This is a genomic window from Acinetobacter sp. ANC_7503 (assembly GCF_056780035.1).
The window spans coordinates 115,344-173,014 of the sequence record NZ_JBWYJA010000005.1 but is presented as its reverse complement, the minus strand read 5'-3'; the positions used below and the strand labels follow the sequence as shown (position 1 = coordinate 173,014).

62 protein-coding genes (2 of these 62 cut by a window edge) are annotated in these 57,671 nt (G+C 38.2%); 21 read left to right on the top strand and 41 right to left on the bottom strand.

Translation table 11 applies throughout. From position 1 onward, the window contains the following. The 7 genes from AC1M9M_RS08030 to AC1M9M_RS08000 all read right to left on the bottom strand — a co-directional run. On the bottom strand, positions 1 to 390 hold part of the coding region annotated (locus AC1M9M_RS08030; protein WP_481596073.1) for a GA-like domain-containing protein (this coding region is incomplete at its 3' end). 1,499 nt of the annotated region lie to the left of the window's left edge; 390 of 1,889 annotated nt are visible. A 653-nt stretch (positions 391 to 1,043) separates the two neighbouring features. Beyond that, a complete protein-coding gene (gene lysM / locus AC1M9M_RS08025; protein ID WP_481590517.1) occupies positions 1,044 to 1,517 on the bottom strand; it encodes a peptidoglycan-binding protein LysM in 474 nt (157 codons plus the stop codon). Positions 1,518 to 1,714: 197 nt separating this feature from the next. Continuing rightward, complete coding sequence (gene acpP / locus AC1M9M_RS08020; RefSeq protein ID WP_035269198.1) at positions 1,715 to 1,951, bottom strand: acyl carrier protein; 237 nt, start codon at positions 1,949 to 1,951, stop codon at positions 1,715 to 1,717. 84 nt (positions 1,952 to 2,035) lie between these two features. Then, positions 2,036 to 2,770, bottom strand: coding sequence for a 3-oxoacyl-ACP reductase FabG (fabG, locus tag AC1M9M_RS08015; protein ID WP_481589204.1), 735 nt, complete (start codon positions 2,768 to 2,770; stop codon positions 2,036 to 2,038). After that, a complete protein-coding gene (gene fabD / locus AC1M9M_RS08010) occupies positions 2,767 to 3,753 on the bottom strand; it encodes an ACP S-malonyltransferase (RefSeq protein ID WP_180028322.1) in 987 nt (328 codons plus the stop codon). Before fabD ends, fabG begins: the two co-directional genes overlap by 4 nt. A 214-nt stretch (positions 3,754 to 3,967) precedes the next feature. Next, positions 3,968 to 4,153, bottom strand: a complete 186-nt coding sequence (rpmF, locus tag AC1M9M_RS08005; RefSeq protein ID WP_035269206.1) for a 50S ribosomal protein L32 — start codon at positions 4,151 to 4,153, stop codon at positions 3,968 to 3,970. 77 nt (positions 4,154 to 4,230) lie between these two features. Further along, the gene (locus tag AC1M9M_RS08000; RefSeq protein WP_179999015.1) at positions 4,231 to 4,788 is read right to left on the bottom strand and encodes a YceD family protein; all 558 of its coding nucleotides are present in this window, start codon (positions 4,786 to 4,788) and stop codon (positions 4,231 to 4,233) included. A 97-nt stretch (positions 4,789 to 4,885) separates the two neighbouring features. Here AC1M9M_RS08000 and AC1M9M_RS07995 point away from each other — a divergent pair, with 97 nt between their 5' ends. Together AC1M9M_RS07995 and AC1M9M_RS07990 are read left to right on the top strand one after the other, a co-directional pair. Further along, positions 4,886 to 5,548: an elongation factor P hydroxylase gene (locus AC1M9M_RS07995; RefSeq protein ID WP_481596072.1), complete on the top strand. Its 663-nt coding sequence runs from the start codon at positions 4,886 to 4,888 to the stop codon at positions 5,546 to 5,548. 81 nt (positions 5,549 to 5,629) lie between these two features. Then, positions 5,630 to 6,247, top strand: a complete 618-nt coding sequence (locus tag AC1M9M_RS07990; protein ID WP_035269212.1) for an L-threonylcarbamoyladenylate synthase — start codon at positions 5,630 to 5,632, stop codon at positions 6,245 to 6,247. Between the two features lie 32 nt (positions 6,248 to 6,279). Here the strand turns inward: AC1M9M_RS07990 and AC1M9M_RS07985 are convergent, their stop codons facing one another. Together AC1M9M_RS07985 and AC1M9M_RS07980 are read right to left on the bottom strand one after the other, a co-directional pair. Beyond that, positions 6,280 to 6,672 carry a GNAT family N-acetyltransferase gene (locus AC1M9M_RS07985; RefSeq protein WP_481596071.1) on the bottom strand — a complete coding sequence of 131 codons (393 nt, stop codon included), beginning with the start codon at positions 6,670 to 6,672 and terminating at the stop codon, positions 6,280 to 6,282. Continuing rightward, on the bottom strand, positions 6,653 to 7,012 hold the full coding sequence (locus tag AC1M9M_RS07980) for a hypothetical protein (RefSeq protein WP_481596070.1): 360 nt from the start codon (positions 7,010 to 7,012) through the stop codon (positions 6,653 to 6,655). Before AC1M9M_RS07980 ends, AC1M9M_RS07985 begins: the two co-directional genes overlap by 20 nt. Before the next feature lie 281 nt (positions 7,013 to 7,293). On the opposite strand from AC1M9M_RS07980, the gene AC1M9M_RS07975 reads away from it, so the two are divergent. From AC1M9M_RS07975 to rluB, 3 genes are read left to right on the top strand one after another with little or no spacing between them, the layout of a single operon-like run. Beyond that, positions 7,294 to 8,085 (top strand): segregation and condensation protein A, encoded by a 792-nt coding sequence (locus AC1M9M_RS07975; protein ID WP_035269217.1) that lies wholly within the window; start codon positions 7,294 to 7,296, stop codon positions 8,083 to 8,085. Then, complete coding sequence (gene scpB, locus AC1M9M_RS07970) at positions 8,082 to 8,672, top strand: SMC-Scp complex subunit ScpB (protein ID WP_035269219.1); 591 nt, start codon at positions 8,082 to 8,084, stop codon at positions 8,670 to 8,672. The genes AC1M9M_RS07975 and scpB overlap by 4 nt, the downstream gene beginning before the upstream one ends. A gap of 41 nt (positions 8,673 to 8,713) precedes the next feature. Continuing rightward, positions 8,714 to 9,838 (top strand): 23S rRNA pseudouridine(2605) synthase RluB, encoded by a 1,125-nt coding sequence (gene rluB, locus AC1M9M_RS07965; protein ID WP_481589208.1) that lies wholly within the window; start codon positions 8,714 to 8,716, stop codon positions 9,836 to 9,838. A gap of 48 nt (positions 9,839 to 9,886) precedes the next feature. Here the strand turns inward: rluB and bioD are convergent, their stop codons facing one another. From bioD to ftn, 6 genes are all read right to left on the bottom strand, one after another. Continuing rightward, positions 9,887 to 10,531: a dethiobiotin synthase gene (bioD, locus tag AC1M9M_RS07960; RefSeq protein ID WP_481589209.1), complete on the bottom strand. Its 645-nt coding sequence runs from the start codon at positions 10,529 to 10,531 to the stop codon at positions 9,887 to 9,889. Next, entirely contained in the window at positions 10,528 to 11,319 is a 792-nt protein-coding gene (bioC, locus tag AC1M9M_RS07955) for a malonyl-ACP O-methyltransferase BioC (protein WP_481596069.1), read from the bottom strand. Before bioC ends, bioD begins: the two co-directional genes overlap by 4 nt. Beyond that, complete coding sequence (locus AC1M9M_RS07950; protein ID WP_481587226.1) at positions 11,316 to 12,473, bottom strand: 8-amino-7-oxononanoate synthase; 1,158 nt, start codon at positions 12,471 to 12,473, stop codon at positions 11,316 to 11,318. Before AC1M9M_RS07950 ends, bioC begins: the two co-directional genes overlap by 4 nt. Then, complete coding sequence (bioA, locus tag AC1M9M_RS07945; RefSeq protein WP_092767456.1) at positions 12,470 to 13,753, bottom strand: adenosylmethionine--8-amino-7-oxononanoate transaminase; 1,284 nt, start codon at positions 13,751 to 13,753, stop codon at positions 12,470 to 12,472. The genes AC1M9M_RS07950 and bioA overlap by 4 nt, the downstream gene beginning before the upstream one ends. Positions 13,754 to 13,835: 82 nt before the next feature. Beyond that, positions 13,836 to 14,561: an alpha/beta hydrolase family protein gene (locus AC1M9M_RS07940; protein WP_212771600.1), complete on the bottom strand. Its 726-nt coding sequence runs from the start codon at positions 14,559 to 14,561 to the stop codon at positions 13,836 to 13,838. Positions 14,562 to 14,724: 163 nt separating this feature from the next. After that, entirely contained in the window at positions 14,725 to 15,189 is a 465-nt protein-coding gene (ftn, locus tag AC1M9M_RS07935; protein WP_481587223.1) for a heteropolymeric bacterioferritin subunit Ftn, read from the bottom strand. Positions 15,190 to 15,510: 321 nt separating this feature from the next. Between ftn and AC1M9M_RS07930 the strand changes: the two genes are divergently transcribed. Continuing rightward, complete coding sequence (locus tag AC1M9M_RS07930) at positions 15,511 to 16,575, top strand: SDR family oxidoreductase (protein ID WP_481596081.1); 1,065 nt, start codon at positions 15,511 to 15,513, stop codon at positions 16,573 to 16,575. Between the two features lie 61 nt (positions 16,576 to 16,636). Here AC1M9M_RS07930 and ligA read toward each other — a convergent pair whose 3' ends face one another. From ligA to AC1M9M_RS07905, 5 genes are all read right to left on the bottom strand, one after another. Beyond that, positions 16,637 to 18,682: an NAD-dependent DNA ligase LigA gene (gene ligA, locus AC1M9M_RS07925; RefSeq protein ID WP_481596068.1), complete on the bottom strand. Its 2,046-nt coding sequence runs from the start codon at positions 18,680 to 18,682 to the stop codon at positions 16,637 to 16,639. Between the two features lie 96 nt (positions 18,683 to 18,778). After that, the gene (locus AC1M9M_RS07920) at positions 18,779 to 19,882 is read right to left on the bottom strand and encodes a cell division protein ZipA C-terminal FtsZ-binding domain-containing protein (RefSeq protein WP_481596067.1); all 1,104 of its coding nucleotides are present in this window, start codon (positions 19,880 to 19,882) and stop codon (positions 18,779 to 18,781) included. A gap of 1 nt (position 19,883) precedes the next feature. After that, positions 19,884 to 23,336 (bottom strand): chromosome segregation protein SMC, encoded by a 3,453-nt coding sequence (gene smc / locus AC1M9M_RS07915; protein ID WP_481596066.1) that lies wholly within the window; start codon positions 23,334 to 23,336, stop codon positions 19,884 to 19,886. Positions 23,337 to 23,346: 10 nt separating this feature from the next. After that, positions 23,347 to 24,042 carry a GntR family transcriptional regulator gene (locus AC1M9M_RS07910; RefSeq protein ID WP_481587219.1) on the bottom strand — a complete coding sequence of 232 codons (696 nt, stop codon included), beginning with the start codon at positions 24,040 to 24,042 and terminating at the stop codon, positions 23,347 to 23,349. A 162-nt stretch (positions 24,043 to 24,204) separates the two neighbouring features. After that, positions 24,205 to 25,005 carry a sulfite exporter TauE/SafE family protein gene (locus tag AC1M9M_RS07905; RefSeq protein WP_035269256.1) on the bottom strand — a complete coding sequence of 267 codons (801 nt, stop codon included), beginning with the start codon at positions 25,003 to 25,005 and terminating at the stop codon, positions 24,205 to 24,207. Positions 25,006 to 25,032: 27 nt separating this feature from the next. On the opposite strand from AC1M9M_RS07905, the gene AC1M9M_RS07900 reads away from it, so the two are divergent. The 3 genes from AC1M9M_RS07900 (at position 25,033) to AC1M9M_RS07890 (ending at position 27,121) form a co-directional block, all read left to right on the top strand. After that, positions 25,033 to 25,785: a biotin--[acetyl-CoA-carboxylase] ligase gene (locus AC1M9M_RS07900; RefSeq protein ID WP_481596065.1), complete on the top strand. Its 753-nt coding sequence runs from the start codon at positions 25,033 to 25,035 to the stop codon at positions 25,783 to 25,785. A gap of 26 nt (positions 25,786 to 25,811) precedes the next feature. After that, complete coding sequence (locus AC1M9M_RS07895; protein ID WP_481596080.1) at positions 25,812 to 26,552, top strand: type III pantothenate kinase; 741 nt, start codon at positions 25,812 to 25,814, stop codon at positions 26,550 to 26,552. Positions 26,553 to 26,653: 101 nt separating this feature from the next. Next, positions 26,654 to 27,121: a hotdog fold domain-containing protein gene (locus AC1M9M_RS07890; protein ID WP_481596064.1), complete on the top strand. Its 468-nt coding sequence runs from the start codon at positions 26,654 to 26,656 to the stop codon at positions 27,119 to 27,121. 30 nt (positions 27,122 to 27,151) lie between these two features. On the opposite strand, the gene AC1M9M_RS07885 is transcribed toward AC1M9M_RS07890, so the two are convergent. Both AC1M9M_RS07885 and ffh read right to left on the bottom strand, forming a co-directional pair. Beyond that, positions 27,152 to 27,706, bottom strand: coding sequence for an RBBP9/YdeN family alpha/beta hydrolase (locus tag AC1M9M_RS07885; protein ID WP_481589218.1), 555 nt, complete (start codon positions 27,704 to 27,706; stop codon positions 27,152 to 27,154). 123 nt (positions 27,707 to 27,829) lie between these two features. Continuing rightward, positions 27,830 to 29,236: a signal recognition particle protein gene (ffh, locus tag AC1M9M_RS07880; protein ID WP_035269264.1), complete on the bottom strand. Its 1,407-nt coding sequence runs from the start codon at positions 29,234 to 29,236 to the stop codon at positions 27,830 to 27,832. A 143-nt stretch (positions 29,237 to 29,379) separates the two neighbouring features. On the opposite strand from ffh, the gene AC1M9M_RS07875 reads away from it, so the two are divergent. The 7 genes from AC1M9M_RS07875 to AC1M9M_RS07845 all read left to right on the top strand — a co-directional run bounded on the left by AC1M9M_RS07875 (position 29,380) and on the right by AC1M9M_RS07845 (position 36,426). Further along, complete coding sequence (locus AC1M9M_RS07875; protein ID WP_092767475.1) at positions 29,380 to 30,189, top strand: cytochrome C assembly family protein; 810 nt, start codon at positions 29,380 to 29,382, stop codon at positions 30,187 to 30,189. Between the two features lie 355 nt (positions 30,190 to 30,544). Beyond that, on the top strand, positions 30,545 to 30,958 hold the full coding sequence (locus tag AC1M9M_RS07870; protein ID WP_481587214.1) for a type IV pilin protein: 414 nt from the start codon (positions 30,545 to 30,547) through the stop codon (positions 30,956 to 30,958). Between the two features lies 1 nt (position 30,959). Continuing rightward, positions 30,960 to 31,487 (top strand): pilus assembly FimT family protein, encoded by a 528-nt coding sequence (locus AC1M9M_RS07865; protein WP_092767479.1) that lies wholly within the window; start codon positions 30,960 to 30,962, stop codon positions 31,485 to 31,487. After that, a complete protein-coding gene (locus AC1M9M_RS07860; protein ID WP_092767481.1) occupies positions 31,459 to 31,905 on the top strand; it encodes a PulJ/GspJ family protein in 447 nt (148 codons plus the stop codon). Before AC1M9M_RS07865 ends, AC1M9M_RS07860 begins: the two co-directional genes overlap by 29 nt. 3 nt (positions 31,906 to 31,908) lie before the next feature. Then, positions 31,909 to 32,571: a PilW family protein gene (locus tag AC1M9M_RS07855; RefSeq protein ID WP_092767483.1), complete on the top strand. Its 663-nt coding sequence runs from the start codon at positions 31,909 to 31,911 to the stop codon at positions 32,569 to 32,571. Between the two features lie 41 nt (positions 32,572 to 32,612). Further along, positions 32,613 to 35,360: a bactofilin family protein gene (locus AC1M9M_RS07850; protein WP_481596063.1), complete on the top strand. Its 2,748-nt coding sequence runs from the start codon at positions 32,613 to 32,615 to the stop codon at positions 35,358 to 35,360. 115 nt (positions 35,361 to 35,475) lie between these two features. Next, a complete protein-coding gene (locus AC1M9M_RS07845; RefSeq protein ID WP_481596062.1) occupies positions 35,476 to 36,426 on the top strand; it encodes a tRNA-dihydrouridine synthase in 951 nt (316 codons plus the stop codon). Positions 36,427 to 36,436: 10 nt separating this feature from the next. Here AC1M9M_RS07845 and AC1M9M_RS07840 read toward each other — a convergent pair whose 3' ends face one another. The 12 genes from AC1M9M_RS07840 to acnD all read right to left on the bottom strand — a co-directional run bounded on the left by AC1M9M_RS07840 (position 36,437) and on the right by acnD (position 46,757). Then, complete coding sequence (locus AC1M9M_RS07840) at positions 36,437 to 36,841, bottom strand: NUDIX hydrolase (RefSeq protein WP_481596061.1); 405 nt, start codon at positions 36,839 to 36,841, stop codon at positions 36,437 to 36,439. A 72-nt stretch (positions 36,842 to 36,913) separates the two neighbouring features. Next, positions 36,914 to 37,378: a YybH family protein gene (locus tag AC1M9M_RS07835; RefSeq protein ID WP_179998993.1), complete on the bottom strand. Its 465-nt coding sequence runs from the start codon at positions 37,376 to 37,378 to the stop codon at positions 36,914 to 36,916. Positions 37,379 to 37,611: 233 nt separating this feature from the next. Next, positions 37,612 to 37,950 (bottom strand): zinc ribbon domain-containing protein YjdM, encoded by a 339-nt coding sequence (locus tag AC1M9M_RS07830; protein ID WP_035269853.1) that lies wholly within the window; start codon positions 37,948 to 37,950, stop codon positions 37,612 to 37,614. Positions 37,951 to 38,094: 144 nt separating this feature from the next. Further along, complete coding sequence (locus AC1M9M_RS07825) at positions 38,095 to 38,475, bottom strand: ribonuclease E inhibitor RraB (protein WP_035269856.1); 381 nt, start codon at positions 38,473 to 38,475, stop codon at positions 38,095 to 38,097. Positions 38,476 to 38,641: 166 nt separating this feature from the next. After that, on the bottom strand, positions 38,642 to 39,307 hold the full coding sequence (locus AC1M9M_RS07820) for an RluA family pseudouridine synthase (protein ID WP_035269858.1): 666 nt from the start codon (positions 39,305 to 39,307) through the stop codon (positions 38,642 to 38,644). Between the two features lie 483 nt (positions 39,308 to 39,790). Then, positions 39,791 to 39,994: a hypothetical protein gene (locus tag AC1M9M_RS07815; protein ID WP_051586633.1), complete on the bottom strand. Its 204-nt coding sequence runs from the start codon at positions 39,992 to 39,994 to the stop codon at positions 39,791 to 39,793. A 245-nt stretch (positions 39,995 to 40,239) separates the two neighbouring features. Further along, positions 40,240 to 40,962 carry a hypothetical protein gene (locus AC1M9M_RS07810; protein WP_092767493.1) on the bottom strand — a complete coding sequence of 241 codons (723 nt, stop codon included), beginning with the start codon at positions 40,960 to 40,962 and terminating at the stop codon, positions 40,240 to 40,242. A 37-nt stretch (positions 40,963 to 40,999) separates the two neighbouring features. Further along, positions 41,000 to 41,572 (bottom strand): DUF4126 domain-containing protein, encoded by a 573-nt coding sequence (locus AC1M9M_RS07805; RefSeq protein ID WP_481590531.1) that lies wholly within the window; start codon positions 41,570 to 41,572, stop codon positions 41,000 to 41,002. Positions 41,573 to 41,690: 118 nt separating this feature from the next. Further along, positions 41,691 to 41,897 (bottom strand): zinc ribbon-containing protein, encoded by a 207-nt coding sequence (locus AC1M9M_RS07800; protein ID WP_481596079.1) that lies wholly within the window; start codon positions 41,895 to 41,897, stop codon positions 41,691 to 41,693. A gap of 53 nt (positions 41,898 to 41,950) precedes the next feature. Further along, a complete protein-coding gene (locus tag AC1M9M_RS07795; RefSeq protein ID WP_481596060.1) occupies positions 41,951 to 42,802 on the bottom strand; it encodes a DUF4435 domain-containing protein in 852 nt (283 codons plus the stop codon). Beyond that, positions 42,795 to 44,051 carry an AAA family ATPase gene (locus AC1M9M_RS07790; RefSeq protein ID WP_481596059.1) on the bottom strand — a complete coding sequence of 419 codons (1,257 nt, stop codon included), beginning with the start codon at positions 44,049 to 44,051 and terminating at the stop codon, positions 42,795 to 42,797. Before AC1M9M_RS07790 ends, AC1M9M_RS07795 begins: the two co-directional genes overlap by 8 nt. Positions 44,052 to 44,138: 87 nt before the next feature. Further along, the gene (gene acnD / locus AC1M9M_RS07785; protein WP_481596058.1) at positions 44,139 to 46,757 is read right to left on the bottom strand and encodes a Fe/S-dependent 2-methylisocitrate dehydratase AcnD; all 2,619 of its coding nucleotides are present in this window, start codon (positions 46,755 to 46,757) and stop codon (positions 44,139 to 44,141) included. A 272-nt stretch (positions 46,758 to 47,029) separates the two neighbouring features. On the opposite strand from acnD, the gene ygfZ reads away from it, so the two are divergent. Then, positions 47,030 to 47,752: a CAF17-like 4Fe-4S cluster assembly/insertion protein YgfZ gene (gene ygfZ / locus AC1M9M_RS07780; RefSeq protein WP_481596057.1), complete on the top strand. Its 723-nt coding sequence runs from the start codon at positions 47,030 to 47,032 to the stop codon at positions 47,750 to 47,752. A 38-nt stretch (positions 47,753 to 47,790) separates the two neighbouring features. Here ygfZ and AC1M9M_RS07775 read toward each other — a convergent pair whose 3' ends face one another. The 3 genes from AC1M9M_RS07775 to AC1M9M_RS07765 form a co-directional block, all read right to left on the bottom strand. After that, complete coding sequence (locus AC1M9M_RS07775; RefSeq protein ID WP_481596056.1) at positions 47,791 to 48,972, bottom strand: MFS transporter; 1,182 nt, start codon at positions 48,970 to 48,972, stop codon at positions 47,791 to 47,793. A gap of 27 nt (positions 48,973 to 48,999) precedes the next feature. Further along, complete coding sequence (locus tag AC1M9M_RS07770; protein WP_092767505.1) at positions 49,000 to 49,563, bottom strand: TetR/AcrR family transcriptional regulator; 564 nt, start codon at positions 49,561 to 49,563, stop codon at positions 49,000 to 49,002. A 167-nt stretch (positions 49,564 to 49,730) separates the two neighbouring features. Next, the gene (locus tag AC1M9M_RS07765) at positions 49,731 to 49,976 is read right to left on the bottom strand and encodes a hypothetical protein (RefSeq protein WP_092767507.1); all 246 of its coding nucleotides are present in this window, start codon (positions 49,974 to 49,976) and stop codon (positions 49,731 to 49,733) included. A gap of 290 nt (positions 49,977 to 50,266) precedes the next feature. Here AC1M9M_RS07765 and AC1M9M_RS07760 point away from each other — a divergent pair, with 290 nt between their 5' ends. Next, positions 50,267 to 51,067, top strand: a complete 801-nt coding sequence (locus AC1M9M_RS07760; RefSeq protein WP_481596055.1) for a tetratricopeptide repeat protein — start codon at positions 50,267 to 50,269, stop codon at positions 51,065 to 51,067. A gap of 108 nt (positions 51,068 to 51,175) precedes the next feature. On the opposite strand, the gene AC1M9M_RS07755 is transcribed toward AC1M9M_RS07760, so the two are convergent. Beyond that, positions 51,176 to 52,099: an AEC family transporter gene (locus AC1M9M_RS07755; RefSeq protein ID WP_481596054.1), complete on the bottom strand. Its 924-nt coding sequence runs from the start codon at positions 52,097 to 52,099 to the stop codon at positions 51,176 to 51,178. A gap of 97 nt (positions 52,100 to 52,196) precedes the next feature. Then, entirely contained in the window at positions 52,197 to 53,315 is a 1,119-nt protein-coding gene (locus AC1M9M_RS07750) for an NADH:flavin oxidoreductase/NADH oxidase (protein WP_481589231.1), read from the bottom strand. Between the two features lie 247 nt (positions 53,316 to 53,562). On the opposite strand from AC1M9M_RS07750, the gene mutM reads away from it, so the two are divergent. Together mutM and AC1M9M_RS07740 are read left to right on the top strand one after the other, a co-directional pair. Then, positions 53,563 to 54,417 (top strand): bifunctional DNA-formamidopyrimidine glycosylase/DNA-(apurinic or apyrimidinic site) lyase, encoded by an 855-nt coding sequence (gene mutM, locus AC1M9M_RS07745; protein ID WP_481590539.1) that lies wholly within the window; start codon positions 53,563 to 53,565, stop codon positions 54,415 to 54,417. After that, entirely contained in the window at positions 54,414 to 54,698 is a 285-nt protein-coding gene (locus AC1M9M_RS07740) for a peptidylprolyl isomerase (protein ID WP_481596053.1), read from the top strand. Before mutM ends, AC1M9M_RS07740 begins: the two co-directional genes overlap by 4 nt. Positions 54,699 to 54,868: 170 nt before the next feature. Here AC1M9M_RS07740 and mscL read toward each other — a convergent pair whose 3' ends face one another. Together mscL and typA are read right to left on the bottom strand one after the other, a co-directional pair. Continuing rightward, entirely contained in the window at positions 54,869 to 55,303 is a 435-nt protein-coding gene (mscL, locus tag AC1M9M_RS07735) for a large conductance mechanosensitive channel protein MscL (protein ID WP_035270698.1), read from the bottom strand. Between the two features lie 234 nt (positions 55,304 to 55,537). Continuing rightward, on the bottom strand, positions 55,538 to 57,370 hold the full coding sequence (gene typA, locus AC1M9M_RS07730) for a translational GTPase TypA (protein WP_035270590.1): 1,833 nt from the start codon (positions 57,368 to 57,370) through the stop codon (positions 55,538 to 55,540). 178 nt (positions 57,371 to 57,548) lie between these two features. Between typA and AC1M9M_RS07725 the strand changes: the two genes are divergently transcribed. After that, positions 57,549 to 57,671, top strand: the 5' end (the start) of a protein-coding gene (locus AC1M9M_RS07725) for a uracil-xanthine permease family protein (protein WP_035270592.1). The gene runs 1,242 nt beyond the window's last position; 123 of the gene's 1,365 nt are visible here — the first part of the coding sequence; the start codon lies at positions 57,549 to 57,551; its stop codon lies off the right edge, out of view.

Sequence of the window (57,671 nt, the reverse complement as noted above, 5' to 3'; positions counted from 1 at the left end):
TCCCCCTGCAATTAACCATGGAGTTAACCCTGTCAAAGCTGTACTTGAGTTTCCAGCGATAAGTGCTGAAATATCATCAATTGGATAATATTTAATAGTCGAAGCTATTTCATTGGCAGCATCTGTGAACTCAACCCAATAAAGCTGACCATTGTCATTAAATAAAATATTATGACTATTTAAGGGATCGTCAAAATAACTTTCTACAACTAATTGTTCGCCATTTTTAAAATTAATAACTAAAGAATTTCCTTCTTTCTGAAAATTTAAGACCTCTTCGATTGATGCATCAATTTTCACAATTGAGTTCTGGTTTAATACGATTTTATTAGCAGTAGTCTTTTCTAAAACCGCCCCATCGTTTTTTGATAGTATTTCTAAATTTTTCATGACGTCACCCAGTATTATTAAGATATTCTTTAACCCTCTATTTTTTTATCAGATTGAGAATCAATGTAAACGTCATAAAAAGTCAGTTGAAAATCAACAAAAATTCATAGTTAAAAAAAAAATTTTACACCCCATTCGAGATTCTTAAAGCAATGTTTTTATTGAAAATATTAATTTTTGAAAAAAATCACTATTTATAAATTAATTGTGAAAAAAATATCAATATTTATCTTTTTATATAAATTAGACACAAAATTTTTAAATATTGCAAAAAAATACCAGAAACAAAATTACACTATTAATTAATTAAAGTTACATAATAAAACCCAATGAAACAATATTTTATCTCTTGAAACAAATTAAATTTTATTTATTTTCAAACACTTATTTTTACTAATTTATTTTTCCTATATAAAACATAAGGTTGGAATTAATAGTTTATTTCAATTTTTTTATTCTTATTACTTCGAAATAACTTAAAAAATGGCCAAAAACACCATTGCAATGTGGAAGTTAAAATATATTTATAGAAATTTTCCAGCCGTTAAAATATTGTTTTATATTGATAATTTAAAAATCAGTTTTAAGTTATTAAGTTACTTTAAAATCAAAAACCGAGATTTAAATCTCGGTCTTTTAGATTCATTGATATTTTAGTTTGGAATTCTTAGAACCTGTCCCGGGAAAATATCATCGGCATTTTTAAGTAATGGTCGGTTTGCTTCAAAAATTTTGTTGTACTGATTTGCATCACCATAAAACTCTTTAGAAATTTTTGAAAGATTATCCCCTGATTTTACTGTATAGAATTTACTTTCAGGCTCTGGAGATGAAACAGTAAGTTGGTCATCGACTTGAGCAACATGATCAATATTTCCCACAGCCAAGATGATCTTTTCACGATCTGCTTGAGTTTGCACTTGTCCTTTTACAGTCGCTAAATCACTGCTTGCATTATAAGTCACAGACAGTCCTGTTACTGGTAAGCCAAGTGATTTAATATGCCCCAATAATTTATTCGCAACTTCTTGAGCAGATGGCTCTGCTGGCGTTGCTGGTGTAGCTTGTTGCTCAGCTGGTGCGGTATTCTTTTTCCCAATACCTTTCACAAAATCAAAAAGACCCATTGTTATTCTCCTATTGTTATTTCAGTTTGGTGATCAAATAATTTAGATCCCTTAATTTTTATACAGAAGAACTATACCTAACGCCGTTATCTTTCTTAAACTTAAGGTAACTTAATGTAATATTGCAATTTAATCCTTAATAAAAAAAAGCCACCATAAAGGTAGCTTTTAAGTTCGAAAAGAACTGAATCTGATGATTAAGCTAATTTCTTAGTTACATAATCGATAGCAGATTGAACAGTTGTAATTTCGTTAGAGTCTTCATCAGGAATAGTAATGTCGAAATCATTTTCGAAAGACATTACAAGCTCAACTAGATCTAGAGAGTCAGCACCTAAGTCATCCATGAAAGATGCTTCGTTTTTAATCTCTTCAGCTTTTAAGCCAAGTTGTTCAGCTACTGCTTGTTTGATACGTTGTTCGATATCGCTCACAGGAATTCTCCTCATTGCTTGTGGCGGCGTATAATGCCTATAGTTTAATTGAATCTTGATATATTTGAAAGTTTATACATCGCATTACGCCATGTATAAACCGCCATTCACGTGTAATACCGTACCAGTAATGTAACTTGCTTTATCAGAAGCAAGGAAACTTACTGCATTTGCGATATCTTGAGGCTGACCAAAACGGTTCAATGCCACTTGATCACTCATTTTTTTCTGAATTTCATCACTTAACTGTTCAGTCATCTCAGTTGCAATAAATCCAGGCGCGATACTATTGACAGTAATTTGACGACTGCCCATTTCTTTAGCCAAACTCCGGCTAAAAGCTTCAATCCCAGCCTTCGCAGCTGAATAATTTGCTTGACCTGGATTTGCAAAATGCGCAACGACAGAACTAATATTGATAATTCGTCCAAATCTCGCTTTCGTCATACCTTTCAATACACGTTTAGAGAGACGGAACACTGCTTTAAGATGAATATTTTGGATATCATCCCAATCATCTTCAGACATACGAAGCAGTAGATTATCTTTTGTGATACCTGCATTATTCACAAGAACAAGTACAGGACCAAAACTTTGTTCAATATCTGTAATGAGTGCATCAATTGCAGCTCCATCACGAACATCGAGTACTTTTCCTGCACCATGTTCAGCAAATTGTGTAGATAATTTTTCAGCACCAGAATCAGATGTAGCCGTACCTACAACAAAAAAGCCATCTTCGATCAGCTGTTGTGCAATCGCAGCACCAATACCACGGCTTGCACCTGTCACTAACGCGACTTTACGTTCCTGCGTCATGCAATTTTCCCTTCTGCAACTAATACAGTATTTAAAGCATCTTCTAAACGAGATTTAGTATCTAAAGGCAATGCTTTTTCAACATGTGCTAGACGTTTTGCTAAATTTGTTAATACATTCCCAGGACCACATTCAACAACATAGCTCACATCTTGATCAGCCAATACTTGAAGTGTTTTAGTCCATTGGACAGACTGATAAAGTTGTGATGTCAACGCTGTACGCAATTCATCAACACTGTCAGCCACTTGTGCATTGACATTTTGAATCACTGGAATGCGAGGTAATTGAATATCAACATCTGCTAAAGCTTTGGCAAACTCTGCTGCCGCTGGCTTCATTAATGAACAATGTGATGGTACTGATACTGGTAACGCAATTGCTTTTGCACCTTGCTCTTTTACCAAAGCCATTAACGCTTCAACTCGTGCAGTATCACCTGCCACCACAACTTGACCCTGTGCATTATAGTTTGCAGCCTCCACCGAACCCTCACCTTGAGCGGTGACTTGAGCACACAGTTCTACAACCTTAGCATCATCAAGACCAAGAATCGCAGCCATAGCACCTTGACCCTGAGGGACAGCATCTTGCATCAACTTACCGCGTAAGTTCACCAATTTAACTGCATCTTTTAAGCTTAAAGATTCTGCAGCAACCAATGCACTGTATTCACCCAGTGAATGTCCCGCTAAATATTTAGGAACGACACCACCAAGCTCTAACCATACACGCCATAAAGCAATGCTTGCTGTGAGCAGTACTGGTTGTGTAAATTCAGTTTGGTTTAACCCTTCACCACTTTGCGCAATGTGCCATAAATCAAAGCCGAGTGCTTCAGAAGCTTCAGCAAACGTTTCTTGCACACTACTAAACTGTTCTGCAAGCTCCGCTAACATTCCTGCTTTTTGAGAACCCTGTCCAGGAAAAACAAATGCAGTTTTGGTCGCAAGAACGGCTTGCTCGAGGCGTTTAGCAGACATATAAAAATCCTTTATTCAGAGCTTTGACTATTCAATTTTGATTCATTTCGATCATCTTGAACATCAAACTCAAGTCTTAACTGATTTGATGGAGCGAAATTTATCATTAAAAAAAAGCTTTGGTAATTGCCAAATACAACAAAAAATAGAAATAAAAAAAGGGAGCTTACGCTCCCATTTTTTCTACTAAGCTTGACGCTTAATACATCACCAATTATTCAGCATCAGCTGCTTTAGCGAATAATTGACGACCACGGTAGACACCATCTTTAGTTACGTGGTGACGACGGTGAGTTTCACCAGTCGTTTGGTCTACTGTTAATGCATTCTCGGTTAAAGCGTCATGTGAACGGCGCATGTCACGGCGAGAGCGACTTTTACGGTTTTGCTGAACGGCCATGATGGCTCCTTACAAAGATCGAAAAAATGGATCAGAACAAATTCGATTGTCTTATACCTAAGAGTATAACACAAAAATTAGTTAAGTTTACCCTTCAAAGCTGCCAAAACACCAAACGGATTATCTCGTTTTTCTTCAACAACTTCTTCTTGGGCAGGTTGATGCTTATGCTCACAAGACTCATGTCTTGGTGACAAAGGAATCAACAATAACAATTCATCTTCTATGAGAGAAAGTAAATCAGCGGTTGCAGGTGCATCAAATGAACCTTTTGTCGTTGCTTCACTCTCACCTAAGACGATGAAATCAGCATCCTCATCCAAGCGCTCTATCAGTGACTCATCATCGACTAAAGCCAGATGAAAGTCCAATTCGAGAGGTAATTCAACAGTATCCAAACAACGTTGGCATTCCATTGGAACCTTCGTTTCAACACTACCATCAAGCCAAACGATACGATGATACGCATCCATTGATAGCTTACAGTCTATATTGATCAATTGATTATCAATTGACCCAACAGCTTCACGGGATATACGAACAAAGCGCGACAATGGCAGTGTACCTGACCATGTGAAGCCCTGTTCAGCCCATTTAAACGGCTCAATCTGTGCCGGAAAGGTATTTGCTGACATAATTAAGGCGGCAATTCTACAAATTCATAAGTACTCTGTCAAAGATTAAGATACAATTTTGCACTTATTCAGACAGATCATTTAGGTTAATCAAGTCATGCATCAGTTGCAGCCGCAATCTGAAGTCACAACTTCATTACAGTTACACTATCCTTCGACCTCAAATTTGACCGATCACTTAGACCGCGTGCAACTCGCACCTTGGGTAAATCTGCAAACAGAAGCTCAACAGGTAGACTGGCTTATCTTACACTTTAATCATTGGTTTTCCCACTTAAATGTCACATTAGTCAAAGGCGACTTTGAACCTGAATACTTCCCTGCCTCAGACCAACAACCCGCTCGCATCCAATTCGCACATGGATTTTTCAATAGTGCTTTACATGAAATAAGTCATTGGACAATCGCAGGAGATCATCGTCGCACTCTTCCTGATCTTGGCTACTGGTATGCACCAGATGGTCGAACCGCTGAACAACAAGCCCTATTTGAACAAGTCGAAATTAAACCTCAAGCAATTGAATGGATGTTTGCCACAGCCTTTGGTCTAAAATTCCGCGTTTCTCTGGACAATTTAACGGGTGAAGGTGGTGATGGACAGTCTTTTAAAGACAATGTTTATGCTCAAGTACAACGTTATTTTTCAGGTGAAGCTCAGCTTCCTCGAGATGCTCAACACTTTATTCAGTGCATCTGTAAGTGTCTCAGAAGTGGCAAAACATTACATTTGGATGAATTTTCTCGTGCATCGCTAGATTAAGTCTAGTAAATATATATTCATGACATTGAAGTGAATGTCCATGCACGCAATAATACGAAAAAATAATCAGGAGAAAATAAAATGCTTCATTTAAGAGTACATCCTGACAATCCACAATCTCGACTTATTACTCAAGCAGTAGAAAGAATACGTGCAGGCGATGTCGTGGTTTATCCAACAGATGCGGCCTATGCCATCGGATGCCAAATTGGTAATAAGCAAGCAATGGAACGAATTGCTCAAATCCGTGATCTTGGTGCTAAGCATCAATATGCGATCTTATGTGCGGATCTCTCAGATATTGCAACGTATGCAAAAGTGGATAATGCAACTTATCGTCTGCTTAAAAATAATACACCTGCGATTACCACCTTTATTTTGCAAGCGACAAGTGAAGTCCCTCGTCGCTTGATGCACCCCAAAAAGAAAACCATTGGTTTACGTGTACCGAGCAACCCAGTCTGTCAAATGCTTCTTAAAGAGCTGGGGGAACCTTTACTCACCAGCACCCTGATTCTTCCAGGTCAAACTGAGCCTTTGGATGATCCATATGAAATAGAACAACAATTAAGTAAAAGAATTGATGTTTTTATTGATAGTGGACTTGGTACATTAACCACAACAAGTATTGTTGATCTCTCAGGAAGTCAACCTGAAATTATCCGCCGTGGCGTGGGTGATGTGAGTGCTTTTGAGTAAAATGCCTCACCATTCATCTCGCTTTATTTAATTTACGCTGATTTTTCGTTATAAAATGCTTGGAGGGTCTTTATTTGTTGACCCTCTTGCGTAAAGTTGCTTGGTTCAAGCCAAGCTAAATAACTTTCTTTTAAAGTCAGCCACTCTTCATCCAACATTGAAAACCAAAGCGTGTTTCGGTTTCTTCCCTTGACCACTTTATGTTGTCTAAACATTCCTTCATATTGAAAACCGAATCGTAGTGCGGCTTTTTTGGAAGCTAAGTTCAACTCATGACACTTCCACTCTATACGCCTAAATCCTAAAGTAAAACACTCATTCAACAGTAAAAATAATACATCTGTAGCAGCTCTAGACCGTTTTAAATCTGCTGAGAAGTATACATTCCCAATTTCAACCACTCCATCATCCAACCCGATATTCATCAATGCGATCCACCCCCACTGGTTTGTTCGCTATGCGAATAACATAATAAATATTCCCTTGTGTACCAAATTGCGATGAGAGTTTATATGACAAGTCTTCAATCGAAGTTGGCGCTTCGTAAGGCAAATAGGTAAAGCTTGAAATAAACTCGTCTGTAATCTTAATTGGGAATAGATTTCTCGCAAGCTCTTCAATATTTTCAATTAAATTTAAAGGATATAAATTTACATACGTTCCACTCAACGCTTTGAATGAGTCTATAGGGTGAGTATTTGAGTGAACTTTTATACCTACACTTTGTTCATATACATTTTGTTCTACTTTTTGAAAATTATTCATACTCTTTTACTTCTCGTCGAATACACGCTAACAATGAATACCAGTTTACATTTATCAGTTAAAACACTAAATACATCTATATAACCTTAAAAAATACTACCTATTTATTTCAAATTTTTTATCGTAAAACTGCGGATAAAGATATATTCAGCACTCGATTTAATTTAGAATACCCATATTGTTTTTATGCTATTCGAATCACTGTCCTTTTACTGATTTCGATATGTGATCTCCTGAATCGCCCAACATGCTTTTGAAAATTCGCGTGGCTAATAATTGTAATGACTCAAGCTATCCATAATCCCATGGACGCACTTCCACACATCCGTGTTTTAGATGAGTGGCAAGATACGATTCCTGAAGATTTATATATACCGCCTGCAGCATTCGAAATTCTATTAGAACATTTCGAAGGACCACTCGACTTTTTAATTTACCTCATCCAAAAAAACGGTTTCGATCTACTTCAGCTCGATATAGCTCCGATTGCAACGCAATATTTGTCATATATTGACAGTATGAAGTCACTCAATATTGAGTTGACCGCAGATTATATGGTGATGGCGGCTTTATTAGCAGATTTAAAATCACGCTTACTGCTGCCTAAACCTAAATCAATTCAAATTGAAAAAGATCCAAAACAAGAATTAATAGATCGTTTAGAGACATATTTAAGGATCAAGCAAGCTGCTGAGCGTCTCGGTCAAATGCCTATTTTGGACCGTGATACTTTTCTACCCAACGTTAGCCTTGGACAAATTAATACAGTAAATGAAGGTTATGAAGCCTCTCTTCTGCGCGATGCTATGTTTTGTATTTTTAATCGCCCAGAGCCTGTTACACACCAGATTACTCAAGAACCTGTTTTGCTTGAAGAACGTATTGCCTATATTGAACAGATGACAAAATCAGGTGAGGTTTTGAAATTTGATCAACTTTTAAAACCAAGTCAAGGTCGTATGGGGTTAGTGGTGACGTTTATGGCAATATTAGAGCTAACACGTCAGCAAAAAGTTCAAATTATTGCATCAGGTATTGAAGCCCCGCTGGCAATTCAAGGGGTAATGATATGACCATTGATCAATCAAACTCCTTTCAAGTTGATGAGTTACACCACGAAGTGCTCATGCAGCTCGAAGCTATTATTTTTGCCAGTGAAGCGCCTGTTTCTATTGCACGCTTAAAAGAGGCATTTCAAAACCAATTTTCCAAACAACAACTGCGCGCCTATTTACAACAGCTTGCAGTGTTACAACACGGTCGTTCAATTGAGCTGACTGAAACAGCTCAAGGTTTTCGCTTTCAAGTTCGTGCTAAGTATCGACAAGTGATTGCACAAACTTGGCCAGAACGTCCAACTAAATTATCACCATCATTGTTAGAAACTCTAGCAGTGATTGCTTATCATCAGCCCGTTACCCGAGCCGATATTGAGCAAATTCGAGGAGTCACGAATAACAGTCAGCAACTCAGAACGTTATTCGATTGGAACTGGATTAAAGAGTCCGGTTTCCGGGAACTTCCAGGAAGACCCGCGTTGTTGGTTACAACGCCACAATTTTTAAATGCTTTTGGTTTAAGTGATTTAAATCAACTGCCTCCCCTACAGGATGCCAAGGAAGCTTTTATGGCATTGGATGCTCACGCACCCAAGTCGTAAATAGGTGAACTGTTGATGATTATTTCTAAGGTTATGCTGTTATGAGTGAAAAATTGCAAAAGGTATTGGCACGTGTAGGTTTGGGTTCTCGCCGCTATATGGAAGAAGTCATTGCTGCCGGTCGTGTTAGTGTCAACGGTCAAGTTGCTCAAGTAGGTGAACGTATCGAACCAACCGATGAGCTTCGTATCGATGGTCGTAAAGTACAGTTCCAAATTGAAGATGAAATTCGTCGTCGTGTATTGATTTACTACAAACCTGAAGGTGAAATCTGTTCACGTAACGACCCTGAAAATCGCCCAACTGTATTTGATCAATTACCATCAATTCCGGGTGATCGTTGGGTCATGGTTGGTCGTTTAGATATCAACTCAACAGGATTATTACTTTTCACAAACGATGGCGAGCTTGCAAACCGCTTAATGCATCCATCTAGTGAAATTGAACGCGAATATGCTGTACGTGTGATGGGTGAAGTGACCCCTCAACTGAAAAAGAACATGACAGATGGTGTCATGCTCGATGATGGTCCAGCAAAATTTGAGTCATTCTCTGAAATTGGTGGTGAAGGGATTAACCGTTGGTATCAAGTGGTTGTAAAAGAAGGACGTAACCGTGAAGTACGCCGTATCTTTGAATCACAAGGTCTAAAAGTCAGCCGTCTATTACGTACACGTTATGGTACAGTCATTCTGCCACGTGAATTACGTACAGGTCGTTGGATTGAACTTGATAAAAATGATATTGATAACTTAACTAAGTCTGTTGAACTCAAACCACGTCAAGGTACTGGTCTTTTCGGTATGGCGAAACGCCGCAATGAACGTATGCAAGAGAAACCACTTGCAGCACGTCGTGGTGGTTATTTACGCCAACAACGCCGTGACGAAGGCGAGCATCAAGAACCACGCCGTGACTTCCGTCAAGGTGGTGCTGATCAAAGCCGCAGCGATAATCGATTTAACAATCGCGCACCGCGTCAAGAAGGCTTTGAGAATCGATTCAACAATCGTGCCCCTCGCACTGAAAATCAGGATTTCCGCAATAAGCGTCCTGAAAACAAAGGTGAAGTAAACGGCAATTCTGTTGATTACAAACCACGTAATGAAAATAAATTTGGTCAACGCAAACCTTTTGGTATTAACAAAGGCTTTAAGAAGTTCTAATTTTTTAAATCCCTAAAAAAAACCGCTCAATAGAGCGGTTTTTTTCATTTATTCAATAACAGGAATATCAATCCATTTAGCAGATGGAAAATGTTGCGATAAATACTTTTTTAAGTAGGCAGATGTATCACGTGAAATAAGCTCATCGTCAGATTCAGCATTCAAATTATATGCTAGAGCATATAACTCAAGCCCACGATGCTTCAGTGCCTCTAAGCTCAACAAAGTATGGTTGATGCTTCCCAAACGCCCCGAACTCACCAAAATTATGGGATATTTTTTATCCACTAAATAATCAATGGTTAAATATTGTGTTGTTAGAGGGACCATCAAGCCACCCGCCCCTTCAAGCAAAACAACTTCATATGAAGAGGACAACTGTTGAGTCGCTTGTTCAATTTTAGCGAAATCAATACTTCGCCCATCTATACGTGTCGCTAAGTGAGGCGATGCAGGATAACTGAAAATTTCAGGCATAGTGAGTTTTTGAGTATCTTCCTCTAACCAACCACATCCCATAATTTCACGATGTTTTTCAATATCTTCAGAAACATCCACATTACCCGTTTGAATTAATTTCTGAGTAATGACATTCCGCCCTTGTTCACGCCAAATTTTTGCCAAATAACCAGTGACGTATGTTTTTCCAATTCCAGTATCAATACCGCTCACAAAGTAGATTTGAGCACTCATGACTTACTCCGTGCGATAAAAAATATAGGGTGATACGTTAAAGGATATACAAGATTCTCTTGCTCATCAGTCGCAATAAATTGTCGGTAACCTAGATAAAACTGATTCAAACTTTCCTTCGTCCAACGAAACCCCTGTGAGGTTGCCGTCACACCTGTGGCCTGTAAATGTTTTAGGACCAATTTTGGGTGCGCGAAGTGTAATTGAGCCAATTGTTGTTCACAGTGCATCACTTCAAATCCGTTCTGCTCTAGTAAGCTTTTAATTTGGCTTTGATCAAAATATTTTAATCCTTGTCCAGTTAAGGATTTAATTTCTTTTAAGTTCTGAGGCCCATAAGTTGAAAAGCAAAAATAACCATTGGGCTTTAAAGCCGAATAAATTTTCTGTATCAATCTTTCAAACTCAGACATCCACTGTAATGCAGAGCTTGAGGCACATAAATCAAGGTCTTTGGGTAACTCAATTTTTTCGACATCACCAATACGCCACTCGACAGGCTGATGATGACTGATGGTATGCTCAACATCAGCATATAAATCATTCAAAATAACTTGATCCATTTTAAAATGATGAAACATCTCTTGAGTTAGATTTCCAGTTCCACATCCAATTTCAAATACTTTAGCAAGCTCAGAAGATGAAACATAAAGACGCATCAGCTCGCTTAAATGCTTCGCTACATTTTGTTGAATACGTGCCTGATCTGCATAAGTCCAATGCGATTTTGCAAATCGAGTAGCAATCATTTCTTTTTGAATAAATTTGTTCAACATAGAGTCATTCATAATTGTTCTTTCAACCGCTCCAATTCATCTTGATTCAGCTGAGAATTCATACAAATTCTCAAGCGTGAACTTCCTTGTGGAACCGTTGGTGGCCGAACCGGCAAAATATAAAAACCAGATTGTTGTAATTGTTGTGCGCGCTCAAGTGCACGCTGAGAATCACCTAAAATTAAAGGAATAATCTGCGAGCTTGAAGGACATTCGTAACCTTGCTCAAGAATATATTGACGCAGTTGCAGACTCAAATCACTTAAATGAGCACGTTGCTCCTGCATTTTTTTCATTTTATTCCAAATAAAATGCGTCCAAGCCATGTTGATGGGTGGTTGTGCGGTACTAAAAATCAAAGAGCGCATTTTGTTGATTAAATAATCTTTTAAGATTGGATGACACACAATGTATCCACCAACAGATGCGAGTGCTTTCCCAAATGTTCCGACCAAGAAATCGATATCATCTATGACAGCATATTGTTCAGCGCAACCGAGTCCTTGCTTCCCCCGAACACCAATAGCATGTGCTTCATCTACATATAACATGATTTTACTGAACTGATATTTCAGACTCACCAACGCAGTTAAATCAGTTTCATCACCATCCATACTAAAAATTGATTCAGTTACCACAATGATTCTTTGATACAAGGGATCATCATGATATTGCTCGATCAATTGCTTTAAATGAAGCAGATCATTATGTCGATAACGTATCAGCTTCGCTTTACTTAAGCGAATCCCATCAATCATGCTGGCGTGAATCAATTTATCCGAAAGAATTAAAGTTTGACTATCAGCAATCGCAGGCAGAATACCAATATTCATGTGATAGCCACTGTTGAATAACAGAACTGCCCTTTGATTGAATGATTGACTCATGTCATATTCAAATTGCTCATATTCAGGATAATTTCCTGTGAGTAACCTTGAAGATGAAGAGCTCATTCTTTTTGAATCTGCTGAACAGTAATCAAAAAATGCTTCTCTTATTTGTAGATCTGACGCAATCCCTAAATAATCATTACTCGAAAGATTCAACATTCTCTGTTGCTGAAACTCAACCCATTTTCCATACTGAACGATGGATTTAAACTGCCGAAAATTTCCAGTTTGTTTTAATGAGTCTAACTGCTCTGCGTAGTGATCCAACAGATTCATCTCATTTCCTCTGCAAGCTCCATCACAACACTCACCAACTGCGTTAGTAATTCAGTGAGTTCGACATCTGAAATCACAAAAGGCGGCATGACATAAACTAATTTTCCAAAAGGACGAATCCACACGCCTCGTTCTACGAAACGCTGTTGCAGCGTTTTCATATCAACATTTTGTTTAAGTTCAACAACACCGATAGCACCGAGCACACGAACATCTTGAATATGCGCTTGATCATCTAATCTATGTAAATAATGTTTTAGAATTTGCTCTATTCTTTGAATATTGGACTGCCAATCTTGTGACAATAAAAGCTCAGTACTCTTTAAGGCGACAGCACAAGCCAAGGGATTCGCCATAAATGTAGGTCCATGCATAAATACGCCAGCTTCACCAGAGCTGATCACTTCAGCGACATGTCGTGTGGTCAGTGTTGCAGATAAAGTCATATACCCACCGGTCAGCGCCTTACCAATACACATGATGTCTGGTTCAACTTGAGCGTGTTCCCAAGCAAATAATTTACCTGTTCGTCCAAACCCCGTGGCAATTTCATCAAATATCATTAACACCTGATATTGATCGCATAGCCTCTTGGCTTCGCGTAAATATTCAGGATGATAGAAACGCATGCCTCCAGCACCTTGCACAATCGGCTCAATAATCATGGCAGCGATAGTGGCATGATGGTTTTTTAAAGTTTCTGCCAATACAAGAATATCTGCTGGATTCCAATCTTCATCAAATCGAGTCTGCGGTGCAGGAACAAAACAACGAGAAGGTAAACTAGAACCAAAGACCTGATGCATCCCAGTGACTGGATCACATACTGACATTGCATTCCATGTATCACCATGGTAACCAGAACGCGTCGTGATAAAACTGGTTTTATCTTTCTTATTTTGTGCGGTCCAATATTGAACTGCCATCTTTAGTGCGACTTCAACAGCGACAGAACCTGAGTCCGCATAGAATATTTTATCTAATTGAGGTGGTGTAATTTTTAATAATGCCTTCCCTAATTCAATCGCAGGATCATGAGTAAGCCCACCAAACATAATGTGTGACATGTGCTGCAATTGATCCGACACAGCTTGATTAAGTTGAGGATGGTTATATCCGTGAATGGCACACCACCAAGATGACATACCATCAATGAGTTGACGGCCATCTTCAAGTTCAATCATCACCCCTGTAGCCTTTTTTACTTTATATGTCGGCAGTGGGTTTAACATCGAAGTATAAGGGTGCCATAAGTGTGCTAAATCGAATTCGTCAACCATCCTGGAAGAATTTCCTTATTAATCTAGACAGAGCATAACGCGAATTATTTTTGTTATGAATTGCCTGATTAGACAATATTCATCAGGATTTCTCATTCTTTCTTAGATATTGAACGATTTTGTCACTTAGTTGTGTAGCTCTAAAAATTGAAAAGCAGTGAGAGCCTGGGATAATTTCGAATTTAAAAAACTTTGCATCTATCTTTCGGATATTATCTAGAACTTTGTTACTAACTAATCCATCATCATCAGCAAATACATGTAATTGTTTTCCGACATAATTTTTCAATATCTCGACAGTATTAAGATGATATAGTAAATCCAAGCCCTGCTTTTTTAAATCTAGCTCTTCACTCGTAATTGAATTTTGCAAAGATTGCCAATCTTGTTTAGCAGTTTGGCTGCCCTGTGAGACCAGATAACAAAATCGCTTTAAAGTGGTCATGGGGTCATTTTCAAAAGACTCTCTAAAACTTTGAAAAGTAGAAAGCGGCATACCTGTAGACCAGCGTTCATTGGCAACGAAGCAAGGATTCGATGCTAAAGTAATTAACGTTTTTGCCTGACCTGAAAGCTCGAAAACCTTTTGGGTGAGCAATGTTGCTAATTGCCCGCCTAAAGACCACCCTATAATGACATCGACTTTTTTAGCTAACTCAACATGTTTAGATAATTCAACAGGGTCGAGTGCATTAAAGATATTAATCAGATCGATTTGAAATCCTGCCATATCCAAAGCAGTTTTTAAGTTTTCGAGTGGTTTTGTTCCGAGTCCCCAACCGGTAATTAATAAGATTTTACTCATGATTGCCAATCCTTAGCTGATCGTTTTCGGTCAGTATATAAAGCCAAGCACAATAACTCATTGAGCAAATCATTCAATTTCACTTTGATTTTTAGATAATTATTAAAAATGATTCAATTCAGACAAAACTCAGGTATAAAAAAACCCAGCCTTGCTGGGTTTTAACTTACATTTGAGACTGAATATAGTTTTGTAAACCGATCAGTTCAATTAAGCGAAGCTGTTTTTCTAACCAATAGGTATGATCTTCTTCGGTATCCGACATTTGTTGACGCAACATATCACGTGTCACGTAATCGCCTTTTTCCTCGCAAAGCTTTACACCTTGCGCTAATTTTTCACGCACTTCGTACTCAAGCTTTAAATCTGCTTTTAAACATGAAACGACGTCTTCACCTACTTCAATATCATCACGATTCATATTCGGTGTGCCTTCTAGGAATAAGACACGGCGAATAATAGCATCAGCATGTTGTGCTTCTTCTTGCATTTCATGATCGATACGCTCAAAAATCTTAGTGAGACCCCAATCTTCATACATACGTGAATGAATGAGATATTGATCACGAGCAGCCAGTTCACCACCGATCAACATATTTAAGTAATCTACGACTTCTGGATTGCCACGCATTTCAATCACTCCATTCTTTAATAGCAACATTATGAACAATCAGAGCTTATTTTGCAAAAAATATAATGTGTAAGTTTATGATTTTTATATAATTAAAATGAGAAACATACGCATTTGCAGTTTGAATCACTTATTTTTTACTTAAAAAATAACCCCTTGCATACAGTTAAAAAAATTCGAGAGCAGTTTTAAACAAATTTTAGCTCTATTTAATTTTGTAACCAATCGAAGTGACTCTCATTACATTTGAGTTGATGTTGAAAATGATCAAGGACAAATCCTTTTTTTAATTTTAGAATGAATCTATTTGACCATCAGGCAATAACAATGATGACGACTACTGCCCCGATTTTGGTGACAGGTGCAACTGGCTATATTGCTGGTTGGGTAATTAAACAATTATTAGAACAAGGATACACCGTTCACGCCACTGTACGAGACTTAACTAAAAGTTCAAGTTTTCAACATTTAGAACAAATCGCATCTCAAACTTCAGGCGCTTTAAAGTTATTTCAAGCAAATCTCTTAGAAGAAGGTTCGTTTGATGAAGCAATGAAAGACTGTGAAATTGTGATCCATATGGCGTCACCTTTTTTAGTGACTAACTTTAAAGATCCAATCACAGACTTGATTGACCCTGCACTAAAAGGTACGACCAATGTACTGAACAGTGTCAATCATACAGATACAGTAAAACGTGTCGTTGTCACATCTAGTATTGCTTCAACTTATGGCGATGCAGTGGATATTTTGAAAACTGAGCAGAACCAGTTTGAAGAAAGCCATTGGAATACCACCAGTAGTGCCGAACACCAACCTTATTTTTACTCTAAAGTCGCAGCAGAACGCAAAGCATGGGATATGCAAAAGGCACAATCTCGATGGAATTTAGTGTGTATCAATCCCTCATTGGTTGTTGGACCATCACTCACACCTTCTACACAATCTGGAAGTGTTGAAGTCATTCAACAATTTGGAAATGGCATGACATTATTTGGTGTTCCTCCAATGTGGAATGGTTTAGTCGATGTTCGAGATGTCGCTCATGCGCATATCCAAGCAGCACTTCACCCTAAAGCACATGGACGATATATTATTAATGCTAAAACGATGACCCTACTCGAAATGGGTAAAACATTACGACAACATTATGGTGGACGCTATCCTTTCCCACGAATGATTGCTCCCAAGTTTTTATTCAAATTACTCGCTCCTCTGTTTGGCTATACGCGAAAATTCGTTGACTTGAATGTGGGTTACCCCATTTACTTCAATGCTGAGCGTAGTAAGCAAGAATTAGGCATGCAATATCGTGACGTTGAGACAAGTATCGTAGAACATTTTCAACAGCTACTTGACGATGGCATTATCAAAAAACGTGGTTAATATCTAATTACTCGAGAAAAAAGGGCATCTATTGATGCCCTTTGTTATGTGCAAGATACACTTAAGACTCAGGTTCAGTGAGCTGACCATGCTGGATCATAAATGCAATAAACTCAGCTTCATTCATCACCGGAATACCTAATTTTTCTGCTTTTTCAAGTTTGGAACCTGCCTTTTCACCAGCAACCAAGCATTTCGTTTTACTGGATACACTACCACTCACACGTGCACCTAATGCCTGTAAGAGTTGAGTCGCTTCATCTCGCCCCATACTGCTTAAAGTACCAGTCACCACCCAGCTCTCACCATTTAAAGGTTGTCGAGTCGGTGCTATCGGTGCATCCCAATGAATTCCAGCCTCAATTAATCGATTTAATACTTCAATATTATGTTCAGCTTTGAAAAAGTCTAATATCCATTCTGCAGTAATATCACCTACATCAGGGGTTTTCTTTAATGCTTCTAAATCAGCAGATTTCAGCGCATCTAAAGTCTGGAAGGTATTGGCTAACATTCGAGCCGTAGTCTCGCCTACTCCTCGAATGCCTAGTGCGTAAATAAATGCCGCTAATGTTGTTTTTTTACTACTTTCTATTGAGTCTATGAGATTTTGTACAGATTTCTCGCCCATTTTTTCAATAGTCAGCAGCTTTTCACGATGCTCGTGCAAGTGGTAAATGTCTGCAACATCTTTGAGGAGTTCAAGATGTAATAAAGACTCAACCCAACGATCACCCAAACCTTCGATGTCCATTGCTTTACGTGATACAAAATGACGGATCGCCTCTATACGCTGTGCCGCACAATAAAGCCCCCCTGAACATCGTGCTAAAGCTTCGCCTTCGGGCATCACAACTGGAGAAGCACATACAGGACATTGTTCTGGCAATTGAATTTCAGTGGTTTCTAGAGGTCGAAATTCTGGCCAAACCTTTTCAACTTTAGGAATAACATCTCCGCTACGATAGACACTCACCGTATCTCCAACGCGCACGTCCAAGCGATGTATTTCACCAATATTATGTAAAGTCACGTTTGATACTGTGACTCCGCCAACCGATACAGGATTTAATCGCGCTACAGGCGTTAAAGTACCTGTACGCCCTACCTGCCAATCAATATTTTCAACTGTGGTTAGCGCAGCCACTGCAGGGAACTTATATGCTGTTGCCCATCGAGGTTCACGACTTAAAAAGCCTAATTGTTGTTGTTGCTTCAAATCATTGACTTTGATCACCATCCCGTCAATTTCAACTGACAGGTTTGGACGCTCCTGATTTACAGATTCATAAGCCGCTTGAACCTCTTCAATACTGTCACAAACAAAATGTTTTTCCCCAACAGCAAAGCCCAACTGTTCAAGCCAATTTAAGCTCTCTGACATCGTGCTCAGACCATGATGTGGCATGCATTGCGCAATTCCATAAGCATAGAATGCAAGTGGTCGTGATGCTGCTATGGTCGGATCAAGTTGACGCAAACTCCCTGCTGCCGCATTTCTTGGGTTAGCAAAAGTTTTCTCACCTTTGGCCTCATTTTCAGCATTTAACTTTACAAATCCAGCTTTAGGCATTAGTACTTCGCCACGAACTTCTAACAACGCTGGTGGTACACCTTGAGACATCATGAGTACTTTAGGCAAATTACGAATTGTTTTTACATTTTGGGTTATGACTTCTCCTGTTTCACCATCCCCACGTGTAACCGCTCGAATCAACAAACCATGTTCATACCATAGCGAGATCGCAAGCCCATCAAATTTAAGTTCGACGTCGTATTGGATTTTCTGGTTAGGTAAACGCTCTTCAATTCTGCGTGCAAAGGCAAAAAGTTCATCCTGATTAAACACATTACCTAAGGACAGCATTGGCACTGTATGTGTAATATTTTCAAACTTAGATAAAGGTTTATCACCGACTTTATTGGTCGGTGTATCCGTCTGTACTAAATCAGGATATTGTTCTTCTAAGTTTTTTAGTTGATAAAACAATTGATCATATTCACTGTCTTCAATTGTCGGCTGATCCATCACATAATAAGCATGGTTATGCCGAGCCAGTAATTGAATGAGTTGGCGCATTTGCGCAACGACAGCGTTCTGATCCATATTTTCACCATATAAAAGGGCGGAAAATTCCGCCCAATAATTTCAACCTAAACAGTATAAATGACTTTACACAAATTCAGTAAGTCACCTAGGTGATTAAACAGCTTGACCTGATCTATAGTCGATCGCTTTATGGCGCCAGTGTTCTTTTAACTGCGGTGTAAATTCAAGATTATTTTCATCATAGACGGTACCATCTGTTTCACGTGCAATAAGCCCTGCAATACTCACCATACTGTCATAGCCTTTTTGAACATTATGATGCGGTAATGCTAAGAAGAATGCTAAACCTTGGACTTGTTCACCAGATAATGTTTCTAAATCAAAACCTGCAGGACCCTGATCTGTGATTCTGAGTACGGAAAACAGCAATGGGCTGACTGCATCAGGAGTTTCATAACGATGGAAACAGTTCATTTCGCCAAAGCGCAATCCATATTTCATTAACACTTTCAAAGCTTTATCACCAGAAAGTGCTTTTCGAGGGTTCGGATACATATTCAAACTAATAATGTATTCGGCATTTGCTAAAGCACTTTCATCATCAAAACGTTGCTGTTCATGTAAATGCACATCCAAAATGCTGCTTTCTTCTTCAAATTCTTTGATTTCAGCAGTTTGAATATTCGGATTTAATACAAAACTTGGCTCAACTTTTTTCCAGTCTTCAATTGTAGTTTCTACGATTGAATCTTTGGAAATAAGATCTGCACTTTGAGTGTCTGTTACACCATCAATCGACTGAGCTTTACTCTCGACTGTTTCTGTATTTTTTTCTAGTGGGTCAGTCTCAGTGCTGTCCGAGTTTTTACTGGAGTCGAGCAGAGATTTACTTTCTTTCTCTGCAAGGTCTACCGAAGTATTCAGTTGCACTGTATCTACCACTTCTACAGTTTTTTGAATATTTTCAGGCGTCTTTGTAGCATGCTGATCAGCTGTTTGATCCACTCGAGCCACATCACTCGCTTCAATGTCTTTCAAACTTGGTTCTACACGCTCAGAAGAAGCCAATGGTGCGGCTTGCGCCTGTAAAAGACTACGAACATGACGAGGAATGACGGGTTGATTACATTGTTCATTTATATGTAATTCAGCATCTAATGACGGTGCTGCATCACTCGGCTTGCGCAGGATCATAAACAACCCTATGCAACAGATCACGATTGCGATCACAATTCCGATAATGGTACTGATTTCCATATTAAGACTCCGCAGCTAAACCGTATTCTTTCGCTTCTTCTAGATCAACAGTGACTAACTTCGATGTTCCTGGCTCAGGCATTGTTACACCAAGTAAGTCAGTAGCCATCGTCATCGCAACTTTATTGTGTGTAATGTAAATGAATTGGACATGTTCAGAAAGCTCTTTTACTAAATTACAAAAACGTCCAACATTTGCATCATCTAACGGTGCATCAACCTCATCCAATACACAAAATGGTGCTGGATTCAGTCGAAATATAGCAAAAACTAATGCTAGTGCTGTTAGTGCTTTTTCACCGCCTGATAACAATGCTAAAGAACTATTTCGCTTTCCTGGTGGTCGAGCCATTAGCTTTACACCAGATTGCCAATCATCTTCTAAACTTAAACTTGCTTCACCACCATTAAACACCTTTGGGAATAAGTTTTGCAATTCCGTATTTACTTGATCAAAGGTAGTCATGAATAGCTTTTTAGTTTCTTGATCAATGCTTTTCATCGCATCTTTTAATTGTGCGACTGTTTTTTCAAGATCTTCAATTTGATGGCTCAAATCTTCATAGCGCTTTGATACTTCTTCATACTCTTCTGAAGCTGCTAAGTTCACAGCGCCTATTTTGTCAAACTGACGCTGTGCTTGCTCTAACTGCTGTTGGTGCTGAGTCAGATCGATTGGCACATTTTCTAATAATTCAGCATTAAGCTCTTTTAATTGTTCAGCATAATGTTGTAAATCAGATTTAGCCACTTGCCATGCTAAACGCTTCTCTTCTAACTGGGTTCTAAAGTGCTCATCACTTTGCTGATGATTTAATCGTAGCTCCGTCAATTTTTGTTGCTTAGACTGTATTTCATTAAGTTCGACTTGCCATGAGGACCAAGTCTTTTGTAACTTTTCAGTCTGCTGCTTTTGAACCTCATATTGGCTTTGCAAAGTGGGTAATTCTAATTGAATCGGATCCACGAAATTTTTAGCTTGTGTAATTTGAGTGATGATCTGCTGATATTGCGTTTTTAGAAAACTTGCATCTTTTTCCAACAGCTCAATTTGTTGCTGATTTTGCGTATGAGTACGGCGGTTTGTTTCTAACTCTTGTTGTTTTTTGTAGACTAAGTCCTGAAGATGCTCAACCTGATCATTCAATTCTTCAACTTGAAACTCTAAGGTTTTGTAGTGTGGAAGATTGTGTTCAATTTTAAGCATCAATGCATGTAAATCGATTTCCAAATCATCTTTTTGCATCGCATCTTCTTCAAGCTGCGCATCAAGTTGAGCAATTTGTGACTCGATGTGTAGATTTTGCGACTCGAAAGCCTGCTGAGCCATTTGCTGTTTTGCAATCTTCACTTCAACTTGGTGAGCAAGGGCTTGATGATTTTTTAACGCTTTTTGCAACTCCGTACATTCACTATTTTTTTGTTCAAGCTTTAATTGCATCTCAGCGAGTTCGAGCGTCATTGACTCATGCGCTTTCACCATTTGTGTCAACTCTGAATCAATTTCATCTAATCGAATTCGGTGGCTAAGTGCTCCTTGAGCATCTTGACTCGACTCATCAAAGTACAGACCAATCATCCAGTCAGGACCAATATGATAGCCATCCAAACTTAAAATAGACTCACCTTGTTTTAATTGAGGCTGTAATTGAAGCGCCTGCTCAAAATCTTGAGCTATCGCAACGTTTAACCATAATGAGTTTTGGGGGAAATCAATCCAGCTCGCTAATGTGGGTAAACCAAGTACAGTCCCAGATACATCTTGCTGCATAACTTTTAATTGACGGGCAGATTCGGTCTGAAATAAATCTTCACTCTTTAACGTATTCGCATGCAGCCACTTTGACAGAAATTTTTCGACCAATGCTGCAAACGGTTTCGCCTGATCTTTTAGCTTCAAAATTTGCATTAAAGGGTCATTGCTCTTCGATGCATGTCGACTGACTTTCACCACAAGCTGTTGTAATTGTTTTTGTTCAGATTTCAAAATCTGGATGTGTGAATTCAAATCTGTGCATTTACTTTTTTGCTCAGTCAATGAGATTTGATCACGTTTCAATTGAGTTTCTAATTGCTCAATTCTTTCTTCTAGACGAACGATTTCAATCTGTACATCATGTTTTTCATGCAGGAGATTGTCAATATCATCCTGTTCATACTGTGCTTGATTTTGAGATTTTTGTTCGACCAAAGTTTGCTTTTGCTGCTCAATTCGAAGCACATTTTTAGCCAATTGATCACTCTGCGCCAACATTTGTGCACGTTGCTGTTGTTGCTTTTCAACCAATGCTTTTATTTCAGAAAATGATTTTTGCGCTTCAAGTTGCTTTGCCTTCAGCTCATTGAATTGTTGTAAATCAAGCTGTGCATTTGATTCAGTATCACTCAATGTTGTTGCTTGATGTTCTTGCTGGAGGATCAAATCTTCCAACTGAATATCAATCAGTTGCATCCGCTCTTTGGTTTGTATTTTTTGCTCTTCAAGCTGCTTTAAAGTTAAAGTATTTTGAGCAAACAATTGCTGTTTTTGATCCAAATTGGCTTGTAATTCAGCCAGCTTTTTTTCAGCTTGTTGCCATTCTTGCTGAAGTGGTGTGGATTGTTGCATTAATCGCTGAAATAACTCATTTGTTGCTGTTAAATCATGCTCAACAGTGGTGAGTTCAGAACGAACAAGCTTAAATTGCTCACCCAATTCAGTCATTTCAGTTGTATATTCTTGTTGAATTCGTTCACTTTGATGGCATTGAAATGAAAGTATCTCAACTTTCAAAGTTCGAATTTCAGTCTCTAAGGCTTTATATTGAAGTGCAGCTTCTGCTTGACGCTTTAGTGTCTTTAATTGGGATTTTAATTCAACAGCAATGTCATTTAGACGACTTAAATTTTGATGAGTATGTTCTAAATGTTGCATCGTCTCACGACGACGTGCTTGATAACGTGATACTCCAGCAGCTTCTTCGATATAAACGCGCATTTCATCTGGTTTTGCATCGACCAAACGGTTAATCATGCCTTGTTCAATAATCGCATACGAACGAGGACCTAAGCCTGTTCCTAAAAAAATATCTGTAATATCACGGCGGCGGCATTTTGTACCATTAAGAAAATATTCAGATTTACCCTCGCGATTGACTTGGCGACGTACCGCCAACTCACTATAAGCGTTATATGCTCCACCTAGTTTTCCATAGGTGTTTTCGAAGCGTAATTCTACACTCGCCATTCCCACTGGTTTACGTTTTGCTGTCCCAGTAAAAATGACATCCTGCATACTTCCACCACGTAACTGGCGTGCGCTTGACTCTCCCATCACCCATCGGATTGCATCGATGACGTTGGATTTACCACAACCATTTGGTCCCACGACTGCGGTACGGTTGGCTTTAAATTGTAAGGTGCTGCTATCCGCAAAAGATTTAAAGCCAGAGAGTTTTAAGCTGCTTAATCGCATAGTGTCCTGATTATCTGCGCGATCTCCGCGCCCAAGCTAGTTCAATTTGTTTCATTCGTGTCAGTGACTCTAACACTAGATTGCGCAAGTGTCGGCAAAAATCTTCCATAAATAAAGTAGCTTGTTGTGATTTTCGGATCAAAATTGCATCGATCACAAGCTTAATTAATTCAAGTGCTTCTTGAAGCTCTCTACGCGAAGTATTTAAGGTTAAAAAATAACTACGACGTATAGATGGCAACAGTTCGCGATAAAACTTCATTAAGTATGGGTTGGCTACCATATCTTGTTGCTTAGCTAAAAATTGAAATACACCATCGTAAAATTTTTCAGTATTACTTTGTTTAACTTGTTCAATTAAATATTGCATAAGTTGCTGAAGCGCCTCAGCTTCATGATTACGCCAAGTTTCACTCATACGCTGGACGATCTGCCCTAACATAAGTGCACTTGTATCAAATAAAGCTCGCACTTGTTGAGCAGACATTTCTGACACAATTGCGCCGCGTCTTGGATAAATTTCAATTAAATGCGTGCGTTCAAGTAATAACAAAGCTTCACGTACCGAACCTCGACTCACGTCTAATTCTTTAGCGATACGCAATTCTTGTATACGTTCACCTTCGACCAATTCGCCACTAATAATCTGTTCACTTATATGTCTGGCTATTTGCTCTGAAAGGCTGTCCACTTCTTCCAATTGCATAATATTCCTATTTATTTTTTTACTCACACTTCATCAAGCATGATGCTATTTTATTGTTTTTATACCAATAGCATCATACTGACTATGTCTTTGTCTGACAATTTATCAAATTTTTAAGTCAATACACATCATTATTTTCGAGAATGATTTGGCATATTTTTCTCAAAATACGCCTTGATAAATAAAATAAATCCCTACAGTTGTAAGCAAAGCTGCAAAACATTTTTTCAACATCGCTGCTGACAGTTTATGTGCAACTTTTGCTCCTACTTTTGCGGTGATAAAACTCATTACACTAATGCCAATGAATGCATAAACATGAACATATCCAATGGCATTTTCGATTTCAGCAGGTGCTTTTTGTCCGTAGAACATAAATCCAAATGCACCTGCTAAAGCAATCGGCAGTCCACATGCAGCAGATGTTGCAACAGCTTTTTGCATCACCACCCCATGATGATTTAAATAAGGTACGGTTAAACTTCCTCCACCGATCCCAAAAATTGCTGAAGCCACCCCAATTCCACTTCCCGCAGCCAATTGAGCAGGTACAGAAGGTAGTTGCTTAGATTGATCGACCACCACATTAGCACCACGGAACATACGGTATGCAACCCAAATTGCGAAACAACCGATAATCAATTGCAGCATTGGTCCAGAGATAATACTGGCCAATCCAGCACCAAAAAATGAACCCAGTACCAAACCTGGCGCTAAATTTTTAAATACTGACCATAGCACTGCACCTTTTTTATGATGTGCCATAACCGAGCTAATCGATGTGACCACAATCGTAGCCAATGATGTTCCAAGCGCCATGTGCATAATGACAGTTGGGTCATAACCCATTTGGGTAAATACAATAAATAAAATGGGTACGATGATTAATCCACCGCCCACGCCAAACAACCCTGCAGTAAAACCAGCGATTGCACCAATAGCTAAATATATGATTAACTCCATAAATCTTTTACTCTTCTCAGATTCAACATGGATTTAGAGACTCGCCACCTCAGTCAGCTTTTAACTGAAGCTCAACAACTTCCAGAAGTTTTACTGTTAAAACAGAGCACCACTTCAACCAATGATGAAGTACGCGCACTCATCAAAAAAGGTGTACAGGGTATTCTTGTATGCAGTGAGACTCAAACTCAGGGACGTGGACAACATCAACGACAATGGGTTTCCCCAGCCGGGAATATTTATTTAAGCACATTGCTAGAAACCAAAACACCCTTAGATGGTCGACTATCCCTTGAGATTGCACTTAATATTTTGCAAATTCCTTCATTTAAGTCATTGGATCATTTACAAATCAAATGGCCAAATGACCTTTATAGTGCGCAAGGCAAATGGGGTGGCATTTTGGTAGAGCCTGTAACCCCACATCAGGCGATTGTTGGTGTTGGTATTAATTTATTGCCTGTTTCTGATGCAGCAATCGAACAGCAAACCACATCAATCATGCAATTGGGTTTAGCTCATCCAAATCGAATTAAGATTATTTCAGAGCTTTATCTCGCCATCATGCAAGCTGGACAATGGTTTGAGCATGGAAGTTATAACCTCTCGGGACGTTTCAATCACTATGCTGCTTTTATGAATCAGACTGTAGAGTTTGAGCAAGTGAATAAAACAGTACAAGGTATCTTTAAAGGTATTGGAGATGATGGTCGAATTAATATTTTGACTGAACAAGGTTTAATCAGTTTGTATCAAGGGCGTTTACGCTTAAAAAAATAAAGAAAAGATAGGTCAGCGAATACATGATGAAACGTCTTTGGTTAGATATAGGCAATACGCGTTTAAAATATTGGATCACGGAAGGTGAGCAAATCTTGGAGCATGTGGCGGAGCTTCATCTACAATCTCCTGCGGACTTAATGTTGGGTCTCATCCAACACTTTAAATCTCAAAACCTATCAGAAGTCGGTATCTCATCTGTTCAAGACAAGAAAAATAACGATCGTATACTCAAAATTTTAAAACTGCTGGATATCCCAATTGTCGTTGCTAAAGTTCATCAAGAATATGCAGGACTCCAATGTGGATATACAGAACCGAATCAATTGGGTATCGATCGTTGGCTACAAGTTCTAGCGGTCGTCACCGATCCTCAAGAGAAATATTGCGTGATCAGTTGTGGAACGGCCTTAACAATTGATTTAGCAGATGGATTTACACATTTAGGGGGATATATCGTACCTAATCTCTATCTACAACGAGACTCACTTATTCAAAATACCAAAGGGATCAAAATCCCTGATGCTGCATTTGATGAGTTAAGTCCTGGGCAAAATACAATGGATGCTGTTCATCATGGTATTTTATTGGGATTGGTCAGTATGATCGAAAAAGTTTTAATAACATCACCAAGAAAATTAATCCTTACAGGTGGAGATGCAGCACTTTTTGCTCAATATTTACAATCTTATGACCCGAAAATTGAAACCGATTTATTATTAAAAGGCTTACAACGCTATCTTGCTGTTGCGCAACAAAAAACATAACTTGGTCATCAGGTCTGCTGAACTGAGTGTCTCTTAAAACAAAAAATTATTCACTCAGTATCAGTACACACCTCCAAAATATAAAAAGTAGGCTGAACAACATGAATAACAAGACGTTAAATGCTTGGAATATTGCGAAGAAACTTCCCTTAGGGAAAGTGCTTTTCAATCTAATGATTCAACTCAAAGCACCTTATTTCAAATCGATTCGCACGAAAATTATTGAATTGAGACCAGATTTTTGTCAGGTCCAGATGTCTAAAGAAAAAAAGGTTTTAAATCACCTTAATACTGTACATGCGATCGCATTGTGTAATTTGGCAGAGCTTACTGGTGGTCTAATGACAGAAGTCACTCTTCCACCAAGTCATCGATGGATACCCGACGGTATGCAAGTCAACTATATTAAAAAAGCAACGACCGATTTAACAGCAGTTGCTTATCCTCTGACGCCAATTCAAGCGGGGCAATCCATACCAAATAGATTTGTAGCGTGTGTCGAAGTCCATGATCAAAACCAAGCGCTTGTCTTTAGAGCAGAAATCAATATGTGGGTGACATCACGTTAAATACGTCAGTGAGAGCTTATAGCTTCTGAATTAATCTCGAACAATCTCAGCCCAAACCTCAGGCAATGCAGTACAACCTTCTGAATCAATAAAATGCCCTTGATGTTCTGCAGCAACGACATGTGCATCAATACTTTCAGCTTGTTGGAAACTAAATTTAGGCAGAACGCGCTCATCACCTTCAGAATAAATGACCACGCGATCATGAACTTGGTCACGAATGAGTTCAAAATCTATATCTGCTGCATCAATAAATGGATTAACTTGCTCAAGCCGCCCTAAACGTCCATTGAAACCAGCAACTAGAATTAATTTTTTGATTTTTTGGTTTAAAAGCACTTGGCTTAAGTAATGTAAAGTTGCAATACACCCGAGACTGTGAGCAACAAAAATTGTTTGATCATCAATTTGAGCTATTTGCTCTTTCATTTGTTGTTGCCACGTTCCTAATAGTGGCGTCTCAGAAGGATCTAATCTCAATACTTTTAATGGAATACCATACTGATCAGCTTGTTGTTGTATCCATGGAAACCAATTTTCTTCAGGGCTTGCCGTATATCCATGCACAACATAAACCTGTGTCATTTTCTTGCACTCTTGACTGTATTCTCAACATCATGAATTGATTATTTTTTAAACTAAATAGTAAGTTTGCAAAATTATGTAGCATGAAAAAAGGCGCCACAGCGCCTTTTTAATTTTTGGGAATTATTTTGGATCTTTTCCACCGAATAACGGACCAACGCCACCGCCGCCACCAAATTTCTTTTGCATACCGCTTAATGATTTCATCATTTTCGCCATACCCGATGGATTCGCAAATTTTTTCATCATTTTTGCCATTTGGGCATGTTGTTTGATCAGCTTATTGACTTCAGCAACATCCATACCACAACCTGCTGCGATACGTTTTTTACGGCTTGGATTCATCAAGTCAGGATTGCGACGCTCTTTGATGGTCATCGATTGAATAATCGCTTCCATTTTCTTCACTTGCTTTTCAGGATTTGCTTGAGCAATCGCATCCTGAATTCCTGAGTTACTCATGCCAGGCAACTTGTCTAAGAAGCCCATCATACCGCCCATTTTATTCATTTGTTCAAACTGCATCAGCATATCTTCAAAGTTGAAGCTGCCGCCTTTTTGCAGTTTTTTCGCCATTTTTTCAGCTTTTTCTTTGTCGACTTTACGTTCAAGCTCTTCGACCAAAGAAAGCACATCACCCATACCTAAGATACGTTGTGCTACACGCTCAGGATGGAATGGTTCAAGGGCATCGAGTTTCTCCCCCATCCCCAAGAATTTAATAGGCTTACCAGTAATTGCACGAACAGAAAGTGCCGCACCACCACGCGCATCACCATCAGTTTTTGTAAGAATCACACCGGTTAAAGGCAATGCATCATTGAATGCTTTTGCTGTATTTGCAGCATCCTGACCGGTCATTGCATCTACAACGAACAGTGTTTCTGTAGGATTAATCGCTGCATGCAATTCTTTAATTTCGCCCATCATATCGTCATCGATATGTAAACGACCTGCAGTATCGACAATCAATACATCCGCAAATTGAATTTTAGCTTGTTCAATTGCTCGGTTTGCAATCGTAATTGGTTTTTCATCAGCACTTGATTCAAAGAAAATCGCGCCGACTTCACCTGCTACAGTTTGGAGTTGCTTAATCGCTGCAGGACGATAGACGTCGGCAGAAACCATTGCGACTTTTTTCTTTTGTCGCTCTTGTAAAAAACGAGCTAATTTTGCAGCAGTCGTCGTTTTACCTGCACCTTGTAAACCAGCCAATAAAACAACAACGGGAGGCTTTGCAGCAAGATCAAGACTTTCATTTGCCTCACCCATCATTTTGGTGAGTTCATCATGAACAATTTTGACGAATGCTTGGCCTGGAGATAACTGTGACATCACCTCTTGACCTAATGCCTCTTCCTTAACTTTCGCGATAAATTCACGAGTTACAGGAAGTGCAACATCGGCTTCAAGAAGTGCCATACGCACTTCACGTAACGTATCTTTAATATTGTCTTCGGTCAGTTGCCCAGAGCCAGTAACATTTCTTAAACTCTGCGTGAGTCGTTCTGTTAAGGTATCAAACATTGCAAAATCCGCTTAAAATGGTTGTTGCAAAAAAATCTTTCTTAAAATAGAAAATTTATGCATAAGATGCTATAGGATACTGTAGTTCGTTTGGAATTTATATCTTATTAGATGAATATTCAGCATCCATAAAAAGGTTTGACATGATTAGCCTCCCTTTGGTTTACACAATTTTAGCATTGATCGCCTATACCACTGCCTTTTGGTATTTATTTACCCATTTAATGACTAAACGTGTCCCTAATCATTGGTTTATCAGTCTCGTAGCTGGATTAGGCTTGATCTTGCATGCTGTCGTCTTATTGATAGATATGAAAACGCCTTTCGGCATTAACTATAACGTTTTTAATCTCCTTTCATTTACTTCAGCACTCATGCTGTTATTGAGCCTGCTTTATAGCACTTATCGACCTGTACTTGCGCTAAATCTGATTGGAATACCAGTAGCTGCATTGGGTTTAATTTTAGGCTATTCCCTGAGCCAGCCTATACTTACACTTAAACAGAACACGTTTGGACTTGATGTCCATATTATTTTGTCACTCTCAGCTTATGCAGTGCTATTAATGGCAACAATTCACGCAGTTTTGTTGTGGTTACAAGATCGTGAGTTAAAAAACAAACAGAAACATCGTGTTTGGGTAAATCTATTACCCTCCTATCAAGCAATGGAATCTTTGTTATTCGATATGCTTGTTACAGGTTTCATTTTATTAAGTACTGCACTTATCTTCGGCTTTTTTACGATTGATGATTTTTTTGCACAGCATTTGGCACATAAAACAGCGTTTAGTATTGTCTCTTGGTTTGTTTACGGTGCACTTTTATTTGGACATTATCGTTTTGGTTGGCGCGGTCAAAAAGCGAGACGCTTTACCATTATTGGTTTTATTTTACTTGCAATAGGCTTTATTGGATCAAAATTTGTATTAGAAATGATTCTAGGAAAATAATAATTGTGTGATTTAGATCACAATAAATAATAATTAAATAAATATCACATCATATTAAATTTTATATATTTTAAATACATTTAAAATATAGGTAAATAAATTTTAAGTATAAATAAAATATTAACATAAAAATATTAATAAAAATCAATTACTTAAGATAAAAACCACATTAAACCTTTATGATGATTTAATAAATAATAGTTAATATTATTTGAATTATCTAATTAATTAATATTAATAATCTGTTCATCGCTTAATACCCCCCATTAATCTCCTATAAGTTGTTATTATTTAGGTTAGTAACTAATGTTACAGTTAGTAAATGGATATTTTTGATGATTATTTTGGGGTATGTATGAAATTGCAAAAAGGTTTTACCTTAATCGAATTAATGATCGTCATCATTATTGTTGCAATCTTGGCCGCAATTGCAGTACCTAGTTATCAAAACTACGTCACCAAAGCAAAAATCAAAGAAGCTCAATCAAATTTAATCGCACTTTCATTAGGTGCTGAAAATGCATATCAAAGAACACTAAACTACCCTAAAGAAACCTTATCAAATACCAATGCAGTAAAAACTAAATTTACAACTTGGAATCCAAGTTCTGATTCATTTAATTTTACGTACACTTCATCAGATGGTGTGAATTATGCGGTTCAGGCAATAGGAACTGAAGCAAGAGTTTTAGGTTGTACATTAACACTCAAAAATGATGGAACTCGTACCGTGTCCGGTTGTGGTTCATATACTGACTGGGTGAAATAATATGCAAAATACTGGTTATAGAAAACAACTTGGTTTCACGCTGATCGAACTAATGATTACGATCGTTGTACTGGCTATTTTGTTATTTGTAGGTACTTCTTTAACCAGAGCTTGGGTAGATCAAAGTCATGTTGATGGAGCGCTAGCAGGTATTAAAAATGCGACTTATCAAGCCCGTTCTGCAGCAATTCGAAACACGAATAATCAAGAGTCTTCACTTGCAGCAGCATCTGTTTGTATAGATAAAACCCATCAAGAAATTAGAGTGATTCGAGTTGCTAAGGACAATACTGATGCGTGTTCAACAAGTGACGGCAACTCGCCTGACCAAAACTATATCCTTCAAAAAATCCCCTATGCATCGAATGTATTTTTCAAAGTAAATAATACAGAGTTTTATTGTCTATCTTTTAACTCGAATGGGATGTTGGTTGCTGCAAGTTCAGCATCAGCAACGTGCAATTCAAATTTAAATTTAACCGTTACAGTTGAGAAGAATAATGAATCAGCAAACATTCAAATCAACTAATCAACGTGGTTTCACATTGTTGGAGTCTCTTGTTGGTTTACTTATATTCTCGATTATTGTTTTTGGTAGCGGTTTAGCAATCAGCAAAATGTTGAACACGCAACGATATATGAACATTGACAATATAGTGATAAACGAACTGCAAAATCGCTTACAAACCATCACTATATCTACTGATTCAACTGATGTTTGTGCTTCATTCAATAACCAATCTACCGAAAGTAAATCGTTCACATTAAATGGTAATACCTACTACATTTATTGCAATTTGAATTCTGAAAATATTAGTGAAACGAGCGGTGTCGCAGGTACAAAAATTACATGGCCTGTATTAGCTGCGAGTACAAATCAATCTAATGCCAAGACCTGCGCTGAAGACAGTATGGAAGGCTTAGATTGTTATCGAGTCGGGAGATAAATCATGAGTCAAAAAGGATTTACGCTCGTTGAGTTGATGGTTGGATTAGTCATTGCAATGTTATGCATGCTAATGATGCTCATGCTTTTTAAACAGACGACTCAAATTGGTATTAGTTCTTCTCGTGATTCGGAATACGATGCTCAAATACGAACAGCATTATCAGTTGCACAGAAGCTCGTTCAAAATGCAGGCTATGGTTCAGGAAAAACATCAGATATTGCTGTAGGAGTGGACACTCAAAATTTACCTGCTGTTTTCTGGCGAATGAATCCAGATCCTGTAACAAGCTTAATGTCTGCAAATACAACGATTAATTACAACTGTGAAGCATTAACTCAAGAAAAAGAAGGTGATACATATCGCTTAATCTTTCTTAAAAAGAATAACTGTGGGTCTGAAGCAGTATTAAATATAGAAACTTTTAGCCAACCTGACGAAAAACAGCATATTGTTTCCTTTAAGACCTTAGAAACAGGCACCGTTTTTAACTTTGTATTAACACCGGGAAATTGTACACCTTTTGGAATTGATAAAAACAACTCCAAAGGTACGCGCCAACTGACGATTACTGCTAATCGTCAATACGCAGATGAAATGCAAAATTCAAACATTGGTCAAACAGTGAGTAATACCGTTTGTCTTAATAACATTGTTAACCTTTAAGAGCGAGATTAAAGATGAATAGTTTAAGAAAGCAGCAAGGCATGGCCACTATTCTTTTGGTCTTGCTCATCGGGCTTACAGTGATGATCATAACATCGACTGTTGCAAAATCACTGATCTCCAACAAAGAAGCAAATGTTGCTGCGCATGCACAAACCAACGTACAACTCATGGGATGGTCAGGTGTTAGCGCCTTTCGTGAATATTTATTAAAAAAATATAAGGATACCGATATTAATGACTTTCGCCAAAGCTTATTAAATACAGGTGAAATTCAGCTTTTAAATGATGATACCAACCAACGTTATGTCACGGTTGAAGTAAAAGATGTAAAAGGTTGCAATGGTTTAACCAATAACCCAGATGGTTCTACTGGAACCAAATGTATTGTCATCGCAAATATTCTGTCGAAAAGTGGGTCAGCTCAATCAGCTACTACGATACAAGCAATCTATGATCTTGCAGCAGACCTGATTAAGTACAAGAGTGTTATTAATTTCACTGGTCAAACATTTATGTCTGGCACTACTATTTCCGGCGAAGATCCAACTAAACCAGATGAATATGTCGAACTGAATGTCGATGGTGGTAGCCTGTCCTTACAAGCTGGTTTCAAAATCCAAAATATCAAAAACTTAACTATTAACGTTAAGAAAGACAAAGATGGTAAAGGTGGAAATGTCTATATTGATTGTTTAATTGATGCCTGTGGTACAAGAAATGGGGCTGTAATTAACATCAATGCTGAGGGCTATGTTCATATTATTAACGGCGGAAATTTTGGCAATATTTCATCTGGTGAGTGGGTTAAACTGTTAACCAATGTCAAAGCAGAAAATATTAAAGCAATTGGTGATGTCACACTTTCTCTTGGTTCTAAGGCTCAAAATATTTCCACTGACGGAAATATTAGTCTTACAGAAGGAGGCTATGCTGCAAACTTACATACCAATAAAGATGTAACACTACGCACGAATGTCGAAGTGTCTTCTATCACCACACACCAAGGGAATGTCAATATTTCCGTTTCTAGTAAAGTCAACGGAAATGTTATGGCAGGTGGCAACGTAACAATGATCGGAACTAGTGTTGTTACGGGTGATATTACCTCAGGCGGGAAAGTTAATATTTCTAGTAGTGACGTTAAAGGCAGTGTAAGAGCTAAAGAGTTTATCGATCTTGATACCCTCTCTAAAATTGAACAATCGGCCTATGCTCACAATCAGTCGCAACAAGGAGTTGGCGCGTACAAGGCGGGAGTCCGCTTAAGTACAAGTTGGATTGGTGGAAATGTGTATTCTAACGGTCCATTACGCTTACTAGATGGTCTTATTACTGAAGATGTAAAAGGTGATGTCTATCTTGCCAACTTTAGTGCTTCAAACCAGAATGGTGTAGTTGAAGGATTTAAGAATGCAATTAGTGGAAAAATTTATGAAAAACTCACAAGCATCCCTCAGCTCAGTACTTTTCCAGATATTCCTAAATACGATGTTTCTGAAACCATAGCCAGTATTCAAGAAGCAATTCAAAATATGACGTTTGAAACCAGAGTCGATGTTCGTCAATATCGAAATGATGCAAACTATATTTTCGTACGTGAATATGGCGCTGCTCGCGTATATTTAAATCATCTTCGCAATGAGAGCTCTAAAATCACTTACATGTATGAGTATGATGCTACTAATAATATTCACAAACAGTTTGCTGTAGATGCTTCAGGAAATAAAACTCAAATCATGAAAATTGACCCTGAGAACTCAAACTCAGGCTCACGAGGTTTCTATTTAGGGAAATACACCTTGAATAGCAAAGATTATGTGGGTGCTATTTGTGAAACTATTCATGAAGAACAGATCATGACCAATAGTTTAGGTCTACGTACTGACCATAAAAGCGGTTATTGTACAAGTCAAATTATTGGATATCTTCCACGTGTCAGTTTAGATTTTAATGGTCTTGATGGTAAAGACCGAACTATATTTGGTTGGCCTAAAGATTACGATTATACATTACCAGACACTTGGTATATTCGTTCAATGGATACATCTACATTCGATAACGCAAGTTTTGCTCCAGGTATTCTGTATTTCGAAGGTAAATTAATTATTTCTGGTAAAGCGAATCTTGCGGCGGATAGTACTGATTCTGTATTCACCAATACATTCCTTGCTGAAGGTGATATTGATGCGATTGCGATGTCTCCTCGCATTTATTCGCCTCGTAATATTACGCGAAATCCAAATGCAACAGATGCCTTAATTTGTTCACGTAACTTAGGCACTACGTCTAATACTAAGTTTAGTGTTAGTCCACCTGCAACAACACCTGCAACTTTATCGAACAAATTCTTGACGCCAGTGAATTTGTGCCAAGATGCGAATACGATGTATAAAAACACCAATAGATTACCTGACGGTACACTTGATACAGTGACTATTGATAATAAAGAAATAACAAAGTTAGAACTTGGTTTAGTTGCCTTGATGTCTAATCAAGTTGTGCGTATTGGTGCATGTGCACAAATTTATGGTGACGTATTAGCAAGAAGTAATGTTGAAGGTAGTGCAGCATGTGGTATCGGTGAAAAAAATGGAATCTTTGGTAATATCAGCTCTCAAGGTGTCCCACCGTATACTAGTGTTCAACAACACAATACAATGGGTGCTGGTACAAATATTTATATTCCCAAAAATGAATATAAAAATTTAAATAAAGTTGATGATGTGAATGCAAATGATTTCATCGCCATTAAAAATGCAGACCTACAATGGGCTAAATATCAATAATTGGAAGCGAATAGCCCAAACATAAGTTTGGGCTTTTTTTTTGTGTGAAATTTCTGACTAGACAAGCTATACAAAACACCGTATAACACCGTTTTTCCCATATTCAGGTGACCATGTGAAACTCGTTTTAGCACCCATGGAAGGTTTAACTGATCCCATCATGCGTGATGTTCTCACACATGTCGGCAGCTTCGACTGGTGTGTAACTGAGTTTATCCGTGTCACTGATTCTGTCCTTCCAGATCACATCTATCATTCTTACTGTCCCGAATTATTCAACGATGGCAAAACAGCAGCAGGAACACCCGTTCATGTTCAATTTTTAGGGAATAATCCAACCATGTTGGCTGCAAATGCCGTTCGAGCGGTGGAGTTAGGTGCACCTGCAATTGATATGAATTTTGGATGTCCAGCTAAAACAGTAAACAGGCATCGAGGTGGTTCTGTATTATTGGATGAACCTGAAACAGTGTATCAACTGGTTAAAGCTGTACGTGATGCAGTGCCTGCTGAAATACCAGTTTCAGCAAAAATGCGTTTAGGTTATATGGATCGTAATTTCACCCTGGAAAATGCACATGCTATAGAAGATGCTGGTGCCGCTTGGGTGACCGTTCATGCACGAACAAAAGCAGATGGCTATACCCCACCCGCCTTTTGGGATCAACTTCAACCCATTCGTCATGCGCTTAGAATTAATGTGATAGCCAATGGTGAAATCTGGAATAACCAAGATGCGCGCCAGTGTTTACTAGAGTCAGGTTGTGAAGATCTAATGATTGGTCGTGCAGCAGTGACAACACCCGATGTCACACAATGCATCCGACAAAATAAAGACGAAGCGATATTACAATGGAGCGATTTAATTACACTCCAAATTCGCTTCTTAAATGGTTCTTATAAAAAAGAAATGAATATGGTCGGACGTTATAAGCAATGGCTAGGTATGATGTCTAAACATTATCCTGAAGCAAAACTGTTATGGGATGAGGTGAAACGTCTGAAACAAGTAGATGAAATCATTGCTAAGCTCAATCATTTTCAAAACATTATGCCAACTGTCTAATTTCTAAATTCTAGAATGAATAACTCCGAACTTCACCTTGAAAATTCAGACAGTCTTGAACACGAGTGCGTTGAACCTCAGACAGTTGCTCTGGACTAAACCATGCATATTCCGTATGTTCCTCAGAGAGTTGAATTTGGGCATTATTTTCAATCATGCATCTAAATATAAAGGTGTGTGAGTTTACATGTGCGTGATAGTAAGCCCCAGACAAATACTGGATGCTTACATCACAACCTATTTCTTCTTTACACTCTCTGAGCAAAGCTTGATGTATGGTTTCACCTTGATCTAAACCACCACCAGGCACCCCCCAACTGTAATTGGCATAGTTTGCTTTCAGTAATAAGACTTGTCCCTCTGGGTTGGTGATCACCGCATGAGAACTCAAACGATAAAAATCATAAAATCCCATGACACGTCTCCAGAATTTAACTCATTCATGAAAGATAACACTGTTTAAGCCCATCTAAATGCTCAAGATAAGCTAAACCACAAGCCTTAATTTTGATTTATCCTTCAAGATGATAGCCTTTCCCGTTGCTAAGTCTACAGGCATAGAAATATGTTGGTGTACCATCACCCATTGTTCATTGGTTTTTTGTAGACATAATGTTGTACGACACCAAGGCATTTGCAACTGACCTTTTAAGGCTTTATGTTCCACTTTAGAGTGACAGTGTAATACAACCAAATGATCACTCGCATGCACTTTTACATCACGGCGAGTGATTTGCATCCCATCAAAGAAATATGGGCTAAATTTTTGCCATTCTTTTCGATAAGCTTCAGCCCCTTCAAGTTGAGTGCTGACATCAAACATACTTACATTTTGTGCACATTTTTCGATTAACGCATCAACATTATTACCCACTAATGCTGAATCCCATTCTTTTAATTGCGCTAATACTTCATGAGCAGCAACAACATTACCCTCAATCTGAATAGACATGATGTGACCTTATTGTTATTAGTGTGATGAAGTTAACACTTTTAAAGAAGAAGTGTAATGTTATTTTGTGCCAAGCAAAGAAATTTTTATTCTAATTTGTATCTAAAATTCAATTTAAATTGATAAAAAACAACCATTATTTATTAAAACTTATCATTATGATCAGAAAACCAATGACGAGTTATTTTCGCATAAAAAATTGGCCCCAGTTTCACTGAAGCCATTATAAAAGCTTATGCTTTCTTTACATATTCGGACTTAAGTTTCATTGCGCCAAAACCATCTACTTTACAATCAATATCATGACCATCCGTTGCATCTGGCAACAAACGAATACTTTTTGCTTTAGTACCGACTTTGATTACGGATGATGAACCTTTAATTTTTAAATCTTTGATAACCGTTACGGTATCGCCATCTGCAAGAAGATTGCCATTTGCATCTTTGATCTGAACCACTTCTTCGAGTGTCTCTCCTTCTTTCCATTCATGTGAACATTCTGGGCAGATCAAGAGGTCCCCATCTTCATAAGTATATTCAGAGGAACATTTTGGGCAATTTGGCAAAGACATAAAAAAAATCCAAAAAATTAAAAAAATTTTGCTCAATATACCACTTTCATCTAGCGAATAGAAAAAAACCTTAAATTTTATAAGGTTTAAATAAAAAAAACCTAAGTTCAATCACTTAGGTTCTTTTATTGGCTCTAGCCTTGTTTAGCTTTGAAACTCATCTTCTATATCTTCATCATCATATACATATGCCATACATCCCCATCCATCGTACTCACCGTCATAGTCATTGGCTATTTTGGTAAACCACTCTTCTAAATCCACAATATCTGAGTATTCTGGCTCCATATACACATAAATCGTGATAATCCATTCTGCGGATTCAGACTCTTCATCAATAAATAAACTGATCTTTTGTTCTTCCTGAAGCAAGAACAAGGCACATTTTTCAGCTTTGTCTTTAGAGCTAAAAGCAATTGAGTACTCAATCTCATGCGGCTCGCTTAAATCATCTCCATCCTGGAACATTTGCCACAGTACATCGCCATTATCATCATTTGGAAATTGTTCTAAATCACGGCTCATACGTTCATCCTTATTGTGGTTATTGCGTATACAATATCCTAGAGTAGCCTATATTTATTTCATTTTGGAGAAGAATTCATTAGAAATTGTTCTTAACTTTATATGATCGTAATTGTTAAATTTTAGTTAGGCACTCACAATACGTATTTTGCTTGAAGCGTTTCATTCAAAATGGAACTTCACTCACAATTTTAATTTCAATACCACTCAACGGTTGTTGAAACTCTAAATAACTCGCATGCAAAGCCATACGCCCTAAATCACTGAGTTTAGGGTTTGGATGATAGAGTTTATCACCTGTGATCGGATGACCTATGGCTTGCATATGTACGCGTAATTGATGTGAACGCCCCGTAATTGGCGTCAACAAGACACGACTAACATCTAAATGCGCATCATAAGCGACCAATTCAAACAGTGTTAAGGCTGATTTTCCAAGTTCAAAATGAACAATTTGTCTCGGTCTGTTTTCCCAGTCCGTAATTAAAGGCAAGTCTACTTGTCCCTGTTGTGCAATTTTACCTTGCACCAGTGCCACATAATTTTTTTTCACGGTGCGCGCTTGGAACATTTTGCTCACAGCCACTTCAGCATCGCGATGTTTTGCAAACATCAAAATTCCAGAGGTTGCCATATCTAGACGATGAGTAATTTTTGCATTTGGATATTGAGCAATCACTCTTGAATACGCACTGTCATGATGTTCAGGCAAGCGTCCTGGCACAGACAATAATCCTGCTGGTTTATCAATGACCACCAAATCATCATCTTCATAGACGATGTTAAGCGGACCTTGAGGTGGCATATATACAAAATTATCGTCTAAAGGCATGTGAACAGAGCATTTCTTTGGGATGCGGAAAAATAGCAACTGATCAACTCAGTGTCAATTTATAAGATGCGCGATTTGAGAATTGAGAATTATAATTTTTTTAAGAGAATTTTGAGGGTGTCAGGGAAAACATGTTGTTTACTTCAACTATTATAACTTTGTAAGTTATAACCCTATTGCCTATAAACTTCTGGTTTATAGCGTCCTAAGCCGAATCAAGACCTTTTGGGTAAGTACTACACGCACGTTGTACGCAACTGGTAGCAATCTACTCTTTTCGATCCCGTCACACCCTTGAGATATATAATAGCGAGACTGCGTCGGGATTAATTTCCTAAGATTAACGAATTTTAGCATCGAATAAAAAAATATTTCATATCACCTTATAAATATAATATTTTTTCCCAAATAGGTTCATTGATACACTTTTTTTAGCGTTTTTTAGCTAAATATTGCAATTAAAATTCAAGTTGACCTTTCATTTTAGAGACTGGCTTGAATCCAAGATGCAATGCTCCACCACAACATCATGGCAAACATGCCACACATAAGATTAGCGAGTACTTTTTGTAGTTGAGATAATTCAGATTTATAAATTTTGAGGTTAATTGTATAAGCAATTGCACCGAGTGCACCACCCACAGCACCACCAATAATCAGTAGTAACAACGGCCAGCCTGCCATCATGTGGACTTTAAAAGGAAGTTTTGCGCGCGATTTTTCTTGTACTGTATTCACAGGGTGATCCTATAAGTTTATTTCAGTCTTCAATGAGCTTAAGTGCTATAAATCTAAAGCAAGCTTTAGACCAATACTGAGCTAAAATAGCTGTAAAATTGATCGTGGTTTTTAAATATTTAAACAATCTCACTTAAAAATCAAAGATATAGTTTGTTCAGAAGTTTGTAAATTCAATTCATCCACTGAATAATTTAGATATTTGCTTGAACAAACGTCAGAATGATAAACAATATTACAGCTAAACCCATTAAAGGCTGTTTAGGCGCAATACTGTTAATTAATTTGGCAATTCTCTGAGCACTCAGCATAAATAATAGAAAAATCAGTAGTGTTGGTAGCGAAATCACCCACATTATTATGTAATAGATGACAAATAAGCTTGTCAAAATAAGACTGCCTACAAGCCCCATAATAATTGGATGATGCATCCCGCTCGGTTCCAAATGCAGTGTCTGTGCGAGCGTGTTGTATATCTGAACAAATATTGCTGTAAAATTTAATGAAAAAAGATAGTCCATTATTCCTGCAATAAAAGGCGTTACACTTAAAAAAGCAACTTGCTTTGCCATCGAAAGGATCATGTTTTTATGATCAATTGTCCAGGTCAAAGACAACCAAACAAATATACAAGCAACGAAAGCAGCGGACAGAAGATGAAGCAAATAAATTTGTGAAGGCCATAATTTTTGGATAACGAGAAATATAATGATAAAAATTATAGATAAGTAACCATGAATCTTCTTCAACAAAAATAAGCCTGATTTTGCATTTGAATCTTTGAGCTTGTGATTCCAATTTGAAAATTTTTTTTCAGTATTTTGTAAAAACCCATCAATCTTTGGATTCTGTCTAATCAAATCACCCAAAAAGTAAAGCCCAATTAAAACTTGAAAAAATGCCAATATATTTTTCATTCTTTATCCGAGTATTTTTAATACTTCTTTTATAAATTTACTGAGCATCAGCTTGACGCTGCTTTTTCTTTTTGAACCAACGTACTGCCCAAACCACACCAATTAGTAAAGCGATCACTACCAATACTGGTATAAAGAATGACAATACGGAAATCACCAATGCGCTGACCCACTCACCTGTAGAAACCACAGGATTTGCCACGCCACCCGTGGTTGCGGTCGATACACCCCGTGCTGCCACTGTCCCAAGTTGCACTGCTCCTGCTGTTCCACCACCGACGATGATTGCGGCAGCCCAACTTGCAAATTGCGACATTTCACCAGAGCTTACCGCCATGGTCGTCAATGTTCCAGCCACCATCGCGGCAGGTGTTGCAATGGTGTCGAGTAAGTTGTCTACCCATGGGATGTAATAAGCACCTATTTCACATAGTGTGGCAAAGCCTAATGCAATACAGACCGATGGCATAGCCAACCATTCAAAACCTTTTATGGGTTCAAAAATGCCCATAATAGCGGCAATACTCATCACCAATAAGGGAACAAATACGCGGAAACCACATGCAGCACTCAATCCTATACCAAGACATAAACCGAGTATTGTTTCCATAGCAAACCTTTTTATTAATATGTTTTTAATTTTCTTAAGGTAACAAAAAAGCCCTATGGTGTAATAGGGCTTTTGTTTAAAACAGTGGTGTCTGTTTTAGTGTGTTTGCTTGAGCGAATTATTTTTTAAATTGATTGCTTAAGCATTTGGTACACGGTGGTAAACGATCAGTACCAATTTCTAAGTAAGCACGATGCCCACATTGAACGCAAAAATAGAAACCTGTTCCCGGTTTAGAGCCAGCTGTAACCATTTTTGTTCTCCGTATAATTTTAGAAATGGTGAAGTCACTATAACGGAGTGTGAATGACTTTTTATTGTCCATTTCAACGAATGATGGTGGCATTTCAGCAAGTAAAATAATACTTCTAATCATATCTATGAAACTAGTGCAAATTGTTTACTATAATAATCATAATGTGAATGACTGTTATTAAAACAGCATTCAAATGCACTCATCAATAAAGCTAAAAAAGTCTCACTAGAACATTGAATTTTATCTTTATTTGTTGAAGGCTTCAATTTTGCACTTTTAAGTGTCACAAACCTATGGGCAGCCGAAAAATAAAAATGTCCATTCAGAATATCTAAATGATCTTCACACAATATTTTGAGTCTTGTTGACAAATCTTTTAACTCTTTGTCAGAGATAGCTAAATTTATCTTATTCAAGTAGTCATTTATTTTTTCTGAGCAAAGTAAAAAAGAGCTTTTTGAAACCATAAATCGATCTGCATTTGAGGGAATCACACAAACTCCTTTTCTATGGATTTCATTATATATTCCCAATAATATTAGATTCTCTACTAAAATATTAGTTCTTGAAAGCCATTCCTTAAAGTCATCTTTATTAATTTTTGAATCAGGTAATAAACATAATTTTTTAACTACATAAAATAGGGTGCTTTTATTTATTAAAGTATTTTCAATAGAATATCCAGCAGTTGTTAATATATTCTCATATTTTTTATCTTCATCGAAAAAGCTACTATAATCCAAATCCTTTGCAACAATAAATTCAGCAGATTCATACTTAATCTTATCAATATAAAGTTGAAGATTTTCTTTCCCCCCTACCTCTTCAATATATATATCCAAATTTGTAAATTTGTTAAATAGAAACTCCCAAAAAGGAACATCATCTTGACCTTCAACATAAACCACTTTATCGACTTGATGAAAAACATTGAGTATATTAAGAGCTCCTAGCGAATAATCTAAACTAGCCACTAATCAATTTCTCCATATCAAAAATTGACTCTTTATATCTAGAAGCAACTTCTGGAGAGTGAGTAGCAACAATTATTTGAGCATTTGAATTTATTTCCCTAATTGCTGGAATAATCTGACGTTGCCATGCAATATGTAAAGATAGCTCTGGTTCATCAGCCATAAATATATGTTTATTTCCTTTTTGTAATAATGCCTCAATCATTAAAATAATTAACTGTTTTTCTCCAGAAGAAAGCTTCGAATGTTCTATAGCTCCTAGACTATTTTCAATAACTAACCTTCCAGACAAAAAACTAAATTTTTTATCAGGTATAAAGTTGTGTATTATTCTTAAGAATAAATTAATTTGAGAATATATTAACTGCGTTTTATCTTTCGCAGATAATGATAGTTCAATAATTTTTCTAGTTTTTCTTAATGCTTCTAAAGATTTAATATCAATCTGCTTTTCGGGTTTATTACTTTTAATTTCACTCATTGTCTCAGCAATACTAGAAACATGAAATTTAATCTTCTTTTTAATCGTAGAATCGAAAGAACTCAGTTGTTCATAAGCTGTTATCAAACTCTCTTGTTCAGCTTCTTTATCAAAGGATAAATTTAAGGCTTTTTGTCTTGCATCTTCTTCACTATATAAAATTGATGCTAGAACATTTTTCTGCAAATCTTTGGCAACTATTTGTGCTTCTTCAGCTAATGCTAACTGGAATTCGGTCAATCCTGCCATAGCCTGTGATAACCGATAGTCAACAGGAGACAAAAATACTGCCCCATGTCTATCTCTAACTTCATATTCATCATCATTTCTCAATCTATATACTGATAATGACGAAACAGATGTTAAAGCAAACATTTCGTTACGAACATCCATAGATTCCTCTGATATTCGTCTTTTTTGCATTAATGAAATTCTACGATCATCTAAATTAATCAGTCTAAATTTATATTTTTTATTTGAAATTTGGTATTCAATGATTGGGAAATTAAAATGTTCATCTTCTATTTTTCTAACAACTATTGTTTTAATCTTTTTATCTTCATTTTTTAACAATATCTTTGCTGAGACAAAATCATTCCCTACTAAACCTACAGGATCTACTGTCAGAATAGCATGAAGAATATTCATAAACGTAGTTTTACCAGTTCCATTTCTACCAATAATTATGTTTACATCTTCATTAAACTCACACCCTACATCAAACCTGTGCCAAAAGTTTTCGATGTCTACACGCTCAATTTTATACATATTATTATTCCACTAGAATTTTTATGAATATCCCCGCTTTAAAGCGGGGCATTATTACTCATTTTAATTATTGATCAGCCTAAAATATCAGGCTACATTCCCTTCTAAGAAATCCTGTGCAAAGCGTTGTAACACCCCACCCGCTTCATATACAGAAACCTCTTCTTCGGTATCCAAACGACACGTTACAGGCACTTCAATCGTTTGATTTTTACCATCCGCCGTTGAGCGCTCAATAACTAAAGTCAAAGTCGAACGAGGCGCAATATTCCCAATCACGCTATACAGCTCTGTACCATCCAAACCTAAGGTTTTACGATCAGTTCCTGCCTTAAACTCAAGCGGTAACACCCCCATACCGACCAAGTTGGTACGGTGGATACGCTCAAAACCTTCAGCTACAATGGCTTCAACCCCTGCAAGGCGTACACCTTTCGCAGCCCAGTCACGGCTAGAACCTTGACCGTAATCTTTACCTGCAACAATGATCAAAGGCTGTTTACGGTTCATGTAGGTTTCAATGGCTTCCCACATACGCATCACTTCGCCTTCAGGCTCTACACGCGCTTTAGAACCTTGCTTAATCGTACCGTCCGAACGCACTACCATTTCGTTATACAATTTCGGATTGGCAAAGGTCGCACGTTGTGCCGTTAAGTGGTCCCCACGGTGCGTTGCATATGAGTTAAAGTCTTCCTCAGGAACGCCCATTTTATGTAGATATTCACCTGCTGCCGAATCCATCATAATCGCATTCGATGGTGATAAATGGTCTGTGGTGATGTTGTCACCTAAAATCGCAAGCGGACGCATATTGGCTAAAGTGCGTGGTGCAGCAAGTGCGCCCTCCCAATACGGCGGACGGCGAATATAGGTACTTTGCGGACGCCAGTCATACAATGGGCTTGCCGCTTGAACCTTCTCACCCAAATCAAACATTGGGATATACACTTTCTTAAATTGCTCAGGTTTAACCGCAACTTTCACCAATGCATCAATTTCTTCATCAGATGGCCAAATGTCTTTGAGGTAAATTGGGTTGCCATCTTTATCATGACCTAAAGCATCCGTTTCGATGTCAAAACGAATCGTCCCTGCAATCGCATATGCAACTACGAGCGGAGGCGATGCCAAGAATGCTTGTTTTGCATAAGGATGGATACGACCATCAAAGTTACGGTTACCTGATAAAACAGCCGTTGCGTAGAGGTCACGGTCGATAATTTCTTGTTGGATTTTTGGATCTAACGCACCTGACATCCCGTTACATGTGGTACATGCATACGCCACGATACCAAAACCGAGTTTTTCTAAATCACCGAGTACACCTGCTTCTTCTAAATACAATGCTGCGGCTTTAGAACCCGGTGCAAAAGATGATTTCACCCACGGTTTACGCACTAAGCCTAACTCGTTTGCTTTACGTGCCAATAAACCTGCTGCAACCGTATTACGTGGGTTAGATGTATTGGTACATGATGTAATTGCCGCAATGATGATTGCACCATCAGGCATTAAGCCTTCTGCTTCTTGCGCACGCGCTGCTTCTAAATTGCCTGCAATACCTTTGGCTTTTAAATCACTTGTTGATACACGCGCATGTGGATTAGATGGCCCTGCAATGTTACGAGTGACTGTAGATAAATCAAAACGGAGTACACGTGGGTACTCGGCTTTAGTCATATCACTTGCCCACAGACCAATTTCTTTGGCGTAGGTTTCTACAAGCTTCACTTGCTCAGGCTCACGACCTGTAAGCGTTAAATAATCAACGGTGTTTTGGTCGATATAGAACATCGCAGCCGTTGCACCATATTCAGGGGTCATATTCGAGATCGTTGCACGGTCACCAATCGACATGGTGTCTGCACCTTCACCAAAGAACTCTAAATAAGCACCGACGACTCGCTCTTTACGCAAGAACTCTGTTAAAGCCAATACGATATCAGTTGCAGTAATACCCGGCTTACGCTGACCAACAAGCTCTACACCAATAATGTCAGGTAAACGCATCCAAGATGCACGACCAAGCATCACGTTTTCAGCTTCTAAGCCACCGACACCAATTGAAATCACACCCAAAGCATCGGTATGCGGTGTATGAGAGTCTGTTCCCACACACGTATCAGGGAAAGCCACGCCACCACGGTTTTGAATCACTGGAGACATTTTCTCCAAGTTGATTTGGTGCATGATGCCGTTACCCGCAGGGATTACATCTACATTTTCAAATGCAGTTTTTGTCCACTCAATAAAATGGAAACGGTCTTCGTTACGACGGTCTTCCACCGCACGATTTTTCTCAAATGCATCAGGATCAAAACCACCGTACTCGACTGCGAGTGAGTGATCGACAATCAACTGAGTTGGTACTACAGGATTGACTTTAGATGGGTCTCCACCTTGATCGGCAATCGCATCACGCAAACCTGCAAGGTCCACCAATGCTGTTTGACCTAAAATATCGTGGCAGACCACACGTGCTGGATACCAAGGGAAATCGTGGTCTTGTTTGTTAAAGATTAATTCTTTAAGAGACTGCTCTAAAATTGTAGGGTCGCAACGGCGTACCAATTGCTCTGCAAGCACTTTAGAAGTATATGGGAGTTTTGCGTATGCGCCTGGCTGAATATCTTCAACGGCTTGACGCACATCATAATATTCGAGCTGGGTACCTTGCAGTGGTTTACGGTAGTTGTTATTCATCGCGTTCCTGCCTTGCCTTGAGCATCTTTTTTCTAAACTTTCTAAACATTTTGTTGTTGATGAGACTTCATCATTTGTGATGGCATAGTACACTGCTGAAAGCCCATTTCCCAAATCTTATATATTTCATACACTTAGGTACAAAAAATAGGGGTTTTGAAATATTTTGTTTCAAATAACACATTTAAATTAGCAGTTATGTGCTTTTTTTTGAAAAATAGTGGAAAATTGGGATAATTCTTTAGTATTAGATTCAGATTCGAGCATAGAAAATGAACAATTTATCTTTCTCCTCATTTACGCTTAATGGCGTGGATGCTCAAAAATTTTTACAAGGTCAAGTGACGTTGCATGTTGAACGCCTTGAGGAAAATATCACGCGCTACACAGCAATTTGTGATTTAAAAGGTCGAATTCACTTTGGTTTATGGCTAACAAAGCTGAATCCTGAAAGCTTCGTCATTGTAACCACTCAAGATCAAGCTGAAGAATTTTCCAAACACATTAAAAAATTCGGTGCTTTTTCCAAAATTAAACTTGAAGAAGCTAGTCAGGTCTATCCTACGCTTCAAGGTGACACCACAACGTTCTCAGCAGAAGTAACAGATATTGCCGCTTGGCAAGTTCAGGCCATTCAACATGGTCAAGCTTACATTGATCAAGCCATTGAACACGTGTTCCAACCCCAAGAACTTCGTTTACATCAACGCGAAGGCGTTCACTACGACAAGGGTTGTTACTTGGGTCAGGAAGTGATTGCACGTTTATGGTTTAAAGCTAAACCGAAAGCGTGGTTACATTTAATTCAGGGTACAGGTGCTGTACCTGCAGAAGCTGAACAACTCGATAAAAGTGTACAAATCGTTAATAGTGTGGCATTTGAAAACGGTTATATCGCTTTGGTGGTGGCACGCCCTGAAGCATTAGAAGAGTTAGACGTGACTGTTTTAGATTTGCCTGAGTATTTAAATGGTGATGTGGCTAGACCACAGTAAAATAATCTAAAAAAACCTCCATTTAGGAGGTTTTTTTATTAACTAATAGGCTGAGGATTTGGAACATATTTCCGGTAAATGATCAGGTTTAATATGACCAATACCGCACAACACAAGTACATAAATTCAAAGCTCCATTGTGCGATAACTAATCCCATTACAACTGAACCAACTGCCAGACCAATATCAAAACAAATAAAGAATGTTGATATTGCATGCCCCATCCGTTGTTTATCTACAGTTTGAATGGTGAGCGTTTGCAAACAAGGAAATACTGAACCATATCCAATTCCAATAAAAATTGCAGATAACCACAACATCCACTGATTATTGACTAGTGTTACGACCACAAGTCCAATCGCAAAAAATATAAAAGAAGGAACGATAACAGCACGCGGACCTTGACGATCATAAATTTTACCAACCCAAGGTCTTACAATTAACATCGAAACCGCAAACAATATAAAAAATACACTGGTATACGCCAGCAGCTGTTTGCTCTCACTGTAAACCGTAATAAAACTGGTAATACTCGAGTAAGCAAAAGCTGTAAGTAAAGCAACACCACTTACAGCAAAAACTTTAGGCTCAAGAAAATCATCTAGCTTAAAACCTTTTTTATTCATTTTATTTTGCTGAGGTATCTGATTCGCTGGAATATTTAATAGCCAGCTAAAAATTAGACCTAAACTGATGAGCACCGCGAGAGCACCGAATAAAATTTGGAAGCTATAAAATTGAATCATGGTAAGCGCAATTAATGGTCCAAATACCACACCTAGGTTAGTGGACATCACATAATAACCCATGCCTTCACCTTTACGATGCTCAGGAATAAAGTCATTCGCGACTGGAACAGCCACAGTGGTCAACACACTAAACCATATCCCATGTAAAAATCGTATAAGCAACAATGACCACATGTTATCAATGAATAAATAAGCAAATGCAAAGACCGCAAAAAACGTGCTCGATCCACGCATAGTGAGTCGCTTACCCATTTTTTGAATGATCATGCCTGAAAATGGTCGTACTGCTATTGATGAGGCGAGAAAAAGCGTTAACGCTAATCCTGCTTCTTCAACTGATCCCGCTAAATCCTTCACAATGTAAATCGGAAGGACAGCCAACATGGCAAAGTAGTAAATAAAAACAAATAAATTATTTAATACACACAAGATAAATGAACGATTCCAAAGTCGTTCGGTGGTTACACTCATGAAAATCTACTCTTGTCGCATTAATGTTTAGGCGTGAGGACGTAATGGATCTAAACTCAGTTTGACCAATTGACGGATATAGTGCTCATCAGGCAAATGATTAAAAAAAATAATTTGGTAATGAATAGGACCATACAGTCGATCAAGTACCAAATCATAGTGATCATGTTCAATCAGCTCCCCCGCCTCAATCGCCTGTTGGATCAGTTGGTGCAGTTGAACTCGTTTAGGTAATAAATATTGCTTGAAGAATGTTGCAGCCAATTCACGATGATTCGCCATAACCACCAACATCGCTCGTCCCACTGGATGATCTAAAGCCTTAGCCAAACGAAGCAATTGTTGATTAAGATTTTGTTCAAGGTCGAGCTCTGGCTCAAACTCAAAAATTGAGAGTGTGAGCTCTTTAAAGGTGTCCAGAACCAATTCAGATTTATGTGACCACCATCGATAAATAGTCGACTTTCCCACCCCAGCACGTGAAGCAATGTCTTCTACTGTCAGTTGGTGATATTCCACTTCATTCAAAGCCTGTTTGACTGAAGCTAAAATACATGATCGGCGTCGTGCACTTTTGTCATCGACTGTCATGAAATCCTCACAAATAAAACGATACGTTTCGTATCGTTTTATAATAGAGTTTTTTTATTGATAAAGATATGAAAATAAGACCAAGGCGTTAGATGGAATAGAGTTTAACTGTCAATCGATTGAGAGATGACTCTTAAAAAACTCCTATATCGCTAGGAGGTTTTTTTCTAAAAGCCATGAAATAATTTATTCATATCCTTCACCACATAATCTTTAAAATGAAATGCTCTCGCGTGTTTAGCATCAAACTTTACGGTTAAATCACCTTTTTGGAATACATACACTCGATTCTCCTGACTCACCAAATACTGCTCGCCAAGTTTTAATAAGAGCGCATCTATCTTTTGTTCATCTGGGATTGAATCATCTTGAAAAACTTTATCGTAATTACGTTTAATGCCTTTTATAAACATCGTTGAACACCTCATTGCACAATGCGTATTTAAGCAAAACCATCGAAGAACTACTAGTGGATTAAAATTTTGGTTAAATCCATATATTCAAGGCTGAACAACATAAATCCAGTGTCGTTTATATGCTTATACTGCAATACACACACTTTATTCACAAAGCGAAGCTAAATTTGAAGGATGTATACATATTCTATATTTACATTCACATAATTCGGACTATGATGCAATGGTGTAAAACTCTATTTACATCAAATAAATAGGGTTGCTTTTAAGATAGGTATAAAACAATTATGAAAAAAATATTATGTGGTGCTTTACTCGCTGTTGCCACCTCATTTAGCTTCGCTGCCGCACCAGTCGATCCTGTATTCAGCAAAGTACAGGAACTGATTCAAGCAAAGAATTACAATGCGGCCTACCAAGAACTTGAACGCTTATCAAAAGCAGGGAATCCTCAAGCGACTTATAACTTGGCATATCTCACTCAAGCTGGTCAAGGAACCAAACAAGACAACAAAAAAGCAGTACAACTTTATGAACAAGCTGGCACTGCAGGCTATCCTTTAGCCAATTATGTATTGGCGCAAAACTATGCCACTGGCGGCTTGGGGCTGACCAAAAATGAAAAAAAATCTCGTGAATACCTAGACAAAGCTGCGGCTCAAGGTTTTGAAGATGCGATTGTTGAATCTGCGGTTCTGCTGTTCTCTGAAGGCAAAGAACAATCTGATAAGCTCGCGTTACAAAAACTTGATCCTTTAATTAAGAAAGGAAGTTATCCAGCCATTCATGCTCGTGCTTTATACGATATTTCATTAGGCTTCAAAACTAAAACTGAAGCGCCTGTGAAAAAAGGTTTAGCGAGCATTCAAGATTTAGGTAAAAAAGGATACATCCCTGCGCTTATGGCCATTGGTAATATGTTCGTAAACGGGAATATCGTTCCGCAAAACCTACCTGAAGCAAAAAAAATATTTAGTGCTTTAGCAGATGAAAATATTCCTCAAGCCAAGGAAAATCTAGCGATCGTGAACAAACTGATTGCTGAGAAGGCAAACAAACCTGCAGCAAATACGAAAGCTAAATCTTAAGCATTAATTTAAATTTTAAACCGATGCTCAAATACAAAAACCCTATCGCAAGATAGGGTTTTCTTATATGAAAAGGATATTTATGATTACATTCTAAGTTTTATTCAATTACCACCATAAAATAATTAATCCAGCAGTCACAATAAATCCAATGACTGTACTCATCAATAAAGGTGTAATTGCACGATCATTGAGTCCATATGCTTGTCCCAGCATTCCAAATAATGCAGGTGTAGGTAAAGCTGCAATCAATGTCCCTACATACACGATATCCATTGGTGCTTGAGCAATAAATCGTAGAGTCAAATACATGAGTATTGGAAAAATAAAGTTGGATGATAGAACAATATAGAGACTCTGCTGGTTGACATATTTTAAGGTTAAACCTGCGACGCTCCCGCCAATCACAAATAACGCCAAAGGAGATGCCGTCTGACCAATCATTAAGAAAACTTGATCTATATAATGCGGCAGTTTAACCTGAAAAATAGCGCACACAATTCCGATTACCACACCAATAAACAATGGATTTTTACATAGGTTTATAAAGTTATTTTTTAATGTATTGAGTAGTGCTTGCTGATTTTGAGCTTGCAATCCCGCAATAAATAAAGCTGCTGGAACAAGAAAAACACTTTCGATAATTACAATTAAAGAAGTAAAAGCAAGCGCAATATGACCAATCAATAGACTTAAAATGGCCGTACCAAGTAGTCCAGTATTAGACATTGACGCTCCAATTGAGAGAATGGCAGCATCACTTAAATTGTTTTTAAAATGCTTTACCAAAATCCATAAAGCGATTGCAAATACAAAGGCAGTCACCACACTATAACTGTAAAAAAGTTCAGGTTGCCATATTGCATCAAGATCTTTTGATGAAAGCGCTTGTAAAAATAGAGCAGGTAAAGCGACTCGAATGACGAATGTACCAACAATAGAGACTTGTTCCTTGCTAAGTAAATTCAGTTTAACCGAGGCATATCCCGAAAAAAGCAGTAAAAAAATCGGAATAATGACCGATAAAACCATGACTTAGCATCCCTAGCTATTGTATGAGTTAGTCAAATTATCATACAACAGCCGTAATTACCCAGGATGACTTTTTAAGTATACCTTTATGCCTATTTTATCTATCAGCATATGGCTTAAATAATGATTTCACATCATGCGGTTGGCATCGTAAATATTGCGGACTAATTTCAACCTCTGCTTTTAATTGAGCAGCAGCATGCCATGGCCATCTTGGATTAAATAGTATTGCCCTTGCGAGCCCGATTGCATCAGCTTTGCCTTGTTGTAAGACATCTTCCGCCTGTTGAGGTTCAGTGATCAGCCCAACAGCAATCACTGGAATGTCTACGTGTTTCTTGATTGCTTCCGCAAATGGAACTTGGTAATTAGGACCAATCTGAATATTTTGATCGACATGTAATCCACCAGATGATGCATGGATATAAACTGCACCAAGTTTTTCCAATGCCTTTGATAACCCAATTGAGTCATCAATATTCCATCCCTTTTCTTGCTCCATCCAGTCTGTTGCAGACAAACGAACACCGATTGGATAGTTGTCTGGAACAGCATTTTTGATCGCCTGAAAAACCTCTAAAGTTAGACGAATGCGATTCTCAAAACTTCCTCCATATTCATCTGTTCTTCGATTAGATAAAGGGGACATAAATTGATGTAATAGATAACCATGAGCCGCGTGGACTTCGATGAGATCAAAACCTGCATCTACAGATCTGACTGCTGCAGTTGCAAAGTCATCGATAATTTTTTTGATTTCCTCGATACTTAATTCATGAGGAGCCTGATCATCTGGATTAAATGGTAAATCACTTGCAGATACCGTTTGCCAGCCATGTTCATGATTCGATGAGAATTGACCACGTCCCAACCATGGTTTATCAGTTGAAGCTTTACGTCCCGCGTGCGCTAACTGAATGGCGATTGGCGTTGGAGCAATCGATTTTACCTTATCAATCAATGCTTTTAATTGTGCACGTTGTAAATCATTCCATAACCCTAAATCTGCAAAACTGATACGACCTACAGCTTGTACCGCAGTTGCTTCAATAATATATAATCCAGCTCCCGACAATGCATAACTCGCCCATTGTTGTTCATGCCAAAAACTATGCTCCCCTGCTTCATTCGCAGAATACTGACACATGGGAGCAATAATAATTCTATTTTTGAGTGATAAATTTCCGAATTGAATTGGCTCAAATAATTTTGCCACACTGAATCTCCCTGATTTTAAATTGATTTATTTGTAGCAGTGTACAACGCATTTACGTGATAAATCATCTAAGTTCATTTCATCATTGAATGCTTTAAAAAACATTTTAAAACTTAACCATGAAGGCACTAGATGGATTGTGTATCATATTCTGTTCAAGCGTAATATCTTGTAGTTCACTCGATGCTGCTTGCAATATCCTCATTTAACCCAATATTTTTCTACTCGCCCATTTAACAGAGTTTCCATGCCTGAATTACCTGAAGTTGAAACCACGAAAACCAGCTTGCTCCCTTTGCTGAATCAAAAAGTACTTTCTGTTCAAGTCAATAATTCAAGTCTGAGATGGCCTATACCAAATGATGTAAATCAATTGGTCGGTCAACGACTGATAGGGCTAACACGTCGATCCAAATATATTTTGGCACAATTTGAAAATGTGACCATGTTATGGCACTTGGGAATGTCTGGAAGCTTTCGTTTGAGTGATTCACGTGATGCGTTGAGAAAGCATGATCATTTCATCATTCAATTCGATGATATCCAATTACGCTACCATGATCCTCGTCGTTTTGGTTGCATTTTATGGCTGGATGATCATGCTCAATCCAAACTTTTAGATACGCTTGGACCTGAACCTTTAAGTGAATCTTTCAATGCTGACTATCTAGAGCAGAAATTTAAAAATAAGAGTGTTGCAGTCAAAGTTGCAATTATGGATAACCACATTGTTGTGGGTGTTGGAAATATTTACGCAACTGAAAGTCTGTTTAATTTGGGCATTCATCCTGCACAACCCGCCTCTAGTCTTACACGGCCACAAATTGAAAAATTTGTCATTGAAATAAAACGAATCCTTAAACAAGCAATTGATTTAGGCGGATCTACTTTACGTGATTACACCAATGCCATGGGCGAAAATGGCTACTTTCAACAAACGCTATTGGCTTATGGGCGCGCTGGTGAAATGTGCATCAACTGTGAAACAACTTTAGAAAATATTAAGCTCGGGCAACGTGCTTCTGTTTTTTGCCCTGAGTGTCAACCGCTTAAGCGACCTCAAGCCTCAAAGAATCCTGTATCAAAGGTAAAATCCAAATGAAATCAGCAATTGTTCGGCATATTTTAGTCAAAGATCAAGACCTGTGTATCCAACTTAAACAAAAGCTTAAAGACGGTGCTGATTTTGCTAAAATTGCTAAGCAACACTCAACTTGTCCCTCAGGAAAAAAAGGAGGGGAATTAGGTGAGGTTAAGAAAGGACAATTGGTTGGTCCTATCGATAAGGCAGTTTTTAGTTTGGCTGAACGTGAATTACATGGACCAATTAAGAGTCAATTCGGCTGGCATTTACTCGAAATTAAATTTCGTATGGATTTTTAAACTTCCTGGATTTCCCTCTCCTTTTAGGAGATGAGAAGCATCGCTTCGCAAGAAAGAGCTAAGAATCAATCCCTCCCAGCCTCCCTTTGACAAAGGGGGATTTCGGGCGATTTAAAAAACGATGAGATATAAAAAACGGCGCATTTAGCGCCGTTTTCGTTGTAAAAGCATTAACCTTTACGTTTTAATTCGTCACGAATTTCACGAAGTAATTCGATATCTTCTGGAGTAGCTTCAGGTGCTGGAGCTTCCTCCTCTTGCTTACGACGCATTTTATTCATCAATTTCACTAACCAGAATACCACCCATGCAAGCAGGATGAAGTTGATGAGAATCGTCAAGAAATTACCGTAAGCCAAAACATTTAAACCCGCTTCTTGAGCGGCAGCAAGCGTTGTAAGGTTATTTGGATTATCTCCTAATACAACAAACCAGTTTGAATAATCAACATCACCGCCTAAGATCCAACTGATAATTGGCATGATGACATCTTTCACCATTGAATCGATGATTTTACCAAACGCCCCACCAATGATCACACCGACCGCCAGATCCATTACATTGCCTTTCACGGCAAATTCTTTAAACTCTTTAATAATGCTCATTTTTTCTCCAAAATTTTTCTATGCATTAATGTGACATAATATACATTATTCTTAATGATATTTCCGTCTAAACTCGTTGGTTTTCCACCAAAATCATAAGTATCTCTGTTTAAATAAACAAGATCTTGTCCAAATCAACTACAACAATTCAACAACTTTTATTTCATATCTTAAATGATGTAGTCAAGATATAAAAAAAACCGCTCTTTTGAGCGGTTTTTTTATTTAAATCAATTAAGATTTATTACGTTTACGTTCGTTTTCAGTCAACCAACGCTTACGAATACGAATTGATTTAGGTGTAACTTCAACAAGCTCATCATCTTGAATAAATTCAAGTGCTTGTTCTAACGTATACTCAATCGCAGGAACAAGTGTTAATGCATCATCAGTACCTGATGCACGAACGTTTGTTAATTGTTTCGCTTTAGTTGGGTTTACAACCATATCGTCAGAACGAGAGTTAATACCAATGATCATACCTTCGTAAACTTCTAACTGAGGTTTAGCGAATAGACGACCACGGTCTTGTAAACTGAACAATGCATAGCCCAAGCATGTACCTTGAACCATAGAAATCAACACACCGTTTTGACGTTTTGCAACAGAACCTTGTTTCATTGGTCCATAGTGCGAGAAACTTGAGGTCATGATACCAGTACCTGAAGTCATGGTCATGAATTCTGAACGGAAACCAATCAAGCCACGTGAAGGTACAGTTGCTTCAATACGAATACGACCTTTACCGTCGACTTCCATATTGGTCATTTCACCTTTACGGTTACCCATTTGTTCCATCACAGCACCTTGATGCTGTTCTTCTACGTCAAATGTTACGTTTTCGTATGGCTCTTGCATTTCGCCGTCAATCTCTTTCAAGATTACTTGCGGACGAGATACACCCATCTCGAAGCCTTCACGACGCATGTTTTCGATCAATACCGAAAGGTGAAGTTCACCACGGCCCGACACTTTAAAACGGTCAGGACTGTCAGTATCTTCTACACGAAGTGCTACGTTGTGAATCAATTCGCGGTCAAGACGTTCACGGATGTTACGTGAGGTCACAAACTTACCTTCTTTACCGGCGAATGGTGAGTTGTTAACTTGGAATGTCATCGATACTGTAGGCTCATCTACAGAAAGCGGTGGCAATGCTTCAACATGTTTAGGATCACAAATCGTGTCAGAGATATGAAGTTCGTCCATACCTGTTACACATACGATGTCACCTGCAGAAGCAGATTCAACGTCGATACGCTCTAAACCATGGTAACCCATGATTTTTAAGATACGACCGTTACGTGTTTTACCATCTTTGTCGATTACCGTTACAGGTGTGTTCAATTTCACTGAACCACGTTGGATACGACCAACACCAATAACACCAACGAAGCTGTTATAGTCAAGTGAAGACACTTGCATTTGGAATGGACCATCAACATCCACTGCTGGCGGCTCAACGATGTCTACGATTGTTTGGAACAACGGAGTCATGTCTTCAGCCAGTTCTTCTGGTGAAGGACCTGCTACACCACGAAGACCAGAAGCATAAACCACAGGGAAGTCTAACTGTTCGTCAGTACCACCAAGGTTATCGAATAAATCGAATACTTGATCGATTACCCAGTCAGGACGCGCATTAGGCTTGTCAACTTTGTTGATAATTACGATTGGTTTCAAACCACGTGCGAACGCTTTTTGCGTTACGAAACGAGTTTGTGGCATTGGACCTTCTTGTGAGTCTACCAAAAGAAGTACACAGTCAACCATCGACATTACACGTTCAACTTCACCACCGAAGTCGGCGTGTCCCGGGGTATCCACGATGTTGATACGGTATTCAGTATCAGTACGTTTATCTAACCATTTGATTGCAGTATTTTTTGCAAGAATGGTAATACCACGTTCACTTTCAATAGCGCCTGAATCCATGACACGCTCGATCTCACCCGCGCGTTCACCCAAAGCACCTGATTGTTGTAAAAGTTTGTCGACAAGAGTCGTTTTACCATGGTCGACGTGTGCGATGATGGCAATATTACGGAGAGTTTTAATATCTGACATGTAAATTCGATACGCTTTAAATTTGAGGGCAAATTATACAGAAAAATCCTAAACTTTTATAGTGACTGTTTCTTTACAATTTCATTTTTTTTTGACGAATGGTTATGTTTCGGTTTTGTAAACCCATGTAACTCGATTAGAATGTCGGCACTTTCGCTTAATCTAGATGGTATAGACCATGTCTGCTCCCGACCAATCTCAAGAACCGAAACTCGATCTTGTTTATGGTTTAGACGATAAACCAAAACCGTTCATCGCTTTTCTTGCTGCCATTCAGCATTTACTTGCCATTATTGTTCCG

Bases quoted from the DNA above. Each gene is read 5' to 3' on its own strand.
- scpB (WP_035269219.1), top strand. From the start codon at position 8,082: ATGACCATTGATCAATCAAACTCCTTTCAAGTTGATGAGTTACACCAC.
- AC1M9M_RS07905 (WP_035269256.1), bottom strand. From the start codon at position 25,005: ATGGAGTTAATCATATATTTAGCTATTGGTGCAATCGCTGGTTTTACT.
- smc (WP_481596066.1), bottom strand. From the start codon at position 23,336: ATGCGATTAAGCAGCTTAAAACTCTCTGGCTTTAAATCTTTTGCGGAT.
- AC1M9M_RS07865 (WP_092767479.1), top strand. From the start codon at position 30,960: ATGCAAAATACTGGTTATAGAAAACAACTTGGTTTCACGCTGATCGAA.
- mscL (WP_035270698.1), bottom strand. From the start codon at position 55,303: ATGAGCATTATTAAAGAGTTTAAAGAATTTGCCGTGAAAGGCAATGTA.
- acnD (WP_481596058.1), bottom strand. From the start codon at position 46,757: ATGAATAACAACTACCGTAAACCACTGCAAGGTACCCAGCTCGAATAT.
- AC1M9M_RS07870 (WP_481587214.1), top strand. From the start codon at position 30,545: ATGAAATTGCAAAAAGGTTTTACCTTAATCGAATTAATGATCGTCATC.
- AC1M9M_RS07810 (WP_092767493.1), bottom strand. From the start codon at position 40,962: ATGAAAAATATATTGGCATTTTTTCAAGTTTTAATTGGGCTTTACTTT.
- AC1M9M_RS07850 (WP_481596063.1), top strand. From the start codon at position 32,613: ATGGCCACTATTCTTTTGGTCTTGCTCATCGGGCTTACAGTGATGATC.
- rpmF (WP_035269206.1), bottom strand. From the start codon at position 4,153: ATGGCCGTTCAGCAAAACCGTAAAAGTCGCTCTCGCCGTGACATGCGC.
- AC1M9M_RS07885 (WP_481589218.1), bottom strand. From the start codon at position 27,706: ATGACACAGGTTTATGTTGTGCATGGATATACGGCAAGCCCTGAAGAA.
- AC1M9M_RS07890 (WP_481596064.1), top strand. From the start codon at position 26,654: ATGAATAACAAGACGTTAAATGCTTGGAATATTGCGAAGAAACTTCCC.
- AC1M9M_RS07975 (WP_035269217.1), top strand. From the start codon at position 7,294: ATGACTCAAGCTATCCATAATCCCATGGACGCACTTCCACACATCCGT.
- typA (WP_035270590.1), bottom strand. From the start codon at position 57,370: ATGTCAGATATTAAAACTCTCCGTAATATTGCCATCATCGCACACGTC.
- AC1M9M_RS07980 (WP_481596070.1), bottom strand. From the start codon at position 7,012: ATGAATAATTTTCAAAAAGTAGAACAAAATGTATATGAACAAAGTGTA.
- AC1M9M_RS07815 (WP_051586633.1), bottom strand. From the start codon at position 39,994: ATGATGGCAGGCTGGCCGTTGTTACTACTGATTATTGGTGGTGCTGTG.
- AC1M9M_RS07840 (WP_481596061.1), bottom strand. From the start codon at position 36,841: ATGGGATTTTATGATTTTTATCGTTTGAGTTCTCATGCGGTGATCACC.
- AC1M9M_RS07855 (WP_092767483.1), top strand. From the start codon at position 31,909: ATGAGTCAAAAAGGATTTACGCTCGTTGAGTTGATGGTTGGATTAGTC.
- AC1M9M_RS07990 (WP_035269212.1), top strand. From the start codon at position 5,630: ATGCTTCATTTAAGAGTACATCCTGACAATCCACAATCTCGACTTATT.
- lysM (WP_481590517.1), bottom strand. From the start codon at position 1,517: ATGGGTCTTTTTGATTTTGTGAAAGGTATTGGGAAAAAGAATACCGCA.
- AC1M9M_RS07805 (WP_481590531.1), bottom strand. From the start codon at position 41,572: ATGGAAACAATACTCGGTTTATGTCTTGGTATAGGATTGAGTGCTGCA.
- AC1M9M_RS07950 (WP_481587226.1), bottom strand. From the start codon at position 12,473: ATGAATCTGTTGGATCACTACGCAGAGCAGTTAGACTCATTAAAACAA.
- ligA (WP_481596068.1), bottom strand. From the start codon at position 18,682: ATGGATCAGAACGCTGTCGTTGCGCAAATGCGCCAACTCATTCAATTA.
- AC1M9M_RS07760 (WP_481596055.1), top strand. From the start codon at position 50,267: ATGAAAAAAATATTATGTGGTGCTTTACTCGCTGTTGCCACCTCATTT.
- fabD (WP_180028322.1), bottom strand. From the start codon at position 3,753: ATGTCTGCTAAACGCCTCGAGCAAGCCGTTCTTGCGACCAAAACTGCA.
- AC1M9M_RS07820 (WP_035269858.1), bottom strand. From the start codon at position 39,307: ATGCCTTTAGACGATAATTTTGTATATATGCCACCTCAAGGTCCGCTT.
- ftn (WP_481587223.1), bottom strand. From the start codon at position 15,189: ATGCGTGGCAATCCAGAAGTCGTAGATTACTTAAATATGTTGATCGGT.
- AC1M9M_RS07995 (WP_481596072.1), top strand. From the start codon at position 4,886: ATGCATCAGTTGCAGCCGCAATCTGAAGTCACAACTTCATTACAGTTA.
- AC1M9M_RS07920 (WP_481596067.1), bottom strand. From the start codon at position 19,882: ATGGAAATCAGTACCATTATCGGAATTGTGATCGCAATCGTGATCTGT.
- AC1M9M_RS07755 (WP_481596054.1), bottom strand. From the start codon at position 52,099: ATGGTTTTATCGGTCATTATTCCGATTTTTTTACTGCTTTTTTCGGGA.
- AC1M9M_RS07740 (WP_481596053.1), top strand. From the start codon at position 54,414: ATGAAATCAGCAATTGTTCGGCATATTTTAGTCAAAGATCAAGACCTG.
- bioD (WP_481589209.1), bottom strand. From the start codon at position 10,531: ATGAGTGCTCAAATCTACTTTGTGAGCGGTATTGATACTGGAATTGGA.
- AC1M9M_RS07875 (WP_092767475.1), top strand. From the start codon at position 29,380: ATGATTAGCCTCCCTTTGGTTTACACAATTTTAGCATTGATCGCCTAT.
- fabG (WP_481589204.1), bottom strand. From the start codon at position 2,770: ATGACGCAGGAACGTAAAGTCGCGTTAGTGACAGGTGCAAGCCGTGGT.
- AC1M9M_RS07765 (WP_092767507.1), bottom strand. From the start codon at position 49,976: ATGTTTATAAAAGGCATTAAACGTAATTACGATAAAGTTTTTCAAGAT.
- AC1M9M_RS07800 (WP_481596079.1), bottom strand. From the start codon at position 41,897: ATGGACAATAAAAAGTCATTCACACTCCGTTATAGTGACTTCACCATT.
- bioC (WP_481596069.1), bottom strand. From the start codon at position 11,319: ATGAATGACTCTATGTTGAACAAATTTATTCAAAAAGAAATGATTGCT.
- AC1M9M_RS07860 (WP_092767481.1), top strand. From the start codon at position 31,459: ATGAATCAGCAAACATTCAAATCAACTAATCAACGTGGTTTCACATTG.
- ffh (WP_035269264.1), bottom strand. From the start codon at position 29,236: ATGTTTGATACCTTAACAGAACGACTCACGCAGAGTTTAAGAAATGTT.
- AC1M9M_RS08000 (WP_179999015.1), bottom strand. From the start codon at position 4,788: ATGTCAGCAAATACCTTTCCGGCACAGATTGAGCCGTTTAAATGGGCT.
- AC1M9M_RS07830 (WP_035269853.1), bottom strand. From the start codon at position 37,950: ATGTCTTTGCCAAATTGCCCAAAATGTTCCTCTGAATATACTTATGAA.
- AC1M9M_RS07770 (WP_092767505.1), bottom strand. From the start codon at position 49,563: ATGACAGTCGATGACAAAAGTGCACGACGCCGATCATGTATTTTAGCT.
- AC1M9M_RS07835 (WP_179998993.1), bottom strand. From the start codon at position 37,378: ATGTCTATTCAGATTGAGGGTAATGTTGTTGCTGCTCATGAAGTATTA.
- AC1M9M_RS07825 (WP_035269856.1), bottom strand. From the start codon at position 38,475: ATGAGCCGTGATTTAGAACAATTTCCAAATGATGATAATGGCGATGTA.
- AC1M9M_RS07775 (WP_481596056.1), bottom strand. From the start codon at position 48,972: ATGAGTGTAACCACCGAACGACTTTGGAATCGTTCATTTATCTTGTGT.
- ygfZ (WP_481596057.1), top strand. From the start codon at position 47,030: ATGAACAATTTATCTTTCTCCTCATTTACGCTTAATGGCGTGGATGCT.
- AC1M9M_RS07910 (WP_481587219.1), bottom strand. From the start codon at position 24,042: ATGCAATTGGAAGAAGTGGACAGCCTTTCAGAGCAAATAGCCAGACAT.
- AC1M9M_RS07895 (WP_481596080.1), top strand. From the start codon at position 25,812: ATGAAACGTCTTTGGTTAGATATAGGCAATACGCGTTTAAAATATTGG.
- rluB (WP_481589208.1), top strand. From the start codon at position 8,714: ATGAGTGAAAAATTGCAAAAGGTATTGGCACGTGTAGGTTTGGGTTCT.
- bioA (WP_092767456.1), bottom strand. From the start codon at position 13,753: ATGGTTGACGAATTCGATTTAGCACACTTATGGCACCCTTATACTTCG.
- AC1M9M_RS07985 (WP_481596071.1), bottom strand. From the start codon at position 6,672: ATGAATATCGGGTTGGATGATGGAGTGGTTGAAATTGGGAATGTATAC.
- AC1M9M_RS07900 (WP_481596065.1), top strand. From the start codon at position 25,033: ATGGATTTAGAGACTCGCCACCTCAGTCAGCTTTTAACTGAAGCTCAA.
- AC1M9M_RS07790 (WP_481596059.1), bottom strand. From the start codon at position 44,051: ATGTATAAAATTGAGCGTGTAGACATCGAAAACTTTTGGCACAGGTTT.
- mutM (WP_481590539.1), top strand. From the start codon at position 53,563: ATGCCTGAATTACCTGAAGTTGAAACCACGAAAACCAGCTTGCTCCCT.